The 56,192-nt window shown below is 71.2% G+C and carries 50 protein-coding genes and 2 pseudogenes (2 of these 52 only partly in view); 29 read left to right on the forward strand and 23 right to left on the reverse strand.

The features are described 5' to 3' along the window. The 4 genes in view from ctaD to CSC64_RS01195 are tightly spaced (at most 58 nt apart) and all read left to right on the forward strand, a layout consistent with a single transcriptional unit that may run on beyond the window. A protein-coding gene (gene ctaD / locus CSC64_RS01185; RefSeq protein WP_162433503.1) for a cytochrome c oxidase subunit I crosses the window boundary here: on the forward strand, positions 1-180 show its 3' end. Its footprint begins 1,434 nt before the window's first position; only the last 180 of its 1,614 coding nucleotides appear in the window; its start codon lies off the left edge, out of view; its stop codon occupies positions 178-180. A 58-nt stretch (positions 181-238) separates the two neighbouring features. Continuing rightward, positions 239-370 (forward strand): hypothetical protein, encoded by a 132-nt coding sequence (locus CSC64_RS14000; protein WP_274381606.1) that lies wholly within the window; start codon positions 239-241, stop codon positions 368-370. Further along, the gene (locus tag CSC64_RS01190; protein ID WP_162433504.1) at positions 367-969 is read left to right on the forward strand and encodes a cytochrome c oxidase assembly protein; all 603 of its coding nucleotides are present in this window, start codon (positions 367-369) and stop codon (positions 967-969) included. Before CSC64_RS14000 ends, CSC64_RS01190 begins: the two co-directional genes overlap by 4 nt. 20 nt (positions 970-989) lie before the next feature. Beyond that, positions 990-1,859 (forward strand): cytochrome c oxidase subunit 3, encoded by an 870-nt coding sequence (locus CSC64_RS01195; protein WP_162433505.1) that lies wholly within the window; start codon positions 990-992, stop codon positions 1,857-1,859. An 85-nt stretch (positions 1,860-1,944) separates the two neighbouring features. Here the strand turns inward: CSC64_RS01195 and CSC64_RS01200 are convergent, their stop codons facing one another. Beyond that, positions 1,945-2,163 carry a twin transmembrane helix small protein gene (locus tag CSC64_RS01200; RefSeq protein WP_162433506.1) on the reverse strand — a complete coding sequence of 73 codons (219 nt, stop codon included), beginning with the start codon at positions 2,161-2,163 and terminating at the stop codon, positions 1,945-1,947. 66 nt (positions 2,164-2,229) lie between these two features. On the opposite strand from CSC64_RS01200, the gene CSC64_RS01205 reads away from it, so the two are divergent. From CSC64_RS01205 to cyoE, 4 genes are all read left to right on the forward strand, one after another. Beyond that, complete coding sequence (locus CSC64_RS01205) at positions 2,230-2,964, forward strand: SURF1 family protein (protein ID WP_425501642.1); 735 nt, start codon at positions 2,230-2,232, stop codon at positions 2,962-2,964. Positions 2,965-3,025: 61 nt separating this feature from the next. Continuing rightward, on the forward strand, positions 3,026-3,598 hold the full coding sequence (locus CSC64_RS01210; protein ID WP_162433508.1) for a hypothetical protein: 573 nt from the start codon (positions 3,026-3,028) through the stop codon (positions 3,596-3,598). A gap of 13 nt (positions 3,599-3,611) precedes the next feature. Further along, the gene (locus CSC64_RS01215; RefSeq protein WP_162433509.1) at positions 3,612-4,799 is read left to right on the forward strand and encodes a COX15/CtaA family protein; all 1,188 of its coding nucleotides are present in this window, start codon (positions 3,612-3,614) and stop codon (positions 4,797-4,799) included. Between the two features lie 5 nt (positions 4,800-4,804). Then, positions 4,805-5,698, forward strand: coding sequence for a heme o synthase (gene cyoE / locus CSC64_RS01220; RefSeq protein ID WP_425501643.1), 894 nt, complete (start codon positions 4,805-4,807; stop codon positions 5,696-5,698). 260 nt (positions 5,699-5,958) lie between these two features. On the opposite strand, the gene CSC64_RS01225 is transcribed toward cyoE, so the two are convergent. The 5 genes from CSC64_RS01225 to rpsU all read right to left on the reverse strand — a co-directional run bounded on the left by CSC64_RS01225 (position 5,959) and on the right by rpsU (position 10,120). Then, positions 5,959-6,693: a TerC family protein gene (locus CSC64_RS01225; RefSeq protein ID WP_162433511.1), complete on the reverse strand. Its 735-nt coding sequence runs from the start codon at positions 6,691-6,693 to the stop codon at positions 5,959-5,961. Between the two features lie 334 nt (positions 6,694-7,027). Further along, on the reverse strand, positions 7,028-8,749 hold the full coding sequence (dnaG, locus tag CSC64_RS01230; protein WP_162433512.1) for a DNA primase: 1,722 nt from the start codon (positions 8,747-8,749) through the stop codon (positions 7,028-7,030). Positions 8,750-8,803: 54 nt separating this feature from the next. Beyond that, positions 8,804-9,301 (reverse strand): GNAT family N-acetyltransferase, encoded by a 498-nt coding sequence (locus CSC64_RS01235; RefSeq protein ID WP_238389702.1) that lies wholly within the window; start codon positions 9,299-9,301, stop codon positions 8,804-8,806. Positions 9,302-9,322: 21 nt separating this feature from the next. Then, positions 9,323-9,769 (reverse strand): GatB/YqeY domain-containing protein, encoded by a 447-nt coding sequence (locus CSC64_RS01240; protein ID WP_162433513.1) that lies wholly within the window; start codon positions 9,767-9,769, stop codon positions 9,323-9,325. Positions 9,770-9,904: 135 nt separating this feature from the next. Then, a complete protein-coding gene (gene rpsU, locus CSC64_RS01245; RefSeq protein ID WP_024869901.1) occupies positions 9,905-10,120 on the reverse strand; it encodes a 30S ribosomal protein S21 in 216 nt (71 codons plus the stop codon). Positions 10,121-10,256: 136 nt separating this feature from the next. Here rpsU and tsaD point away from each other — a divergent pair, with 136 nt between their 5' ends. The 5 genes and pseudogenes from tsaD to folK all read left to right on the forward strand — a co-directional run bounded on the left by tsaD (position 10,257) and on the right by folK (position 13,825). Next, on the forward strand, positions 10,257-11,285 hold the full coding sequence (gene tsaD / locus CSC64_RS01250) for a tRNA (adenosine(37)-N6)-threonylcarbamoyltransferase complex transferase subunit TsaD (protein WP_162433514.1): 1,029 nt from the start codon (positions 10,257-10,259) through the stop codon (positions 11,283-11,285). An 89-nt stretch (positions 11,286-11,374) separates the two neighbouring features. Next, positions 11,375-11,740, forward strand: coding sequence for a dihydroneopterin aldolase (gene folB / locus CSC64_RS01255; protein WP_162433515.1), 366 nt, complete (start codon positions 11,375-11,377; stop codon positions 11,738-11,740). A gap of 4 nt (positions 11,741-11,744) precedes the next feature. Further along, the gene (locus CSC64_RS01260; RefSeq protein ID WP_162433516.1) at positions 11,745-13,046 is read left to right on the forward strand and encodes a mechanosensitive ion channel family protein; all 1,302 of its coding nucleotides are present in this window, start codon (positions 11,745-11,747) and stop codon (positions 13,044-13,046) included. A 112-nt stretch (positions 13,047-13,158) separates the two neighbouring features. Continuing rightward, positions 13,159-13,278 (forward strand): annotated as a pseudogene (locus tag CSC64_RS01265) (20S proteasome subunit A/B); the annotation flags it as partial. Positions 13,279-13,312: 34 nt separating this feature from the next. Next, positions 13,313-13,825, forward strand: coding sequence for a 2-amino-4-hydroxy-6-hydroxymethyldihydropteridine diphosphokinase (folK, locus tag CSC64_RS01270; RefSeq protein WP_162433517.1), 513 nt, complete (start codon positions 13,313-13,315; stop codon positions 13,823-13,825). 148 nt (positions 13,826-13,973) lie between these two features. On the opposite strand, the gene CSC64_RS01275 is transcribed toward folK, so the two are convergent. Continuing rightward, positions 13,974-14,735 carry a pteridine reductase gene (locus tag CSC64_RS01275; protein ID WP_162433518.1) on the reverse strand — a complete coding sequence of 254 codons (762 nt, stop codon included), beginning with the start codon at positions 14,733-14,735 and terminating at the stop codon, positions 13,974-13,976. A gap of 50 nt (positions 14,736-14,785) precedes the next feature. On the opposite strand from CSC64_RS01275, the gene CSC64_RS01280 reads away from it, so the two are divergent. Beyond that, entirely contained in the window at positions 14,786-15,976 is a 1,191-nt protein-coding gene (locus CSC64_RS01280; RefSeq protein WP_162433519.1) for a class I SAM-dependent methyltransferase, read from the forward strand. Next, positions 15,973-16,371, forward strand: coding sequence for a VanZ family protein (locus CSC64_RS01285; protein WP_162433520.1), 399 nt, complete (start codon positions 15,973-15,975; stop codon positions 16,369-16,371). Before CSC64_RS01280 ends, CSC64_RS01285 begins: the two co-directional genes overlap by 4 nt. Before the next feature lie 199 nt (positions 16,372-16,570). Here CSC64_RS01285 and CSC64_RS01290 read toward each other — a convergent pair whose 3' ends face one another. From CSC64_RS01290 to CSC64_RS01300, 3 genes are all read right to left on the reverse strand, one after another. Next, positions 16,571-18,934, reverse strand: a complete 2,364-nt coding sequence (locus CSC64_RS01290) for a family 20 glycosylhydrolase (RefSeq protein ID WP_162433521.1) — start codon at positions 18,932-18,934, stop codon at positions 16,571-16,573. A gap of 102 nt (positions 18,935-19,036) precedes the next feature. Continuing rightward, entirely contained in the window at positions 19,037-21,796 is a 2,760-nt protein-coding gene (locus CSC64_RS01295) for a TonB-dependent receptor (RefSeq protein WP_162433522.1), read from the reverse strand. A 126-nt stretch (positions 21,797-21,922) separates the two neighbouring features. Then, a complete protein-coding gene (locus CSC64_RS01300; RefSeq protein WP_162433523.1) occupies positions 21,923-22,948 on the reverse strand; it encodes a glucokinase in 1,026 nt (341 codons plus the stop codon). A gap of 397 nt (positions 22,949-23,345) precedes the next feature. On the opposite strand from CSC64_RS01300, the gene CSC64_RS01305 reads away from it, so the two are divergent. From CSC64_RS01305 to CSC64_RS01325, 5 genes are read left to right on the forward strand one after another with little or no spacing between them, the layout of a single operon-like run. Continuing rightward, positions 23,346-24,635 carry a sugar MFS transporter gene (locus tag CSC64_RS01305; RefSeq protein ID WP_162433524.1) on the forward strand — a complete coding sequence of 430 codons (1,290 nt, stop codon included), beginning with the start codon at positions 23,346-23,348 and terminating at the stop codon, positions 24,633-24,635. Positions 24,636-24,677: 42 nt separating this feature from the next. Continuing rightward, on the forward strand, positions 24,678-25,742 hold the full coding sequence (locus CSC64_RS01310; RefSeq protein WP_162433525.1) for a LacI family DNA-binding transcriptional regulator: 1,065 nt from the start codon (positions 24,678-24,680) through the stop codon (positions 25,740-25,742). A 2-nt stretch (positions 25,743-25,744) separates the two neighbouring features. Then, positions 25,745-26,800, forward strand: a complete 1,056-nt coding sequence (locus CSC64_RS01315; protein WP_162433526.1) for an SIS domain-containing protein — start codon at positions 25,745-25,747, stop codon at positions 26,798-26,800. After that, complete coding sequence (gene nagA, locus CSC64_RS01320; RefSeq protein WP_162433527.1) at positions 26,800-27,954, forward strand: N-acetylglucosamine-6-phosphate deacetylase; 1,155 nt, start codon at positions 26,800-26,802, stop codon at positions 27,952-27,954. Before CSC64_RS01315 ends, nagA begins: the two co-directional genes overlap by 1 nt. Before the next feature lie 22 nt (positions 27,955-27,976). Further along, positions 27,977-29,062, forward strand: a complete 1,086-nt coding sequence (locus CSC64_RS01325; protein ID WP_162433528.1) for an acyltransferase family protein — start codon at positions 27,977-27,979, stop codon at positions 29,060-29,062. A 16-nt stretch (positions 29,063-29,078) separates the two neighbouring features. Here CSC64_RS01325 and CSC64_RS01330 read toward each other — a convergent pair whose 3' ends face one another. Together CSC64_RS01330 and CSC64_RS01335 are read right to left on the reverse strand one after the other, a co-directional pair. Beyond that, on the reverse strand, positions 29,079-30,329 hold the full coding sequence (locus CSC64_RS01330) for a multifunctional CCA addition/repair protein (RefSeq protein ID WP_162433529.1): 1,251 nt from the start codon (positions 30,327-30,329) through the stop codon (positions 29,079-29,081). Positions 30,330-30,424: 95 nt separating this feature from the next. Further along, a pseudogene (locus CSC64_RS01335) lies at positions 30,425-32,394 on the reverse strand (transglycosylase SLT domain-containing protein). Between the two features lie 116 nt (positions 32,395-32,510). Here CSC64_RS01335 and CSC64_RS01340 point away from each other — a divergent pair. After that, complete coding sequence (locus CSC64_RS01340) at positions 32,511-33,314, forward strand: sulfite exporter TauE/SafE family protein (RefSeq protein WP_238389703.1); 804 nt, start codon at positions 32,511-32,513, stop codon at positions 33,312-33,314. A gap of 19 nt (positions 33,315-33,333) precedes the next feature. Here the strand turns inward: CSC64_RS01340 and CSC64_RS14050 are convergent, their stop codons facing one another. The 9 genes from CSC64_RS14050 to CSC64_RS01385 form a co-directional block, all read right to left on the reverse strand. Continuing rightward, positions 33,334-34,158, reverse strand: coding sequence for a DUF4124 domain-containing protein (locus CSC64_RS14050; protein WP_162433530.1), 825 nt, complete (start codon positions 34,156-34,158; stop codon positions 33,334-33,336). Positions 34,159-34,160: 2 nt separating this feature from the next. Further along, positions 34,161-34,937, reverse strand: a complete 777-nt coding sequence (locus CSC64_RS01350; protein ID WP_238389704.1) for a DUF4124 domain-containing protein — start codon at positions 34,935-34,937, stop codon at positions 34,161-34,163. 50 nt (positions 34,938-34,987) lie between these two features. Further along, positions 34,988-35,551, reverse strand: coding sequence for an L-threonylcarbamoyladenylate synthase type 1 TsaC (tsaC, locus tag CSC64_RS01355; RefSeq protein ID WP_162433531.1), 564 nt, complete (start codon positions 35,549-35,551; stop codon positions 34,988-34,990). Positions 35,552-35,612: 61 nt separating this feature from the next. Then, entirely contained in the window at positions 35,613-38,108 is a 2,496-nt protein-coding gene (locus CSC64_RS01360) for a DNA topoisomerase I (RefSeq protein WP_162433532.1), read from the reverse strand. Positions 38,109-38,319: 211 nt separating this feature from the next. Then, on the reverse strand, positions 38,320-39,210 hold the full coding sequence (locus CSC64_RS01365; protein WP_162433533.1) for an RDD family protein: 891 nt from the start codon (positions 39,208-39,210) through the stop codon (positions 38,320-38,322). A 41-nt stretch (positions 39,211-39,251) separates the two neighbouring features. Continuing rightward, positions 39,252-39,932, reverse strand: a complete 681-nt coding sequence (locus tag CSC64_RS01370; protein WP_162433534.1) for a pilin — start codon at positions 39,930-39,932, stop codon at positions 39,252-39,254. A 113-nt stretch (positions 39,933-40,045) separates the two neighbouring features. Beyond that, entirely contained in the window at positions 40,046-40,519 is a 474-nt protein-coding gene (locus CSC64_RS01375; RefSeq protein WP_162433535.1) for a DUF494 family protein, read from the reverse strand. A gap of 77 nt (positions 40,520-40,596) precedes the next feature. Then, positions 40,597-41,754, reverse strand: coding sequence for a DNA-processing protein DprA (dprA, locus tag CSC64_RS01380; RefSeq protein WP_162433536.1), 1,158 nt, complete (start codon positions 41,752-41,754; stop codon positions 40,597-40,599). 92 nt (positions 41,755-41,846) lie between these two features. After that, positions 41,847-42,974, reverse strand: a complete 1,128-nt coding sequence (locus CSC64_RS01385; protein ID WP_162433537.1) for a LysM peptidoglycan-binding domain-containing protein — start codon at positions 42,972-42,974, stop codon at positions 41,847-41,849. Between the two features lie 134 nt (positions 42,975-43,108). Here CSC64_RS01385 and def point away from each other — a divergent pair, with 134 nt between their 5' ends. The 5 genes from def (at position 43,109) to CSC64_RS01410 (ending at position 49,271) form a co-directional block, all read left to right on the forward strand. After that, complete coding sequence (gene def / locus CSC64_RS01390) at positions 43,109-43,621, forward strand: peptide deformylase (protein ID WP_162433538.1); 513 nt, start codon at positions 43,109-43,111, stop codon at positions 43,619-43,621. A gap of 187 nt (positions 43,622-43,808) precedes the next feature. Next, entirely contained in the window at positions 43,809-44,732 is a 924-nt protein-coding gene (fmt, locus tag CSC64_RS01395; RefSeq protein ID WP_162433539.1) for a methionyl-tRNA formyltransferase, read from the forward strand. Positions 44,733-44,906: 174 nt separating this feature from the next. Then, on the forward strand, positions 44,907-46,193 hold the full coding sequence (gene rsmB, locus CSC64_RS01400; RefSeq protein ID WP_238389705.1) for a 16S rRNA (cytosine(967)-C(5))-methyltransferase RsmB: 1,287 nt from the start codon (positions 44,907-44,909) through the stop codon (positions 46,191-46,193). A gap of 22 nt (positions 46,194-46,215) precedes the next feature. Then, the gene (locus CSC64_RS01405; RefSeq protein ID WP_162433541.1) at positions 46,216-47,937 is read left to right on the forward strand and encodes an ArnT family glycosyltransferase; all 1,722 of its coding nucleotides are present in this window, start codon (positions 46,216-46,218) and stop codon (positions 47,935-47,937) included. A 71-nt stretch (positions 47,938-48,008) separates the two neighbouring features. Next, positions 48,009-49,271, forward strand: coding sequence for an O-antigen ligase family protein (locus tag CSC64_RS01410; protein WP_238389706.1), 1,263 nt, complete (start codon positions 48,009-48,011; stop codon positions 49,269-49,271). 281 nt (positions 49,272-49,552) lie between these two features. Here CSC64_RS01410 and CSC64_RS01415 read toward each other — a convergent pair whose 3' ends face one another. Both CSC64_RS01415 and CSC64_RS01420 read right to left on the reverse strand, forming a co-directional pair. Further along, the gene (locus CSC64_RS01415) at positions 49,553-51,214 is read right to left on the reverse strand and encodes an MFS transporter (RefSeq protein WP_162433542.1); all 1,662 of its coding nucleotides are present in this window, start codon (positions 51,212-51,214) and stop codon (positions 49,553-49,555) included. Between the two features lie 14 nt (positions 51,215-51,228). Next, entirely contained in the window at positions 51,229-52,623 is a 1,395-nt protein-coding gene (locus tag CSC64_RS01420; protein ID WP_162433543.1) for a DcaP family trimeric outer membrane transporter, read from the reverse strand. Positions 52,624-52,939: 316 nt separating this feature from the next. Between CSC64_RS01420 and acs the strand changes: the two genes are divergently transcribed. The 3 genes from acs to mdoH all read left to right on the forward strand — a co-directional run. Then, entirely contained in the window at positions 52,940-54,883 is a 1,944-nt protein-coding gene (acs, locus tag CSC64_RS01425; protein ID WP_162433544.1) for an acetate--CoA ligase, read from the forward strand. Positions 54,884-54,891: 8 nt separating this feature from the next. After that, on the forward strand, positions 54,892-55,557 hold the full coding sequence (locus CSC64_RS01430; RefSeq protein WP_162433545.1) for a response regulator transcription factor: 666 nt from the start codon (positions 54,892-54,894) through the stop codon (positions 55,555-55,557). 253 nt (positions 55,558-55,810) lie between these two features. Next, positions 55,811-56,192 carry the start of a glucans biosynthesis glucosyltransferase MdoH gene (mdoH, locus tag CSC64_RS01435; protein WP_162433546.1) on the forward strand. Its footprint extends 1,535 nt past the window's final position, so 382 of the gene's 1,917 nt are visible here — the first part of the coding sequence; its start codon is at positions 55,811-55,813; its stop codon lies off the right edge, out of view.

The raw sequence follows: 56,192 nt of genomic DNA on the forward strand, positions 1-56,192 counted from the left end.
TTCATGATGGCCGCGATCCTGCTGCGCTCGCTGCGGACCGGCGAGAAGGCCGAGGCGCGCGCCTGGGAGTCGGCGCGCGGCCTGGAATGGACGGTGCCGTCGCCGGCGCCGCATCACACCTTCGCCATGCCGCCGGTGCTGAAGCCGGGCGACCTGGCGCACGATGACGTCAGTCATTGATGCGAGTCCCTCGCAAGAGCCCGCACATCCATGTGCGGGGATTCAACAGGAAAGCAGCTTGAACGCACCTCTCGACAACCAGGACACCGCGAAGCGCCGCAAGGGCGTGGTGCGCACGGCCTGGATCGTGGGCGCGGTCGCGCTGGCGATCTACGTGGGCTTCATCCTCTCGGGGGTGCTGAACGCATGAGCGAGGCACGGGCCCCGGCGAAGCGTGGCGCGGGCTGGCTGAAGCTGGTCGGCGTGGCGCTGGTCGCGTTCGCGTTCACCTTCTCGCTGGTGCCGCTGTACCGGATCGCCTGCGAGAAGGTGTTCGGCATCCGCCTGGAGGGCGGTACCGGGCAGGCGCGCGCGGGTACGGTCGCCGCGGCCGGCGAGGCGCGCAAGTCGCGCACCGTCACCGTGCAGTTCGACGGCGGGGTGAACTCGAAGCTGCCCTGGGCCTTCGAGCCGGAACAGCTGACCATGCAGGTGGTGCCCGGCGAGCTCAACGAGGCGATGTACTTCGCCCGCAACGACGGCGATCGCGCCATCGTCGGCAGCGCCACGCCCTCGGTGGCGCCGGCGCGGGCCTCGCGCTACTTCACCAAGACCGAATGCTTCTGCTTCACCGCGCAGACCCTGCAGCCGGGCGAGAAGCGCGACATGCCGGGGCGCTTCATCGTCGACGCCGACCTGCCGGACGACGTGAAGACCATCACCCTGTCCTACACTTTCTTCAAGAACGAGGACCTGACCGCGCGGCTTGGCGCGGCGCAGGCCTCCAACGCGCCGCTTTCGGCGCCCTGACGAGCACGGAACCACACGCCATGGCCCAACCGAATCCGGACCAATACTTCGTACCGACGCACAGCAAGGCACCGATCATGGCCTCGGTGGCGCTGTTCACGCTGATGATCGGCGTGGCCAGCTGGCTCAACGGCGCCGGCTGGGGCAAGTGGGTGTTCTTCACCGGCATCGCGGCGATGGTCGCGGTGCTGTTCTACTGGTTCAGCGAAGTGGTGCGCGAGTCGCTGGCCGGGCACTACAACCGCCAGGTCGACGTCTCGTTCCGGATGGGGATGATCTGGTTCATCTTCTCCGAGGTGATGTTCTTCGCCGCGTTCTTCGGCGCGCTGTTCTACGCCCGCCAGTTCGCGCTGCCGTGGCTGGGCGGCGTGGGCGACGGGGTGATGACCAACACCCTGCTGTGGGACGGCTACACGGCCGCCTGGCCGACCGCCGGCCCGGGCCAGGTGGGCGGGCAGTTCCAGACCATCCCGGCCTGGGGCCTGCCGCTGGTCAACACCCTGATCCTGCTGACCTCCGGCGTGACCCTGACCATCGCCCACCACGCGCTCAAGGCCGGCAGGCGCGGCCAGGTGCTGCTGTGGCTGGGGATCACCGTGCTGCTGGGCCTGACCTTCCTGTTCTTCCAGGCCGAGGAATACATCCACGCCTACCGCGAGCTGAACCTGACCCTGGGGTCGGGCATCTACGGCTCGACCTTCTTCATGCTCACCGGCTTCCATGGCGCGCACGTGCTGCTGGGCACGATCATGCTGGCGGTGATGTGGTTCCGCACGCTCAGCGGACACTTCACCCCGGACAGCCACTTCGGCTTCGAGGCCGCGGCGTGGTACTGGCACTTCGTCGACGTGGTGTGGCTGGCGCTGTTCCTGTTCGTCTACGTGCTGTAACCGGCGCCGGGAGCGCGCACGCCGACAGGGACGCCTCCGGGCGTCCCTGTCGTTTCCGGGGTCCGGTGGCGCCGGCGCGGCCGGCTCAGCGGCCGACGCCGTGCGGCTGGATCACCCCGCTCCAGATGCCGAGGATGACCAGCAGGATCAGCGCCACCGACAGGCCGATGCGGCGGGTGAGCGCGTTGACCGTGCGCTTGCTCTGGCCGCGGTCGACCAGCAGGTAGTACAGGGCCGAGCCGAGGTTCCAGAGGATGACCAGCAGGAACGCCACCACGATCAGGGTCTTGAGCGAATCGTTCACGGCGGCGGCCTCGGTGCGGCGGAAGATGCGGTGCGCGGAATTATGGCAGGCCACGGAGATGGCGTCGTGAGCGGCACCGCGGGGCGGCGCCTGCCGCTGTGGGCCGGCTGGCTGCTGGCGCTGGCGGTGGCCGCGGCGTGGGCATCGCTGGGGGCCTGGCAGCTGCAGCGCATGCACGCCAAGCAGGCCCAGCTCGATGCCGCGGCGCAGGTGCTGGACGAACGCGCGGCGCGGCCGCTGGCGCTGGCCGCCGATCCGGCGCGCGCGCGCGGCTACGACTGGGCCGGCGGCGGCGGCCGCTTCGCGCCGCTGCCGGCGGTGCTGCTGGACAACCAGAACCGCGACGGCCGCCCCGGCGTGCGCGCCTACCGGGTGTTCCTGCCCGCGGACGCGGCTGCCGCGCCGCTGCTGGTGGAGCTGGGCTGGCTGCCGCTGCCGGGCGACCGCCGCCTGCCGGCCGTGGAGCTGCCCGCGGTGGATCAGGTCTCCGGGCTGCTGCTGCCGCCGCCTTCCGCCGGCCTGGCCGCGCCGGTGGTCGCCACCCAGGCCGACGGCACGCTGCTGGTGGTGGCGCTGGATCCGGCCACCGTCGCCGGCGCGTTGTCCCTGCCGGCGTTGGCACCGCGCGTGCTGCGCCTGGACCCCGCGCTGCCGCTGGGTTACGCGCGCGACCTGGAGCTGCTGCCGAACACGCTGCCGCCGGAGCGCCACCTGGGCTATGCGGTGCAGTGGTTCGCGCTGGCGCTGGCGGTGCTGGCCATCGCCGCGCTGCTGCCCCTGCGCGGCCGCCGCCGCCGCTGAGCCTCGGGGAAAAGTGCCCGCCGCGCCCGTGCGGCGCGCCAGCCATGCGAAAATCGCCGCTATGACCGAAATCGCACCCGACGCCGCCCGCACTCGCCGCGGGCGATTGATGCTGATCGCCCTGTTCGTCCTGTTCTTCGGTTCCGCTTTTGGCGCCGCTGTGCTGCGCCTGAGCGGCTGGATGCCGGCCGGGCTGAAGAACCATGGCGAACTGCTGCAGCCGCCGACCGACCTGCGCCAGGCGCAGCCGTTCCTCGCCGACGGACGCGCCTACGAATGGAACCCGGCCGAGCGCACCTGGCGCATCGTGGTCGCGCCGCCGCGGCCGTGCGCGGCCGAGTGCACGCAGTTGCTGGCGGAACTGGACAAGGTCTGGCGGCTGTTCGGCCACAATGCCGACCAGGTCGAGATCCTGTGGCTGGGCCCGCTGCCGGCCGGCGCACCGGCGCAGTCCGGAGTGCGCGAACTGCGCGACGACCCCGCGCTGCGCACGATGCTGCCGCGCAGCGAAGATCCCGCCGGCATCCCGCTGTTTGTGATCGACCCCAACGGCTTCGTGGTCCTGCGCTACCCGCCGCATGCCGATCCGTCGGGCCTGCGCACCGACGTGGCCCGGCTGCTGAAACTGAAGTGAGGACGCCGCGCCGATGAACGCCACCGCCCGGCCCGTGCTGGCCCGCCATTTCCACCGCCTCGCTTGGCTGGCGGTGCTGCTGACCGCCTGCGTGGTGGTGTTCGGTGCGTTCGTGCGCCTGTCCGATGCCGGCCTGAGCTGTCCCGACTGGCCGACCTGCTACGGCCGTGCGACCTGGCCGTCGGCGCCGCAGGACGCCGCGGCGCACGTGGCCAGCGAAATCCGCCAGTTCGACACGACCAAGGCCTGGCGCGAGCAGGTGCACCGCCACCTGGCGGCCACGCTGGGCGTGCTGGTGCTGGTGCTGGCGCTGATGGCCGCGCGCCGGCGGCGGTACGGCAGCGCGCAGATCGTGGGCGCTTCGCTGCTGGTGGCCGGTGCGATCCCGGCCTACATGCAGGGACACATCGGCCTGGCCTTCGCCCTGGCCGGCGCCGGCGAGGCGATCCTGCTGCTGGCCGCGCTGCGCTGGTCGAACATCGACCTGGCGCGGGCGGCGGTGCTGACCCTGGCGGTGATCGTGTTCCAGGCACTGCTGGGCAAGTGGACGGTGACGTTGCTGCTGAAGCCGATCATCGTCATGGGCCACCTGCTCGGCGGTCTGCTCACCTTCTCGCTGCTGCTGTGGATGGCCTGGCGCGCGACCGGCCTGCCGATCCAGCTGGGCGACGCGCCGCTGCACCGGCGCTGGCTGATCGCCGGGCTGGTGCTGCTCGGTGTGCAGATCGCGCTGGGCGGCTGGACCAGCGCCAACTACGCGGCGCTGGCCTGCGGTGGCGGCGGCTGGACCACCGCGCAGCACCATTACCTGGATTTCCCGAAGTGCGTCGGCCAGTGGTGGCCGCCGGCCGATTTCCGCGAAGGCTTCGTGCTCTGGCGCGGCATCGGCGTGGACTACGAAGGCGGGGTGCTCGACGGCGCTTCGCGGATCGCGATCCAGATGGCGCACCGGATCATGGCGCTGGTGGTGGTGGCCTACCTGCTGGCGATGGTGGTGCGCATGTTCCGGATCCCGGGCATGCGGGGCTGGGGCGTGCTGCTGGCGCTGGGCGTGCTGGCGCAGGCCACGCTGGGCGTGCTCAACGTCAAGCTGGCGCTGCCGCTGCCGGTGGCGGTGCTGCACAACGCCGGCGCGGTGCTGCTGCTGTTCGTGCTGGTGACGCTGCTGGCGCGGCTGAAGAGGCCCGGGTTGCTGGAATGAGCGGCATGGCCACCCTCCCTGCCTGGCGCCAGTACCTGGAGCTGACCAAGCCGCGCGTGGTCGCGCTGCTGGTGTTCACCGCGCTGGTGGGCATGTTCCTGGCGGTGCCGGGCTTGCCGCCGCTGCAGGAAAGCGTGTTCGGCCTGCTCGGGATCTGGCTGGCGGCATCGTCGGCGGCTGCGATCAACCACCTGATCGACCAGCGCATCGACAAGGTCATGGTCCGCACCGCGCACCGGCCGCTGGCCACCGGCGCGCTGCGCCCGGTGCAGGTGCTGGCGTTCGCGCTGGTGCTGGGCGTGGCGTCGATGCTGGTGCTGGTGCTGCTGGTGAACACGGTCACCGCGGTGCTGACCTTCGCTTCGCTGATCGGCTACGCGGTGGTCTACACCGGCTGGCTCAAGCGCGCCACGCCGCAGAACATCGTGATCGGCGGCATCGCCGGCGCGGCGCCGCCGCTGCTGGGCTGGGCCGCGGTCACCAACATGGACGGGGCGTGGGACTGGCAGTACGCGCTGCTGCTGGTACTGATCATCTTCGTGTGGACGCCGCCGCATTTCTGGGCGCTGGCGATCTTCCGGCGGGAGGACTATGCGCGGGCGTTGATCCCGATGCTGCCGGTGACCCACGGGGTGACCTACACGCGCTGGCAGATCCTGTTCTACACGGTGCTGTTGTTGCAGGTGAGCATCCTGCCGGTGGTGTTCGGGATGAGCGGGTTCTTCTACCTGGGCGGGGCTCTGGTGCTGGGCAGTGTGTTCCTGTGGTACGCGTGGAGGCTGCTGGATCCGCCGGACGAGTTCTTCGCGATGCGGGTGTTCAATTACTCGATCGTGTACCTGATGGCGTTGTTCGCGTTCCTGCTGGTGGATCACTGGTTGCCGCTGGTGCTTTCCTGAGCAACGGATAAGGCAAGGGCAAGGCAAGGCGCTCGCTTCGGAGGGAGTCCGCCGTCACAGGGGGATATGGCCCACCCTTCGGTACGACGTCCTGTCTTTACTCAGGGCCGTGGCACATCCATGTGCCACTTGGTCCATATCCCCCTGCGACGACGGCCTTCGGGAGCTTTGGGGTTTGTGCCTTCGGTTGGTCAATGAACCGCGCCCCGCTTTAAGAGCGTCGGCACGGAGCGGTGCTCGACCGCTCCGTGCCAACCAGGTCAGCCGGCGGGTTTTCTGGCGGCTTTCAGTTCGCGCCTGCGGATCCACAGGTTGATCATTTCGACGAAGACCGAGAAGGCCATCGCGGCGTAGATGTAGCCCTTGGAGATGTGCTGGCCGAAGCCGTCGGCGATCAGGACCAGGCCGATCATCAGCAGGAAGCTCAGCGCCAGCACCTTCACCGTCGGGTGCTCTTCGACGAAGCGGCCGATCGGGCCGGCGAAGGCGAGCATGAAGGCGATCGAGACCAGGATGGCGGTGACCATCACCCAGCGTTCGTCGACCATGCCGACGGCGGTGATGATCGAGTCGAGCGAGAACACGATGTCCAGGACCATGATCTGGGCGATCACGCCGGCGAAGGAGGTGGCCGCGCGCTTGAGGCTGGGTTCGCCGCCGGCGCCCTCGATCTTCTGGTGGATCTCGTGGGTGGCCTTGGCGATCAGGAACAGGCCGCCGCCGATCAGGATCAGGTCGCGCCAGGAGAACGCGCGGCCGAACAGTTCGAACAGCGGGTAGGTCAGGCGGGTGATCCAGACGATGGCGAACAGCAGGGCCAGGCGGGTGACCGCGGCGCCGAGGATGCCGAGGCGGCGGGCACGGTCGCGCTGTTCGGGCGGCAGGCGTCCGGCCAGGATGGTGATGAAGATGATGTTGTCGATGCCCAGCACCAGTTCCAGTGCGGTCAGCGTGGCCAGGGCCATCAGGATTTCGACGGTGAACAGGGATTCCATGGAGGTCTCGTCGGGGAGGCGGCGCGACGATGCTGCCCGCGGGCGGGTTCAGGCGGAGTCGAGGCGCGGGGGGTGTGGATGAGGGGGACCACGGCGCGAGCACGTCGTGGGGACGCACCTTCGCCGCGGGGCGGCGAAGGTCTTGTCCACGGGCCGCCGCGCGATGCGACGGGGTCCGCTGCTGTACCGGGGCGCAAGGCCCGTCATGACGGCGACAGCATGGAGGACTACTCCCCTTCGGCGGGAATCCTAGCACGGGCGCACCCGGCTCCACGCGGAGCGGGGCTTGCCCCGATGCTTTTGATCACGGGGAAGCGGCGGGTCGAGCCCCGTTCTACCCGCGGCCGGCCAGGGCCTGCAGCAGCATCCGCAGTTCGTACTTGTCGGTTTCGTCCAGGCCTTGCGCGCGCTGTTTCTGCTGCAGTTCGTCGATGCGCTGCTGCAGGGTCTGCCGTTCAAGTTGCGTGGCGGCGTCCTGCAGCTCGTGCGCCCAGCTCGCGTCCTCGCCCGGAAGTACCTGCGTGGCGAGCTTGTGCAGCGCGTCGGCCTGTTCGTGCTCGGCGAAGTGCTCGAGCAATGCGCCGGTGCTGATCTCCGGGCGCTGGTTCACCACTTCGAGGATCTGCAGCAGCAGTGCCACGCCGGGCTGGCGCAAATCGGCGAAGCGATACGGCTGTTCCAGTTGCAGGCCCAGTGCCGGCTGTTGCAGCAACAGCGCGATCGCGCTGCGCACCAGGCTGCGCTTCTGCGCGGTGGCCGTGCCGCGCGACGGCGGGCGTGGCGGCTCGGCGGCGGCACGCGCGGTGTCCACGCCGGTCTGCCGCTGCAGTTCCTGGCGCATCAGGTCGGCGAAGGCGCCGTCGGGCAGCTGCGCCAGCAGCGGACGCGCGCGTTCAGCCAGCCGGGCGCGGCCGTCGAGCGTGCCGCGGTTGGTGTCGCGGCCGATCTCGTCGAAGAAGAATTGCGACAGCGGCGTGGCCTGGGCCAGGCGTGCGTCGAAACCGGCCGCGCCTTCCTTGCGCACGATCGTGTCCGGGTCCTCGCCCTCGGGCAGGAACAGGAAGAAGGCCTGGCGGCCGTCCTTCATCCGCGGCAGCACCGACTCGACCGCGCGCCAGCCGGCGCGGCGGCCGGCGGCATCGCCGTCGAAGCAGAAGTACACGTCCGGCGCGTTGCGGAACAGCAGTTCGGCGTGGTCGGCGGTGGTGGCGGTGCCCAGCGTGGCCACTGCCTGGGTGACGCCGTGCTGGAACAGCGCGACCACGTCCATGTAGCCCTCGACCACGATCAGCCGTTCCAGCTTCTGGTTGGCCTGGCGCGCCTGCCACAGGCCGTACAGTTCGCGGCCCTTGTGGAACAGCGCGGTCTCGGGCGAGTTGAGGTACTTGGGGCTCGCATCCTTGTCGAGCACGCGGCCGCCGAAGGCGATCACCCGCCCGCGCCGGTCGTGGATCGGGAACATCACCCGGTCGCGGAACTTGTCGTAGACATGGCCGCGTTCGTTCTTGGAGAGCATGCCCGTGCGCTCGAGCAGCTTGAGCCGGCGTTCGTCGCTGCCCAGCGCGTCCTTGAGCGTGGAATAGCCGTCGGCGGCGTAGCCGATGCCGAAGCGCTCGCGGTTCTCCGCATCGACGCCGCGACCGTCGAGGTAGTCGCGCGCGCGCGGACTGTCCGCGAGCTGGCGCTGGAACAGTTTCGCCGCTGCGTCCAGCGCGGCGTACTGGTCGCGCAGGTCGCTGTCCTGGTTGTTCTGGCGGGTTTCCCTGGGCACCTCGATGCCGGCGCGGCGGGCCAGTTCCTCGACCGCATCGAGGAATTCGAGGCGGTCGTAGTTCATCAGGAAGCTGATCGCGGTGCCGTGCGCGCCGCAGCCGAAGCAGTGGTAGAACTGCTTGGTCGGGGAGACATAGAACGAGGGCGTGCGCTCGTCGTGGAACGGACACGGCGCGCTGTACTCGCGGCCCTTGCGCTTGAGCGGCACGCGCGAGCCGACGATCTCGACGATGTCGGAGCGCGCGAGCAGGTCGTCGATGAACGCGTCGGAAAGCCGGGCCATCGCAATAGGATGCCATGGGGCGCCGCGGGCGGCCCCACCGCCCGCGGCCGTCGCTCAGTCCCCGCTCGCGGCCAGCGCGTGCAGGGCTTCGCCGCTGACCCGCTGCACGGTCCATCCGTCCATCGGCTTCGCGCCGAGGCTGCGGTAGAAGTCGATCGCCGGCGTGTTCCAGTCCAGCACCGACCATTCGAAGCGGCCGTAGCCGCGTTCCAGCGCCAGCCGTGCCAGGTGGACCATCAGCCTCTTGCCGGCGCCGCGGCCGCGGAAGGCAGGGCGCACGAACAGGTCTTCCAGGTACAGGCCGGGCTTGCCGAGGAAGGTCGAGAACGAGACGAAGAACAGGGCGAAGCCGGCCGGCGTGCCATCGCATTCGGCGATGACCACTTCGGCGGCCGGGCGCGGTCCGAACAGCGCGGCGTGCATGTCGTCGGCCGTGGCCACGGCCTCGTGCGGCAGGCGCTCGTAGTCGGCCAGTTCGGCGACCAGCGCCAGGACCAGCGGGATGTCGTCCGGCGTGGCCGCGCGCAGCCGGATGCCGGGCGGGGTGGGCACCGGTGTGTCCACGGGCGTGCCTCAGCCTGCCAGGCGCTTCTTCACCAGCGCCGAGACCTGGCCCATGTCTGCCTGGCCGGCCAGCTGCGGCTTGAGCACGCCCATCAGCTTGCCCATGTCGGCCGCGCCACTGGCGTCGGTCTGGGCGATGGCGGCGTCGATCGCGGCCAGGATCGCCGCCTCGTCCAGCTTCGCCGGCAGGTAGCGCTCGATCACCACGATCTCGGCGCGCTCGATCGCGGCCAGGTCCTCGCGGCCGGCGCCTTCGTACTGGGTCACCGAGTCCTTGCGCTGCTTGACCATCCGGTCGAGCACGGCCAGCACGGCTGCATCGTCCAGCTCGATCCGCTCGTCCACTTCCTTCTGCTTGATCGCGGCGTTGATCAGCCGGATCACGCCCAGGCCGTGCTTGTCGCCGCCCTTCATGGCGGCCTTCATGTCGTCGGTCAGTCGCTGCTTCAGGCTCATGGGGAGCATCCTGTGGTCGGTTCGGTCGGGGATCGGCGGAAACACAAAAAGCCGGTCACGCATGGGCGTGCCGGCTTTTCGGTTGCCTCGTCGGCGGGACGGCCCCTGCGGGCGTCCCGGCCACAAACGCCTGCCTCAGTAGAGGCGCTGGCGCTTGGTGACGTCGCGCGACATCCGGCGCATCTGGCGCTTCACCGCCGCGGCGGCCTTGCGCTTGCGCTCCTGGGTCGGCTTTTCGTAGAACTCGCGCTTGCGGGTTTCGGCCAGGACGCCGGCCTTCTCGCAGGTGCGCTTGAAACGGCGCAGCGCGAACTCGAAGGGCTCGTTCTCGCGGACTTTGACGCTGGGCATGGAATCTCCGGGGCACAAATAACCGGGCCGGGCCCGGTGAGCCGCGTATGATAGCGGGGTCCCCGGGGCAGGTGCAAGCCGGAAAACCCCCGGCAATCCCCTCCCGCCCCGAATCCCGCCGGTCCCCCTCCTGAACATGCGCGTCCTCGGCATCGAAACCTCCTGCGACGAGACCGGCGTGGCCGTCTACGACACGGCCCTGGGCGGGGCCGAAGGCCTGCGCGCCCACGCGGTGTACAGCCAGATCGCCCTCCATGCCGAGTACGGCGGGGTGGTGCCGGAGCTGGCCAGCCGCGACCACGTGCGCAAGCTGCTGCCGCTGGTCCGCCAGACCCTGGCCGAGGCCGGGCTGGCCACGACCGACCTGGACGGGGTGGCCTATACCGCCGGCCCCGGCCTGGTCGGGGCGCTGCTGGTGGGGGCCGGGACCGCCCGCGCACTGGCCTGGGCGCTGGACGTGCCGGCCGTGGGCGTCCACCACATGGAGGGCCACCTGCTGGCCCCGCTGATGGAGGACGATCCACCGGAACCGCCGTTCGTGGCCCTGCTGGTCTCCGGCGGCCACACCCAGCTGGTGGCGGTGGACGCGATCGGCAGCTACCGGCTGCTGGGCGAGACTCTGGACGACGCCGCCGGCGAGGCCTTCGACAAGACCGCCAAGCTGATGGGCCTGCCGTACCCGGGTGGCCCGCAGCTGGCCGCGCTGGCCGAACAGGGCACTCCGGGCGCGTACCGCTTCGCCCGGCCGATGACCGACCGACCGGGGCTGGATTTCAGCTTCAGCGGGCTGAAGACCCAGGTGCTGCTGGCCTGGCAGCAGTCCGACCAGCTGCCGCAGACCCGCGCCGACATCGCCCGCGGTTTCGAGGACGCGGTGGTCGACACGCTGGCGATCAAGTGCCAGCGCGCGCTGGACGCGGCCGGGTGCGACACACTGGTCGTGGCCGGCGGCGTCGGCGCCAACAAGCGCCTGCGTGCCAGGCTGCAGGCGATGTGCGCGCAGCGCGGCGGCCGGGCCTGCTTCCCGCGCCCGTCGCTGTGCACCGACAACGGCGCGATGATCGCCTTCGCCGGTGCGTTGCGGCTGCAGGCAGGCCAGCACGACGACGCGCAGGTGAAGGTGACCCCGCGCTGGGACATGGCGGCGCTGCCGGCGCTGGACTGACACGCGCGCATCCGCGCACACCGCGCATGTTCCGCCGGCGGCGTGCGACGCCGCGTTACCATGCACGCATGCATTGCGGACACGACGTCATGGACAAGGTATTCATCGAAGGCTTGGAGATCGACGCCCTCATCGGCATCTACGACTGGGAGCGGCGGATCCGCCAGACCTTGCGCTTCGACCTGGAAATGGGTTTCGACAACCGCGTGCCCGCGGCCAGCGACGACATCGCCGATACCCTCGACTACAAGGCGGTGAGCAAGCGCCTGATCGAATTCGTCGGCCAATCCGAGTTCGGCCTGGTCGAGACCCTGGCCGAACGTTGCGCGGCGATCGTGCTGGAGGAGTTCGGCGTGCGCTGGCTGCGGCTGAAGCTGGGCAAGCCCGGAGCAGTGCGCGGTGCGCGCGCGGTGGGCGTGGTGATCGAGCGGTCCGCGGCCGCGGCGGGAGGCTGAGCGGATGCTGGGCATCGACCGCGTCGAGGAAGGCGCGATGCGCTGGCTGGAGCAGCTGAGGGCGTCGCTCGAACCGTATCCCTGGGCCTACACCCTGCTGGTGCTGTCGGCCCTGCTGCTGCTGGCGGCGCTGGCCAACTTCGCCACCCGCAGGATCCTGTTGCGCGGCCTGCGCCGCATGCTCGGGCTGCTGGCCCGGCACGAGGGCCGCGAGGAGCCGTACCGGCTGAAGGTGGTGCCGCGCCTGGCCAACGTGGTGCCGGCGCTGGTGATCGCCGCCGGCATCGACTGGGTCCCGGGCATGCCGGAACCGGTGATCACCTTCGTCCACGGCGCCTGCAAGGCCTGGATCGTGCTGACCGTGGCGATGGCGCTGGCGCACGTGCTGGACGCGCTCAACAGCGTCTACGAGCGCCGCCACGACGCGCGCGACAAGCCGATCAAGGGCTACCTGCAGGTGGCCAAGATCGCCATCTTCGTGCTCGCCGGCCTGTCGATCGTGGCGACCCTGGCGGGAGTGAGGGTGCTGCACCTGGTCACCGGCCTGGGCGCGGCCACCGCGGTGCTGATGCTGGTGTTCCAGGACACCATCCTCTCGTTCGTGGCCAGCGTGCAGATCAGCAGCGACGGCCGCGTGCGCGTCGGCGACTGGATCGAGATGCCCAGCGAGAACGCCGACGGCGACGTGGTCGACATCGCCCTGCACACGGTCACCGTGCAGAACTGGGACAAGACGGTCACCACCATCCCGACCAAGAAGCTGATCAGCGAATCGTTCCGGAACTGGCGCGGCATGCACGAATCCGGCGGGCGGCGGATCAAGCGCGCGCTGTACCTGGACCAGTCCAGCGTGCGTTTCCTCGACGCCGGCGAGCGCGCCGCGCTCAAGCGCTTCGTCCTGCTGCGCGAATACCTGGAGGCCAAGGAGCAGGAGCTGGACGAATGGAATGCCGGGCTGGGTGCCGACGGCGCGCTGCCGGTCAATGCGCGGCGGGTCACCAACCTGGGCACGCTGCGCGCCTACATTGAGCGTTACCTGCGCCACCATCCCGGCATCCACCAGGGCATGAGCCTGATGGTGCGGCACCTGCAGCCGGCGGCCAACGGCCTGCCGCTGGAGATCTACTGCTTCAGCAACGACACCCGCTGGGCGGTGTACGAAGGCATCCAGGCGGACATCTTCGACCACCTGCTGGCGATCCTGCCCGAGTTCGGCCTGCGCGTGTTCCAGGAGCCGGCCGGCGCCGATTTCCGCGCGCTGCTGGCCGCCGGGGCGCCACCGGCGGCGGAGCCGCCGGCCGGCTGAGGCCTTGCCACGGCGCTGCCGTTCACGCGCCGCGCATGCCCATGGCGGAGACGGAACCATGGGCATGTGCGGCCGCGTGTAGAATCCGCCGCACTGCAACGGCGTACCCGCCATGACCTCTTGCGTCGGCATCGAAGTGGACGAAGCCCTGGTCCTGGCCGCGGATACGCGCACCAGCGCCCCGCGCGACGACGTGCGCGTGCGCCGCAAGCTGCACGTACTTGCGTATCCCGCCGATCCGTCGGCGCGGCGATAGCGTGGCATCCATGGACGACACGGGGGATGCGGCGGCGCGGCCGGTGGTGGTGCTGCTCAGCCTGGGCAGCAACATCGAGCCGGAGCGGTACCTGCGCGCGGCGCTGGACGAACTGCGGGCGCGCTTCGGCGAGGTGGCAGTGTCGCCGGCCTATCGCACCGCGGCGGTGGGTTTCGATGGCGCGCCCTTCGTCAACAACGCCGCCGCCATCCGCACCACGCTGCCGCTGGAGGGGCTGGAGGCCTGGCTGCACGCGCTGGAGGACCGCCACGGTCGTGACCGCAGCGGACCGCGGCTGTCGGACCGGACCCTGGACGTGGACGTGGTGTTCTACGGCGACCACGTCCTGCGCGAGGGCGAGCGCGTGCGCATCCCGCGTCCCGAGCTGAAGCACGCCTTCGTGCTCAAGCCGCTGGCCGACATTGCGCCGGACTTCGTCGATCCGCTGGACGGTCGCGCCCTGGGCGAACGCTGGCGCGCGCACCCGCAGTACGCCGACTCCTTCGAAGTGGTTCTGTTGTAGGAGCCCACTTCAGGGGGCGACCCGAGGCGGCTGGAACGCAGCCGCGTTCAACGGCAACCGCTCCGGAGGACTGCGCGTTGAGCGCAGCGCCTTCCGGCGGCATCGGGTCGCCCCCTGAAGTGGGCTCCTACAGGGAGCGAGGCGCGGGTCAGCGCGTGCGGCCGCCGTCGACGTGCAGGACCTGGCCGGTGACGTAGCCGGCGTCGGCCGACAGCAGCCACTGCACCGCCGCGGCGATGTCCTCCGGCGTGCCGGTGCGGCCCAGCGCGGTGGCGTCAAGGATCGCCTGTTGCGTGTCCCCGGATGGATTCTGTTCGGGCCACAGGATCGCGCCGGGCGCCACTGCATTCACCCGCACCCGCGGCGCCAGTTCCAGCGCCAGTGCGCGCGTCAGCGAGACCAGCGCGGCCTTGGTTGCCGAGTAGGGTGCGTGGTCCGCCAGCGGGCGCCCGGCGTAGACGTCGGCCAGGTTGACGATTGCGCCGCCGGTGGCGCGCAGGTGGGGTGCGGCGGCCTGGGCGAGGAAGAACGGCGCGCGCGCATTGGTCGCGAACAACTCGTCCCACTGCTGCGGCGTGACGGTGCCCAGCGGCGTGGGATGGAAGTTGGAGGCATTGTTCACCAGCGCATCGAGCCGGCCGAAGCGGCCGACCGTGGCGGCGACCAGTTCCGGCAGCCGGTCGAATTCGCGCAGGTCGGCCCGCAGCACCTGCACGCTGCCGGGCCGGGCCTGTTCGAGTTCGGCGGCCAAGTCCGCCATGTCCGTGGCCGAGTGCAGGTGGTGCAGCGCCAGGTCATGGCCGCTGGCATGCAGGCGGCGCGCGATCGCCGCGCCGATGCGGCGCGCGGCGCCGGTGACCAGGGCGACCGGGCGCGGGGTGGAGCGGGCGGGCGGGCGGTCCGGGGTCATGCGCGATCTCGCTCGGCTATGCTGGCCATTCTCCCCGCAGCAACACGCCAATGCACGCCCACGCGGAACTGCCCACGCCCGGCCCCGACGCCCTCGCGCACAGCGCCACGCTGGACGCGCACATCCATGCGGTGATCGCCGCGGCCGGCGGCACCATCCCGTTCTCGCGCTTCATGGAGCTGTGCCTGTACGCGCCGGGCCTGGGCTATTACAGCGCCGGCAGCGCCAAGTTCGGCGGCGCAGGCGATTTCACCACCGCGCCGGAAACCGGACGCCTGTTCGCGGCCACCGTGGCCGGCGTGCTGGCCGAGGCGCTGCGCCAGCTTGGGCCGCAGGCGCGCGTGCTCGAGGTCGGCGGCGGCAGCGGCGCCTTCGCCGAAGTGGCGCTGAAGCGGCTGCTGCAGCTGGACGCGCTGCCCGACCGCTACGCGATCCTGGAGCCGAGCGCGGACCTGCGCGAGCGCCAGCGCGAGCACCTGGGGCGCACGCTCACCCCGCCGGTGTTCGAGCTGGTCGAATGGCTGGACCGGCCGTTCGAGGACGACTGGGACGGCGTGCTGTTCGCCAACGAAGTGGTCGACGCGTTGCCGACGCCACGCTTCGCGATCCGCGGCGGCCAGGTGTTCGAGGAGCACGTGGCGCTGGACGGAAACAGCGGTTTCATCCGCGTCGACCGGCCGGCCGACGCGCTGCTGGCCGCGGCGGTGCGCCATGTCGAGCATTACCTGGGCACGCCGTTCGCCGACCACTACCGCTCCGAACTGCTGCCGCAGCTGCCGTACTGGTTGCAGGCGGTGGCTGGCGGGCTGCGCTCGGGCGCGATGCTGCTGGTCGACTACGGCTATCCGCGCCGCGAGTACTACCTGCCCCAGCGCAGCGACGGCACCCTGCGCGCGTTCTACCGCCAGCACATGCACGAGGACGTGCTGCGCTGGCCCGGACTGCAGGACATCACCGCGTCGGTGGATTTCACCGCGTTGGCCGAGGCGGGTACCGGCGCCGGTTTCGACCTGGCCGGCTACTGCAGCCAGGCCAGCTTCCTGCTCGGCAACGGCATCGACCGCCTGCTGGCCGAGGCCGAAGCGCGCACCGACGAGGCCGGCGTGCTGCGCCTGCGCCAGGAGCTCAAGCGCCTGACCCTGCCCGGGGAGATGGGCGAACGCTTCCAGGCCATGGCGTTCGCCCGCGACATCGACCTGGGCGCCGCGTTCCTGCTGGGCGACCTGGGCTGGCGCCTGTGAGTGCCGTCGCGCACACCGGCGCGCTCAAGCCGCTGCGCAAGCCCTGGCTGTGGGCCGGATTGTGGTGGCTGGCGGTGGCGCTGGTGGTGGTGCTCAGCCTGGTGCCGCCGCCGCCGATGGAACTGCCGCGGCACGGCGACAAGGTCGAGCACCTGCTCGCCTACGCTTTGCTCGCCGCGGCGGCGGTGCAGGTGTGGCGCCCGGGACGCCCGCTGCTGCTGGCAGGGTTGGGCCTGGTGTTGATGGGCGTGCTGCTCGAATTCGCGCAGGGCGCGCTGACCGCGACCCGCCAGGCCGATCCGGCCGATGCGCTGGCCAACACCTTGGGCGTGCTGCTCGGCCTGCTGACCGTACTCACCCCCTGGCGCGACCTGCTGCCACGCCGCCCCTTGTAGGAGCCCACTTCAGGGGGCGACCCGACGCCGCCCGGCGCAGCGGTGTTCGACGCGGCAGCTCCGGAGAAGCCGCGTTGAACACGGCGCCTCCAGCGTGGACCGGGTCGCCCCCTGAAGTGGGCTCCTACAAGGGGCGGGGGAAGACAAAGGCGCGGACGCCGGGCTGGAGGGGTGTTCCCCGGCGTCCGCGAAACCGCAATCAGCGCAGCTGCAGCGTGGCCCGGTCCAGCACCCACATCGCCGGGCGGGTGTCGCCGGTGAAGCGCAGGCACAGGTCGCGCCGGCCCGACACGTCTTCCGGCAGGTCCGCGACCAGTTCGACGAAGCCATCGTTGTCCGGCGCCGCCGGCAACGGCACGCTGGCGATGCGTTCGCCGCCGCAGCCGTCGGCATGGATGTCCAGTTCGCCGTGCGCCGAGCGCGCCGGTTCGAAGCGGCGCGCCGGTTCGTCGTGGGCGAGCTGGAAGTAGTACGGGATCCTGCCCGCGCGCACCTTCAGCGAGGCCACGCCGTCGAGGTCGGCGCCGTTCCATTGCCAGCAGGGATAGAAGATCGTGGTGTTGAAGATCGCGCGTTCGCCGTCGGCCGGGCCGTCGTCCTCCAGCCGCAGCAGCAGGCGGCCGGCGTCCGGGCAGGTATCCAGTTGCTCGTCGCTGCGGCTGAGCAGCGAAGCGGCGTCGTACGCGTAGCTGCGCGGCGCGGCCAGCGCCTTGCCGCCGGCGTAGGCGGCGGCCTGCACCCACGCCGGCAGGGCGAGTTCCAGCGGTGCTTCGTACAGCGTCGAGGCCGCGGTCGGCGCGCTGCCGTCGGTGGTGTAGCGCACCTCGTAGCCCAGCGGGTTGGCCAGCGTCACCGTCGCCGTGCCGGCCTTGCGGTTCTCCGCGGCCACCGCGTCGACCTGGAACGGGGTCTGCGCATGGGCGATGCCGAAGCGGCGGTAACGCGCCAGCTGCGCCGGCAGGCGTTCGAGGAAGCCGGCGGAGTCCTTGCGCTCCTTCGGCGTCCAGCCGGGCTCGGCGACCGCGGCCAGGCGCGGGAACACGTTGTGCTGCAACCGTTCGAAGGTGCGGGTGTGTTCGGTCCACATGTTGGCCTGCAGGCCGAGGATGTGGTGCTGCCTGTCGGCTTCCAGTTCCGCTGGCACCGGCTCGAATGCATACACCTGCTGCATCGGGATCGAAGCCGGGCGGCCCGGGGGTTCTTCGGGCGAAAGCGTCTGCAGGTAGTCCAGGTACAGGTCCGACGAGGGCGTCATCACCACGTCGTGGCCGGCGCGCGCGGCCGCCAGGCCGCCGTCGGTGCCGCGCCACGACATCACGGTGGCCTCGGCCGGCAGCGGCCCCTCGAGGATCTCGTCCCAGCCGACCAGGCGCTTGCCGTGCGCGGCCAGGTGCTTCTCCAGGCGCGCGACGATGTGGCTCTGCATCTCCATCTCGGTCTTCGCGCCGACCTCGCGCATGCGTGCCTGCACCCGCGGCGAGGCTTCCCACTGGTCCTTGACCGCCTCGTCGCCGCCGATGTGGAAATAGGTGCCGGGGAACAGCGGGACCAGTTCGTCGATCACGTCCTCGAGGAACGCGATCGTGCTTTCCTCGGTGTTGAACAGGTTGGGGAACACGCCCCACTCGCTGGACGGCAGCAGCGGGCGATCGGTCGTGCCCAGTTCCGGGTACGCGGCGATCGCGGCGGTGGCGTGGCCGGGCTGGTTCAGTTCCGGGACCACGGTGATGTGCCGCGCCACCGCATAGGCGACGATCTCGCGGACCTGGTCCTGGGTGTAGAAGCCGCAGTACTGGCGCGGCTTTCCGCTGGTCGGATCCACGCCGGCATCGCCCGAAGGAATGCGGCAGCCGCCGACTCCGGTGAGTTTCGGATAGCGCTTGATCTCCACCCGCCAGCCCTGGTCGTCGGTCAGGTGCCAGTGCAGGGTGTTGAGCTTGTGCAGGGCCATCGCATCGATGACCTGCTTGACCTCGTCCACGCTCCAGAAGTGGCGCGCAGGATCCATCATGAAGCCGCGCCACGGGAAGCGCGGCGCGTCCTCGATGCGCACTGCCGGCAGGGTGATCGCACCGCTGTCGTCGGCGGTCGCCAGCTGCAGCAGGGTCATGGCGCCGTAGAACAGGCCGGCGGCGTCGCCGGCGCTGACCCTGGCGCCTTCGGGCGTGACTTCGAGCAGGTACGACTCGGCACCGGCGGAGGCACGCGCCGGGTCGATCGCGAAGCGGATCGCGCCGTCCGCGTCGTCAGCGGCCGCTGACAGCGCCGGCGCGATGCCGAAGCCCTTGCCGAGCAGCGCGGCGAACTGTGCGGCCACCGTGCGTGCCGCTTCGTCTTCGGCCAGCAGTGGCGTAGTCGCGGTGAGCGCGAGCTGGCCGTTGCGCGGCTCGATGCTCGCCGGCAGGGGCAGCAGCGAAGGCGCGCGATGGGCCTGGTCCGGCGCTGCCGCGGTCGCGGCGGGAGCGGACGCTGCGCCGCGTTCGCCGGAACAGCCGGCCAGCGCGGCGGCCAGGACGGCCACGCACAGCAGTCGCGCGGAAACCGGGAAACGTGTCTGGTTCATGGAGACTCCGGAAATGCGGTAGCAGGGGCCTGAAACACGGCGGGCCCGGATCGCTCCAGGCCCGCCGGCGGGAATCCATTCCTGGCGTATGACGCGCTGCGGTCAGAACCGGAAGCGGAAGTTCATGTAGTACTGGCGTCCGTTCTCGTAGATCGAACGGGGCTGGTCGCGGTTGAGCGCGTAGTACTTCAGCTTCGGCTGGTTGAGGTTGAGGCCGTCCAGGGTGATCGACATCCAGTCGTTGACCTTGAAGCCCAGCGAGGCGTTCAGCACGTCGGTGTCGTCCTGGTAGAACGCGGTGGCGCGATCGAGGCCGCTGTAGAACGAGGAGCGGAACGTGTAGTTGATGCGGGCGTTGAAGCGCTCGTTCTCGAAGTAGCCGCCGATGTTGTAGGTGTTCTTTGAGGTGCCGACCAGGTCGCCGCCGTCGTCGTCCTCGGCGTCGGCGAAGGTGTAGTTGGCGTTGATGCCGAAGTACTCGCCGATCGGCTGCTCGTACGCCAGCTCCACGCCCTTGACCTTGCCGTTGGTGTTGACCGGAACGGTGAGCACGTAGTCGGCCATGTAGCCCTGCGGCGTGGTCGTGCTGTAGGTCATGAACTGGCGGGTCTCGTGGCCGTAGGCGACGTAGTTGTCCAGGTCCATGTAGAACAGGCTGGCGGCCAGCAGTGCGCGCGGGGCGAAGTACCACTCCAGCGAGGTGTCGAAGTTGGTGGAGATGATCGGTTCCAGGTCCGGGTTGCCGCCGGAACCGGAGCCGACGCCGCCATCGGTGGCCGGCGGGCTGAGCGAGATCGCACCGGCCAGGGCCGAATAGTCGGGCCTGGTCATGGTGCGCGAGGCGGCCACGCGGAACACCACGTCGTCGTTGACGTCGTACTTCAGGTTGGCGCTGGGCAGCAGGTCGTTGTAGGTGTGGTTGGTGACGACCGGCAGGTAGGGACCGAAGTCCGAACCGGTGATGGCGTCGGGACTGCCGGTACCGGACACGTTGTTGCGTACGCTCAGGTCGGTGCGCACGAAGCGCAGGCCGGCATTGGCGTTCCAGCGGTCGCCGGTGAAATTGAGCTGCGCGTAGGCGGCGCTGTTCTTCTCCTCCAGGCCGTACAGGCCGGCCCAGTCGGTGCGGGTGGCCGGGTCGCGGGTGGCGTAGAGCGCGTTGTACTCGGCCAGCTGCTCGGGGGTGAAGTACCAGATGTCGCGCGGGAAGCTGCCGCCCAGACCGCTGCCGAAGTCGCCCGGGTAGTTCTGGTAGTCGGTCGGCAGGGTGGTCAGGTCGTACGGCGAAGAGGCGCCGGGGGTGGCGCACGGCGGCCAGTAGGCCCAGGCGAACGGCGACCAGGTGCCGTCCGGATTGCGGCAGCCGGGGCCCTGCGCGGTCGCGGAGTTCGACTCGCGGCTGTGCTTGGCGTAGCGGGCGCCGAACTGCAGCGAGGAGACCACGCCGGAGTCGAAGAAGTACTCGCCGTCGATCTGGCCCCAGTCCTCCTTGTCCTCGACCTTCACGTCCTGGTAGCCGAAGATCCAGCCGAAATCCATCTCCGACAGGACCGGCGACGACGAGGTGCCGCCCAGGTGCCAGTCGGCTGCGCCGACGCCGTTGAGCTGCCAGCCGCCGCCCTGGCCGATGCCGGTCACCGCTTCATACACGTCCTGGGTCGGCGTGCGGCCGGTGCCGCGCGACGAACCCACCTGGCCCTTGAAGGTCAGGCTTTCGCTGGCGTTCCAGTCGGCGTCGAAGGTGACGTAGTTCGAATCGGCGCTGGAATCCGGGCGCGAGATCATGTCGTAGATGCCGTAGAACGTCCCCGGCACCGGCGTGAAGTCGGCCTTGACCAGGGTGTTGTTGCGCACCACGTAACCCGCATCCGGCGCCTGGCCATTGCCCTGGGCGAGGAACCGGGTCACCCACAGCATGTAGTTGCGGTTGTAGTTCTCTGCGTCCTGGTCGGAACTGAAGGCATTCAGCGACAGGGTCAGGTCATCGGTTGGCTTGGCCTGGATCTCGATCAGGCCACCGGTGCGCTTGCGCGTCTGCTCGAAGTAGGCCGAGCCGATCAGGGTCGGATACCACACGCCGGCCAGGTCCGGGTTGCTGGTCGCCACCGCGCTGCCCGCAGCGATCTGCTCGTAGCCCAGCAGTTCCTGGCCGTCGCGGCGCAGGCTGCGTTCCTCGGAGAAGGCCTGCACCAGGATGCCGAAGGTGTTGGCGTCGTTCTTCCAGTTGAGCAGGCCGCTGAACTGCGGCTCGGTGGTGCCCGGCAGGTCCGAATGCACCGCGCCGATGGACACTTCGCCGGTCAGGTTCTTCTCGAAGTCCAGCGGGTGCCGGGTGAGGATGTCCACCGAGCCGGCGACGCCGCCCTCGACCAGGCTGGCCTGCGAGGTCTTGTGCACCACGATCTGGTTGACCAGCTGCGAGGGCAGCAGGGTGTAGCTGACGCTGCGGCCGACGGTGCCGGTCTGGTTGAGCACGAACCAGTCGCCGGAGGCGATGTTGTGGCCGTTGAACAGGGTCTGGGTGAGGCTGGGGTTGGTGCCGCGCATGGACACGCGGTCGTTCTCGTCGAAGCCGCCCTCGTTGGCGCCGGCCGAACTGACGGTCACGCCGGGCACGCGCTGCAGCGAGTCGGCGATGTTCTTGTCGGGCATCTTGCCGATGTCCTCGGCGGTGACCACGTCGACATGGCTCTTCGCGTCGCGCTTGACGTCAAGCGACTTCTCCACGCTGCCGCGGATGCCGGTCACCTGCACGGTGTCCAGGTCGGTGGCGGTCTGCGCGGCCTCCTGCGCATGCACCTGCACGGCGAAGCCGAGGCAGGTCACGATCGCGGCGGACAGAACTGACTTGCGGTGGTTCATGATGTCTCTCCCATCATCGTTTTTGGTTGCCGCCGGAAGTCCCCCCCCCGGCGATGACTGCTGCATGTGGCACGGCGCCGAATCCTCCGTACGCACCACTCCTGGCCCTTCCTGGCGTCGTGCCGCTCACTCCTCCGAAGATTTCCGCGAACCCAGGAACCAGCTGGCGGCACCGATCACGCCCAGCTGCCCGTGTTCGACCAGTCGCACCGACACCCGCTCCAGCGCCTCGCGCATCGGCCCCTTGTTGAGGAAGCGGGCGACGAAATCGCTGTGGACGAGGAACTCGCGGATGTGCGGCAGGATCCCGCCGGCCAGGTAGACGCCCTGCACGCCGTACAGCAGGGCCATGTCGCCGACCGTGCTGCCGAGCAGGCCGCAGAACACCTCCAGGCTCTCGCGTGCCAGCGGGTCGTTGCCGCCCAGCGCGGCGGCGGTGACTTCGCCCGGCTTCGCGTGCGCGGGCGTGGCGCCGCGCAATGCGCACAGGGCGCGGTAGAGGTTCATCAGCCCCGGGCCGGACAGCGCGTGCTCCACCGGCACGTGCGTGCGCTGGCCGAGCATCTGCCGCAGCAGCGCCATCTCCAGTTCGGTGCCCACCGCCAGCGCGGCCTGCCCGGCTTCGGTGGCGAGCACCACCGGGCCGCTCGCGGTCGGGATCCACACCGCCGCGCCCAGGCCGGTGCCCGGGCCGAGCACCAGGACCGGGCCGGGGCCGATCTGCGCGGGGCCGGCCAGCTGCAGCACCTCGCTGGCGCCCAGGTGGGCGACCGCGTGGGCGACCGCTTCGAAATCGTTGACCAGATGCACCGTGTCCAGGCCGAGGCTGGCGCGGATCGCGGCCGGCGCCAGGCGCCAGGGCAGGTTGGCGGTGATCACGGTGCCGTCGGCCAGCGGGTAACCGGCGCTGGCGATCACCGCCACGCGCACCGGCGCTGCGCCGGTGCTGCCGTCGAGGAACTCGCGCAGGATCGCGTCCAGGCCCGGGTAGTCGGCGCAGCGGAACTTGGCGTAGGCCAGGACCTGCAGCGGCGCGCCCGCTTCGGCGGCGGCCTGGACCAGGCCGACGCGGACATGGGTGCCGCCGACATCGGCCGCGATGAACGGCTGCGACAGGTGCGGTGACGACGTTGCTTGGGCGCTTGCTGGCACGTGATTCCCCGTAGCTGGCGTGCGCCGGATCCCTGGTCCGGTGGCACGGAGTGCGACGGAGTGTGGAAGTGGTCTGACAACGATGTCAACACCTCTCGGGGAAAGTTCTCCGGGCGTCGGGCGTTCGCGCCAAAAGTGCGCACTGTGCGCGGCCGACTCGCCTCATTGCCGCCACGGGTGTCGTCAAATCAAGGGGATGTAGCGTATTCATCTTTACGGGCTCGCCCGCATCCATGTTGCGTGGCAGCACGGAATGCGCCCGCGGCGGTGGCCTGCGAGGTTGACAAACGGGGGTCTCGACCCGGATAAGGGTGACAACGTTGTTCCCGCCTGGGACACGCCCGTGGCGGGCGCGAGCGGGGGCACCACCGTCAACGCCGGGGAGGCCGTCCAGACCATGTCCGCAACCACCACCGCGCCCGCGCGCACCGGCCTGGCGACCTCGATCGCGATCGTCGGCGGGCTGTTCTTCATCATCGGCTTCTTCACCTGGATCAACGGGCCGCTGATCACCTTCGTCAAGCTCGCCTTCGATGTCAGCGAGATCTCCGCGTTCCTGGTGCTGATGGTGTTCTACCTGTCGTACTTCTTCCTCGCGCTGCCGGCGTCGTGGATCCTCAAGGGCACCGGCATGAAGAAGGGCCTGGCGCTGAGCCTGGCGGTGATGGCGGTGGGCGCGATGATGTTCGGCGAGTTCGCCACCCGGCGCTGGTTCGGCGGCGCGCTGTCGGGCCTGTTCGTGATCGGCGGCGGCCTGGCGCTGCTGCAGACCGCGGTCAATCCCTACATTTCGATCCTGGGCCCGATCGAGAGCGCGGCCCAGCGCATCGCGCTGATGGGCATCTGCAACAAGATCGCCGGGATCCTCGCCCCGCTGCTGCTCGGCTCGCTGGTGCTGCACGGGATCGGCGACCTGTCCAGCCAGGTCGAGGTCGCCGACGCGGCGACCAAGGCGGCGCTGCTCGACGACTTCGCCGCCAAGATCCACGCGCCGTACCTGGTGATGGCCGGGATCCTGCTGCTGATCGCGGTGGCGGTGCTGTTCTCGCCGTTGCCGGAAATCCGCGCGTCCGAGGCCAACGCCACCCCGGCGTCCGGCGGTGCGGCCGAACGCCGCAGCGTGTTCCAGTTCCCGCACCTGTGGCTGGGCGTGCTGTGCCTGTTCGTGTACGTGGGCGTGGAAGTGATGGCCGGCGATGCGATCGGCACCTATGGCCACGCCTTCGGCCTGCCGCTGGACCAGACCAAGTTCTTCACCTCGTTCACCCTGGCGGCGATGCTGCTGGGCTACCTGGTCGGCCTGGCGCTGATCCCGAAGGTAGTCTCGCAGGAGAAGTGGCTGAGCGTTTCGGCCGTGCTGGGCGTGCTGTTCTCGGTGGCCGCGCTGCTCACCAAGGGTTACGTCTCGGTCGGCTTCGTCGCCGCGCTGGGCTTCGCCAACGCGATGATGTGGCCGGCGATCTTCCCGCTGGCGATCCGCGGCCTGGGGCGCTTCACCGAGACCGGCTCGGCGCTGCTGATCATGGGTATTGCAGGTGGTGCGATCATCCCGCAGGCGTTCGCAGTGCTGAAGCAGCACTTCGACTTCCAGTGGGTGTTCGCCGCGCTGATGGTGCCCTGCTACCTGTACATCCTGTACTACGCACGGCGCGGCCACCGCGCCGGGCTGCCCGACGGACCCCGATAGGCGATCATGGACGGCGGATCGATCCGGAAGGCGAACGAAGGCATGCGCAGGCCCACCATCAAGGACGTCGCCGAGCGGGCGAAGGTCTCGCTCAAGACCGTCTCGCGGGTGATCAACAACGAGCCGTCGGTGATGCAGGCGACGCGCTCGCGGGTACTGGCGGCCATCGCCGAGCTCGACTACGAGCCCGACGCCACCGCGCGCAACCTGCGCAGCGGCACCCCGTTCGTGATCGGCCTGGTCTACGACAACCCCAACCCGTACCACATCATCGGCGTGCAGAACGGGGTGCTGGCCGCGTGCCGCGAGACCGGCTTCGGCCTGCAGATCCAGCCCTGCGACTCGACCTCGCCGCTGCTGGCCGAGGAACTGGCCGAATTCGTGCAGCGCTCGCGCCTGGCCGGGCTGGTGCTGACCGCGCCGATGTCCGAGCGTCCCGACCTGGTCGCCGCGCTGGTCGCACGCAACATCCGCGTGGTGCGGATCATCGCCGCCACCGAGGACCCGGGCGACGGCCCCTGCGTCTACATCGACGACCGTGATGCCGCCTACGAGGTCACCGAGCACCTGATCCAGCTCGGCCACCACCGCATCGGCTTCCTCTGGGGCGGTGCGCAGCACCACTCCTCGGGCGAGCGCTACGCCGGCTACGAGGCCGCGCTGAAGGACTACGGCATCACCCTGGACAAGCACCTGGTGATCCCGGGCGACTACACCTTCGACGACGGCTTCCGCGGTGCGAGGCGGCTGCTGGCGTTGCGCGAGCCGCCCACCGCGATCTTCGGCAGCAACGACGAGATCGCCGCCGGGGTGCTGGCCGCGGCCAAGTCGGCCGGGCTCAACGTGCCCTACGACCTGTCCATCGCCGGTTTCGAGGACAGCCCGTTCTCGCGCCAGTCCTGGCCGGCGCTGACCACCGCCAAGCAGGCCACCGAGGACATCGCCCGCCACGCGGCGCGGCTGCTGATCGGCAGCCTGCGCCAGGACGCCTACGACGACCACCCGCTGGCCGTGACCAACCAGGGCTTCGTGCCGCAGCTGGTGGTGCGCGGTTCCACCGCGCCGGCGCCGCTGCGCCCGCGCCCGGCCACTCCTTCCGAAGCATGAACATGCCGCTCGCCCTGCCCGCCGACCTTCCCGCCGAGAACGCCACGCTGATGTTCCAGGAGGCCGCGCAGGCCGCCGATGTCGTCGCCGCGCAGTTCGCGCGCAACCGCGACACCCTGGCCGTGTTGGGGGCGAAGCTGCGCACTTCGCCGCCGCCGTTCGTCGCCACCTGCGCGCGCGGCAGTTCCGACCACGCCTGCACCTACGCCAAGTACCTGCTGGAGACGCAACTGGGCGTGGTCACCGCGTCGCTGTCGCCGTCGGTGGGCTCGGTGTACGCGGCGCCGCTGCGGCTGCGCGGCGCGCTGTTCATCGCCATCTCGCAGTCCGGCAAGAGTCCGGACCTGCTGCGCAATGCCGAGGCCGCGAGGGCCGCCGGTGCGCACGTGGTCGCGCTGGTCAACGCCGAGGATTCGCCGCTGGCCGCGCTGGCCGACACCGTGGTGCCGCTGTGCGCGGGCCCCGAGAGAAGCGTGGCGGCGACCAAGAGCTACCTGGCCTCGCTGGCCGCGATCGCGCAGCTGGTGGCGTACTGGAAGGACGATGCGGCGCTGCTCGCCGCACTCGATGCATTGCCGGGCGCGATGCGCGAAGCATGGTCGAAGGACTGGTCGGCGCTGGCCGATGGCCTGGTCGATGCGCGCAACCTGTTCGTGCTCGGCCGCGGCCTGGGCCTGGGCGCGGCGCAGGAGGCGGCGCTGAAGTTCAAGGAGACCTGCGGCCTGCATGCCGAGGCCTACAGCTCGGCCGAGGTGAAGCATGGGCCGATGGCGCTGGTCGGCGCCGGCTTCCCGGTGCTGGTGTTCGCGCAGCCGGACGAGACCGGTGCCGGCGCGGTGGCGGTCGCGGCGGAGTTCCGTGCGCGCGGCGCGGCGGTATGGGTGGCCTCGGCGCAGGCCGGCGATTGCCAGCTGCCGGTCGCGGCGGCGCCGCATCCGGCGCTCGCGCCGCTGCTGGAGGTGCAGAGCTTCTATCGCGCGATCAACGCGCTGGCCCTGCGCCGCGGCTACAACCCGGACCTGCCGCCGCACCTGAACAAGGTCACGGAGACGGTGTGATGGCCACGCGCGCGCTGGTCAATGCGAAGGTGCTGGTCGAAGAAGACTTCCGCGACGACCTCGCGGTGCTGCTCGACGATGCGGGTGAGATCGCCGCGCTGCTGCCGGCTACCCAGGCGCACACGCAGGCCGGCGAAGTGCACGACCTGGGCGGCGGCTGGCTGTTGCCGGGCTTCATCGATGCCCAGGTCAACGGCGGCGGCGGGGTGCTGTTCAACAACGACACCAGCGTCGCCGCGATCGCCGCGATCGGCCGCGCGCACCGCAGGTTCGGCACCACCGGTTTCCTGCCGACCCTGATCAGCGACGATGCCGGGGTGATGGCACGCGCGGTGGCCGCCACGCGCGCGGCGATCGCCGCCGGCGTGCCTGGCGTGCTCGGCGTGCACCTGGAAGGCCCGTACCTGGCGCCGGCGCGCAAGGGCACCCATGACGCGACCAGGTTCCGCGTGCCCGACGCGGCCGAAACGGCGATGGCGACCTCGCTGGACAACGGCGTCACCCTGATCACCCTGGCGCCGGAGCAGGTGCCGCTGGACACGATCCGGGCGATGGTCGCGCGCGGCGCGATAGTCGTCGCCGGGCATACCGCCGGCAGCTACGAGGAGATCCGCGCCGGCCTGGATGCCGGCCTGCGCGGCTTCACCCACCTGTTCAACGCGATGTCGCCGCTGCAGGGCCGCGAGCCCGGCGCGGTCGGCGCCGCGCTGGAGGACCGCGCCAGCTGGTGCGGGGTGATCGTTGACGGCGTGCACGTGCATCCGGCCAGCCTGCGCGTGGCCTTGGCCGCCAAGCCACGCGGCAAGCTGTTCCTGGTCACCGATGCGATGCCGATGGTCGGCGCGGAAGATCCTTCGTTCGCCTTGTACGGCGAGGTGATCACCGCCGTCGACGGCGTGGTGCGCAATGCGGCCGGAGCGTTGGCCGGCTCGGCCCTGGACATGGCCACCGCGGTGCGCAACTGCGTGGAACTGATCGGTCTGCCACTGCAAGAGGCGGCGCGGATGGCGTCGACGTATCCCGCGGAATTCCTCGGCCTGGGCGACCGCCTCGGCCGCATCGCGCCCGGCTGCCGCGCCGACCTGGTGCTGCTGGACGACGCGCTGCAGGTGCGCTCGACCTGGATCGCCGGCGCGCGCGAGGACGTGGCGTGATCCACCCGGCGATGGACGGCGAATGAGCGTGGCAGCCACGGCGAAGGCGCCGCGCTTCGCCTCGGTCGACGCACTGCGCGGGCTGACCGTGGCGGCGATGCTGCTGGTCAACAACCCCGGCGACTGGGGCCATGTCTACGCGCCGATGCTGCACGCCGAATGGCACGGCTGCACTCCCACCGACTTCATCTTCCCGTTCTTCCTGTTCATCGTCGGCGTGTCGATCGCGCTGGGCGTGGTGCCGCGGGCGGAAGCCGGCGCCGGCCGCGGCGCGCTGATGCGCGCGGTGGTGGTGCGCGCGCTGCGCATCACCGGGCTGGGCCTGCTGCTGCATGTGCTGGCGTGGTGGTGGCTGGACACCGAATACTTCCGCCCGTGGGGCGTGCTGCAGCGGATCGGTGTCTGCTTCCTGCTCGCCGGTGCGGCGGCGCTGTGGCTGAAGCCTCGCGCGCAATGGGTGCTGCTGGTTGCGTTGCTGCTGGGCTGGTGGGCGCTGCTGGCGTGGGGCGGCAGCCTGGCGCCATGGGACAACCTCGCCGCGCGCGTCGACACCGCGTTGCTGGGGCCATGGCTGTACCAGTTCGATCCGGCGACCGGCCGCGGCCAGGATCCGGAAGGCCTGGCGAGCACGCTCGGCGCGCTGGCCACCACCGTGCTGGGCCTGCGCGCCGGCGACTGGCTGCGCCATGGCCGCTTGCGCGCGCTGTGCACCGGTGGCGTGGTCGCGCTGCTGCTGGCGCTGTCGTGGGCGCCGCTGCTGCCGTGGAACAAGGCGCTGTGGACTTCGTCGTACGTGTTGTGGACCGGCGGCTGGGCAATGCTGGCGTTGGCCGCCGCGCACGTGCTGATCGACCGCCGCGGCTGGCCGGCGCTGGGTCGCAGCTTCGGCGTCAACGCGATCGCCGCGTACGCCGGCTCGGCGGTGATGGTCTACGCGTTCGCCGGCCTGGGCTGGTGGGGCGCGATCTACCAGGCCGGCTTCGCCGGATGGATGACGCCGCGGTTTGGCCCGTACCTGCCGTCGCTGGCGTTCGCGCTGGCGTTCGTCGGCTTCTGGTGGGGCGTGGTGCGCTGGATGGACCGGTGTGGCTGGCACCTGAAGATCTGACGCACGCCGGGCGGATTTACCCCGGCCCGGCCGGCCTTGCGCGCAACGTGCGTGCCGCGCCGATGGCGGCGATGCGCGCCTTGCGCAGCGCTTCGCCCACCTGCGGGCCGCTGAGGCCTTCATGTCCGGCCAGGTCGCGCGCGTTCACCGCCAGCGCGGCTGCATGCAGGCGGCGCAGTTCCGGGCCCTGCGGATAGTCGGCGTCCTCGCTGCCGAGGTGGCCTCGCTTGTCCGCTTCGCAGGCGATGGCGATCCGCGCCACGCGCTCGGGTCGGCGCAAGGCATCGCAACGTTCGAGCAGTTCGAGCACGGTGGCATCGCGCAGTTCGGCCAGACGGTGCACGTTGAGGTGCTCGCGGCAGACCGACTCGGCCAGCCTGCGGTGTTCCAGCGGCACCCTGAGCCGCTCGCACAGTGTGGCCAGCGGCTTGAGGCCGGCGTTCTCGTGACCGATGTGCCTGGGCAACAAGTGCGGTGGTGTGAGCGCCTTGCCCAGGTCGTGGGTCAGCGCGGCGAAGCCGACCAGGTCGTCGCCCGGGGCCAGTTTCGCGGCCATGTCCGACACCAGCTGCTGGTGGATGCCGGTGTCGACCTCGGGGTGGTATTCGGCGCGTTGCGGCACGCCGTACAGCGCGTCGACCTCGGGCAGGATCGCGGCCAGCGCGCCGCAGGCGTGCAGGGTGGCGAGGAAGGCCGAGGGTTGCGCCGCGGCCAGCGCCTTGCGCAGTTCCTGCCAGACGCGCTCTGGGACCAGGGTGCCGAGCTCGCCGCTGGCGGCCATGCGCCGCATCAGCAGCATCGTTTCCGGTGCCACGGTGAAGCCCAGCGGGGCGAAGCGGGCCATGAAGCGGCCGGCGCGCAACACCCGCAGCGGATCCTCGGCGAAGGCCGGGCCGACATGGCGCAGCACGCGCTGCCGCAGGTCGTCCACGCCGCCGCAGGGATCGACCAGGTCGCCATGCGCGTCGCGTGCGATCGCGTTGATGGTGAAGTCGCGGCGCTGCAGGTCGTCTTCCAGGGTCACCGACGGATCGGCGTCGACCACGAAGCCGCGATGGCCGCGGCCGCTCTTGCGTTCGGTACGCGCCAGCGCGTGCTCCTCGCCGGTGTCCGGATGCAGGAACACCGGGAAGTCGCGGCCGACCGGCTTGAAGCCGGCGTCGAGCATCTGCTGCGGCGTGGCGCCGACCACGACCCAGTCGCGGTCGCCGGGCGCCAGGCCGAGCAGTTCATCGCGGACCGCGCCGCCGACGAGGTAGGTCTCCATGTGCCGCATCGTATCGCGCGGCCGCACCGCGGGGCCCGGCGGCCGTATCGCGGATGGCAGGGCAGAGCCCCGTCTAACGGAGGCGATCGCGCCGGTCAGGGCACCGGGGTGGGGCAGGCGAAGGGCTTGCGCGCGCCTCCGGTGCGGCCGAGCAGGCGTTCGCTCACCGGCAGCGCATCGCCGTCGAGCAGCCAGTCGTAGATCGTGCTGAAGGCCAGCACCCGGGCGACGTAGTCGCGGGTTTCCTTGTAGCTGATCGTTTCGATCCACAGGTCCGGATCGTGCGCGGGGCGCTGCGACAGCCAGCGCGCGGTCGGCGTCGGGCCGGCGTTGTAGGCGGCGATGGCCTGGTAGGCGGCGCCGTACTTGTCCTCCATCTCGCGCAGGTAGGCGCTGCCCAGGGCGATGTTGGTGGAGGAGTCGTACAGGCTCTCGGCACCGGCGTACGGCAGGCCGGTGCGCTGGGCCACGCCGGCGGCGGTGCCGGGCAGCAGCTGCATCAGCCCGCGCGCGTTGGCAGGTGAGCGCGCGTTGGGATTGAACACGCTCTCGGCGCGGATCTCGGCCGCGATCCAGGCCGGATCGAGACCGTTGCGTTTCGCGGCGGCGCGGATGTCGGCGTCGTGGTGCAGCGGGAAACGCAACCGGTACAGGCGCTGCTCGTCGGGCAGCTTGCCCAGCGAGAACACTGCGCGGTCGAACCAGCCCTGCTCCTGGGCCACGGCCACCGCGGCACGCCGCCGCGGGTCGTCGAAGCGGGTCAGCGCGTCGTTCCACTCGCGCACCGCCCAGCCGGGCTGGTCGATGCGATACAGCGCCAGCGCGCGCTGCAGCGCCGGGTCGCGCGCGACCTCCTTGCGCAGCGCCGGCGGATCGCCCGGTTCCCACGGACACAGCGCGTAAGGCTGGCGCAGGCGGTCGGCGGCGAGGAAGCCGTGGAAGGTCGGCGCGGTCGCGGCGGCGCGGAACAGCGCCTGCGCCTCGCCGTCGCGGCCGGTCTTCTCCAGCATGCGGCCTTCGAACCAGCGCCAGCGCGAATCCTCGCGCTGTTTGGCCGGCATGCCGCGGATCGCCTCCAGCGCGGCCTTCCAGTCGCCGCGCGCCACCGCTTCGCGCGCACGCCACTCGTGCAGGCGCTCGTCGTAGGCCGAAGCCGGCACCGCGGCCAGCCGCTGCGCCGAGCCGGGCAGGTAGGAGGCCACCGTCCACAGCGCGACCTGGTACAGCACCTGTGCGCGCTGGGACTCGTCCATGCCGAGCAGCGGCGCAAGTTGCGCCAGCTGGCGCTCGGCCGCGTCCGGGTCGTTCTTCGCCAGCTTCGACAGCCCGGCGGCGGCGACCTGACGGCTGCGCGCATCGCGCGGCCATTGCGCGGCACGCGCGTGCGGCGCCTGGACGAAGGCGGCGTAGTCCTGGGCCAGCGCCAGCGCATCGGCCGGCAGGCCGCGCGCGGCCGCGCGCATCACGCCGGGGTCGCCTTCGGCCACGGCCAGGTCGAAGCGTTCCCAGCGCAGCGCGTCGCCGAGCCCGCCGCGTGCAGCCAGGCTGGCGAAGGTGGCGTCGCAGGCGTCGGGCATCGACTTGCCGCTGCGCCACAGCGCCTGCGCCTCGCCGTTCCAGGCGTCGGCGGCGCGGCCCAGCGCCTGCTGGGCATTGAGCCGCGCGCAGCGCAGGGCCGGATCATCGTGGGGCGCCAGTCGGCGAGGACATCGCTCCACTGTTCGCGCCGGGACAGCGACGCCAGCCACAGCGGGCGCAGCGCCGCCGCCGCGGCCTGGCCGTCGTAGCGCTGCAGGAAGGCGCGAACCTGGCTGCTGTCGGCGCTGTCCAGGTCGCGCGAAAGCCGCGCGAACTCCAGCCACGGCCAGCGCGGGTCGCCGCGCAGCGCGTCCTGGCCGGTGACCGGCTGCCCGGCCTTGGCCGCGCTGATCGCCGCGCGCATCGCCGCATCGTTGCCGGCTCCGTCCTGCGCGAATGCGACCGCGGACGCCGACGCCAGCAGCAGGCATGCCAGCGTGCGGTGCAGGAGGCAAGGGTGTGAAAGGGGGGTGGCAGGGCGCGACATGCGGCCGAATATACCCAACGCACCTGAATGGCCGTGACGGCGGCAGGATCCGCGAATACCCTGCTTCGACCCGGCCTGCCGGACCCAGGACGCCGCGCACCCATGGAGCCACCGACGTGTCACCGCTGATGTTCCTGCTGTTCCCCCTGCTCGGCGTGGTCGCCGGCATCCTCGCCGGGCTGCTCGGCGTCGGCGGTGGCCTGGTCCTGGTCGCGGCGCTGGCCTGGCTGCTGCCGCTGTCCGGCGTGCCGCAGGAAGCGGCGATGCATGCGGCGCTGGCCAGTTCGCTCGCCAGCATCGTGCTGACCGCGGCGTCCTCGGCGCGCGCGCACGCCAGCCGTGGCAGCGTGTTGTGGCCGACGGTGAAGTGGATGGTGCCGGGCCTGCTGCTCGGCGGCTGGCTGGGCAGCGGGGTGGCGGTGGCGTTGTCCGACACGGTGCTGCGCTGGGTCGTCGCCGGCTACTGCCTGCTGGCGGCGTGGCAGATCGGCTTCGGCCGCACCCGTGCGCCGGCCGATGGCAGCGGAGTGGCGCCGCCAGAAGGATGGCCGATGACGGTGGCCGGCGGTGGCATCGGCGCGCTCTCGGCCGTGGTCGGTATCGGCGGCGGCAGCATGACTGTGCCGTTGCTGGTCTGGCGCGGGGTGAGGCCGGTGCGTGCGGTCGGCACGTCCAGTGCCTGCGGCGTGGCGATCGGGTTGTCCAGCGCGCTGGGCTACGCGCTGCACGCACCCGCCGGTGCCTTGCCCGCGCACGGCATCGGTTACGTGTACCTGCCGGCGGCCATCGGCGTGGCGCTGGCCTCGGTGCTGGCCGCGCCCCGGGGCATGCGCCTCGCGCACCGGCTCAGCGGCGAGGCGCTGCGCAAGGTGTTCGCGCTGTTCCTGCTGCTGGTCGGGCTGAGCGTGCCCTGGTCGTAGAGCGGGGCTTGCCCCGCTTCTACGGGGCGCCGCAGCTTTCGCTGACGAGGGCGGCGAGACGGTCGTACTCGGTGCGCCGGCGTTCGGTGTTGTCGGGGTGGGCGAAGCGCCAGCGCGATTCGGCTTCGCGGGCGTGGCGCCGCCAGGCTTCGCAGGCGGCGCCGTCGGGCACGCGCGAACACCGGGCGCGGCCCACTTCGCAGGCGCGACCCGCACCAGTGGCCGGATTGCCGTCCAGGCCGACCGTGCGCAGCGGCAGGCAGCGCGGCGGCACCTCGGCTTCCTCGGACAGGTAGCTGTCGTTGTCGTGGGTGGTGCAGCGGAAGATCGGTGGTGGTGGCGGCCGTGCGGGGTCGGACTCGCCGGCCTCTCCGGCAGCCGCGTCCGCGCGCGGCAGGTTGGCGCTGTCCAGGATCCGCGGCTCCGGCCCGGTGCTGGTGGTGATGAAGCCGCCATCGCTGGCGTGCCGCTGCGGCGCGTGGCGGTCGACGCTGGTGCCGGGTCCGGTACTGGTGGTGACGAAGCCGCCATCGCTGGATCGCTGCACGTCCTGCACCTGGCCGGCAGGCGCGGCAGACGGGGGCGTGCCCGTCGGAGGCGGGGCGGTGAGCGCAGGCCCGGTCGCCGCGGCGCCCGCGTCTGGACTGCTGGCCACGCCGCCCATCCTGCGTTCGCTCTGGGTGCTGCCGTCGGGGCAGGGCGCGTTCTGCACGGTGAGGACGCCGGCCGCATCGGTGCAGCGGTAGATCGTCACCGCCTGCGCGCGCAGCGTTGCCGGCGTGGCTGTTCCCATGAGCAGACACAGCAGCAGGCACAGCGGCGACAGGCGCAGGCGCGGATGCACGGTCAGTAACCGGAACAGTGGTCGGTCATGTGGGTGTCGATCCGGCGCTGCTCGCGATCCAGCTCCTCGCGCTGGCTGGGCATGGCCGCGTGGTAGACGCGCAGGATCTCGTAGCGGCGGTCGGACAGGCGCGTGCAGATTTCGTCGCGGCTCAGCTCCACGCAGGGATCGCGCACCCAGGTCGTGGCCGGCAACACGGCGCCCGGCAGGGGCGGCCGCGGGCCCGGCCCGGCGATCGGTGGCCGCGGAGCAGGCCCGGTGACCGGCGGTCGCGACCCGCCCGGGCGCCCGCCGGTGATGACCGGATAGCCCAGCGTCCACACCGGCACCTGGCGCGGATTGCCCCCCGCGCTTTCGCTGGTATAGGTCGTGCCGTCCGGTGCGGTGCATTCGTACATCGGCCGCGGTGCCTGCACGGTCACGATCCGCACCTCGCGTGGTGGCGCGGCGGGTGCCGGCGCGAGCACGGGCGTGGTCGCGCGCGGCGGTGGATCCTGCGGCCGCTGCATCTGCACCGCTTCCTGGCGCTCGCCGGCCAGGCAGGGCGAATCGCGCAGTGCGACCAGCCGGCCCTGGCTGTCGCTGCAGCGGTAGACGGTGACTTCGGCAGCGCTGGCGCGGGGCGCCGCAAGCGGCAGCGCGAGGACGAGTGCTGCCAGTGCCAGCCATGCATGCAGGCGTCGCGGCTGTGGCCGCGAGCGCTTTGGCCGCGGGCCCCGCACAGGCCTGGCTGGGCCGTGCATGCGACCCGACGGACGAAGGAAGTGGGGCTCGCGCATGGCCGTCTCCATGGAGCTGCATTCCATCCTAGCGCGGCTCGCCGCGATGGTCAGGCGCGCAGGATGCTGCCGTCCAGCGCCAGCCGGATCGGGGTCGGCTGCGCCAGGCCGCCGGTTTCGCCGGCAACGAGGCCGTCGACCGCCGCGCACAGCGCCGGGTCCAGCTCGGCGCGCCGGTGCGCGGGCGGTTCGCCGCCGATGTTGGCGCTGGTGGAGACCAGCGCGCCGCCGAAGGCTTCGCACAGCGCCGAGACCACCGGATCGGCGCTGATGCGGACGGCGATGCTGTCGCGGCCGCCGGTGATCCAGCGCGGTGCATCGGCGGCGGCGGGCATCACCCAGGTATGCGGCCCGGGCCAGCTGGCCAGGACCACGGCCAGGCGTTCGGGCGGCAGTGCGGGCAGGTCGAGCCAGCGGCGCAGCGGGTCCAGGTGCGCGGCGACCAGGATCAGGCCCTTCTCCACCGGCCGGCGCTTGAGTCCGAGCAGGCGCAGCACCGAGGCCTCGTTGTCCGGATCGCAGCCCAGGCCCCACACCGCCTCGGTGGGATAGGCGAGCACGTCGCCGCGCTGCAGCAGCGCGGCGGCTTCATCGATGGCGAGGGTGCGGGCCATGGCGGGCGATGGTAGTCGCCCGTCCGCCGGTGCCGGATGAAGGACCGGGGTGATCCCGGTCTCAGAACGGCGGCGCGTCATCCGCGGCGCCGCGGGCGGACTTTTTCGCCGGAGCCTTCTTCGCCGCCTTTTTCGCCGGCGCCTTGCTGGCGGCCTTCTTCGCGGGGGCCTTCTTTGCCGTGGCCTTCCTGGCAGGTGCGGCTGCCGTGGCGGCCTTTTTCGCCGGTGCCTTCTTTGCCGCGGCCTTCTTCGCGCCGAAGCCGCGCCGCGCCGGCTTGCCGGTCTCGGCCATCAGCTGCTGCACTTCCTCCAGGCTCAGCGAGGCCGGCTCGCGGTCCTTGGGGATCTTGCCGTTGAGCTTGCCGTCGCTCAGGTACGGGCCGAAGCGGCCGTTGAGCACCTGGATGTCGCTGCCCGGGAACTCCTTGATCACCCGGTTGCGCGCAATCTCCTCCTTCTCCTCGACCAGGAACACCGCGCGCGCCAGGTCGATCTTGTACGGGTCGTCTTCCTTCTTCAGCGAGGCGTAGGTGCTGCCGCGCTTGGCGAACGGGCCGAAGCGGCCGATGCCGACGGTCACCGTCTCACCGTTGCTCTCGCCCAGCGTGCGCGGCATGTCGAACAGCTTCAGCGCCTCCTCCAGCGAGATCGAGTAGATGCTCTGGCCCGGCTGCAGCGAGGCGAACTTCGGCTTCTCCTCGTCGTCGACCGTGCCGATCTGCACCATCGGGCCGAAGCGGCCGATCCGCGCGCTGACTTCCTTGCCGCTCTTGGGGTCGGTGCCCAGCGAACGCGAGCTGCCGGCGTCGGTGCGGTCCAGCGATTCCTTCTTGTCCTCGACCAGTTCCTTGAACGGGCCCCAGAACTTCTCCATCAGCGGCACCCACTGCTCCTCGCCACGGGAGACGGCGTCGAGCTCGTCCTCCAGGTTGGCGGTGAAGTCGTAGTCCACGTAGCGGGTGAAGTGCCCGGACAGGAACTTGCTGACCGCGCGGCCGACGTCGGTGGGCTTGAACGCGCGCCCTTCCATCTCGGTGTACTTGCGGAACAGCAGGGTCTGGATGATCGAGGCGTAGGTCGAGGGTCGGCCGATGCCGTATTCCTCCAGCGCCTTCACCAAGGCCGCTTCGGTGAAGCGCGGTGGCGGCTGGGTGAAATGCTGGTCGGCGTGGATGCGGTCCAGCGGCACGCGTTCGCCGGGCTTGAGCGGCGGCAGCTTGCGGCCTTCGTCCTCGTCCTCGGCGGCCTTGCTGTCCTTGCCTTCCTCGTACACGGCGAGGAAGCCGGGGAACACCACGGTGGTGCCGCTGGCGCGGAACACGTGCTCGCCGCCGGCGGCCAGGTCGACCGAGACGGTGTTGAGCGTGGCCGGCACCATCTGACTGGCCACCGCGCGCTTCCACACCAGTTCGTACAGCCGGCGCTCGTCGTCGGTGAGGAAGCGCGCGACCTGCGCCGGCGTGCGCAGCGCCGAGGTCGGGCGCACCGCCTCGTGCGCTTCCTGCGCGTTCTTGGACTTGGTCTGGTAGAAATTCGGCTTGTCCGGCACCGAGGCGGTGCCGTAGTCGCGCGCGATCACGTCGCGGATCTCGGCCAGCGCTTCCTGCGACAGGCTCACCGAGTCGGTACGCATGTAGCTGATCAGGCCGACCGTGCCTTCCTCGCCCAGGGCCACGCCCTCGTACAGCTTCTGCGCCACCTGCATGGTCTTGCGGGTGGTGAAGCCGAGCTTGCGCGAGGCTTCCTGCTGCAGGGTGGAAGTGGTGAACGGCGGCGACGGGCGGCGCTTGCGTTCCTTGCTGGCCACGTCGGTGACGTGCAACGAACCGGCCGCGGCCTGCTGCAGGCGCAGGCGCGCGTCCTCGGCGGTCTCGCCGTCGGTGATGGTGAACTGCTCGAACTTCTTCCCGTCGAGCTTGACCAGCTTGGCGCTGAACGGCTGCGATGCGTGCGCCAGCTCCGCGCCGATGCTCCAGTACTCGCGCGCCTTGAACGCCTCGATCTCCTCCTCGCGCTCGACGATCATGCGCAACGCCGGCGACTGCACGCGCCCGGCCGACAGGCCCGGCTGCACCTTGCGCCACAGCACCGGCGAGAGGTTGAAGCCGACCAGGTAGTCGAGCGCGCGGCGCGCCTGCTGCGCGTCGACCAGGTCGCCGGCGATGCGCCGCGGCTGGGTCATCGCTTCCTTGATCGCGCGCGGCGTGATCTCGGTGAACACCACCCGGTGCAGCGGCTTGTCGCCGATCAGGTTGCGCTCGCGCAGGATCTCGGCGATGTGCCAGCTGATCGCCTCGCCTTCGCGGTCCGGGTCGGTGGCCAGCCAGATGTCGTCGGCCGACTTCGCCGCGCGGGCGATCGCGTCGACGTGTTTCTCGTTCTTCTCGATCAGGTCGTAGCGCATGGCGAAGCCGCGCTCGGGGTCGACCGCGCCTTCCTTCGGCACCAGGTCGCGGACATGCCCGTAGGAGGCCAGGACGGTGAAGTCCTTGCCGAGGTATTTGTTGATCGTCTTGGCCTTGGCGGGCGACTCGACGATGAGCAGGTGCTTGGGCATGGCGGGTGATGTTCCGGGTACGGCTGCGGTCCTTCCGGGACCGGGTGCGGGCGGTGAGCGTGGTGTGAAGAACGCGTCCGCCAGAGAAGCCGACGCCCGGGAGGGGGCCCCCGGGCGCGGTCGCTGTCCTTTTTATACGTGAATCACGCCGCGGCCGGCCGTGTCAAGCCGGGCCGCCCATGGGGCGCTTCGGGGCGTCCCCCCGGTCCGGCTACCACTTCATCGAGGCCACGGTCCCGATCGCCACCACGGCCACCAGCGCGATGCCGAGCAGCAGCAGGCCGAACAGGACCAGGACCACGATCGCCACCGTGCCCAGTTCCGGCCGCTGCCATTCCGGGTTGCCGGTGAAGGCCCACTTGTCCACCACCAGGGTGTCGCACAGCAGGTCGTGCAGGGCCTGCTTGCGTTCGGTGAAGGCGGCCATCAGCAGGCCGATGCACAGCAGCAGCGAACTGAGCAGATAGCCCCAGTAGCGGGCGAAGCCGCGCAGGAAGCTGATCGTCCCGCCGTCGGGGCGCACCACCTTGATCCCGATCGCCAGCTTGCCGGGCGTGGCCATCATGCTGGCGTTGGAGTGGAACCAGCCGAACGCCAGCGCCGAAAGCAGGTAGGTGCCGGCCATTTCCACCGGATCGAACGGCGAGTCCGGATTGCCGAACACCGCGCCGAACACCGCCGCGACGATCGCCGCCACGATGGCCACCGGGATGCCGATGGCGAAGGCGTCGATGATGCTGGCCGCCACCCGCTTCCAGAAGCCGGCCAGGACCACCGGGCCGTCCTGCACCGGCACGGCCGGCGCCGGGGCGGCGTACGCGGCGTGGGTGGCGTAGGCGGCAGGGGCGGCGGGCGGCGGCGGCACGCGCTCGTCCACGGCCGGCGGCGGCGCGACCGGAGTGCGGAAATCCAGGGTCACCCCGGCCTCGTCCAGGCCGAGTTCGCCGCGCAGCGAGCCCAGCGGCTGCCAGGCGGGCAGGCCCTCGCGCCAGACCAGGGTCGCCGCGTCGAGCTCGCCGGCGCGGTAGCGCTGGGCCAGGTGGGTGGCAGGCTGGGGGCCGATCTGGCGGCGCTGGCGGTCGGCGTAGTACCACTCGGTCATTGCGTGCATTCCTCGCGTATGGATTCCATGGGGGGCGGCGCTCAGCCGCGGCAGTCGACCGGCAGGTGGCGGTCTTCCACTTCCGAACTGCATTCCCAGCCGGAGCGGTCCGGATGGTATTCGAGCCACAGCGCCTTGCCGTCGAGCGCGGCCTTGCCGGGCGCGGCCAGGGTCGCCTCCAGCCCGCCCAGGTCGCTGTCTTCGAACTCGCCGAACTCGACCCGGGCCAGGCCGGCGCCGGCGTAGCTCTCCGGCGTGCCGAAGTCCTCGTCGTCGTTGGTCGGGCAGCGGCCGTTCACGGCGACGAATTCGGCCACCTGCACCTGCAGCGCCTTGGCCTGGACGATGGCCGAGGTGGCCTGCGCGCGCAGGGTGTAGTCGTTGTAGGCCGGCACCGCGATCGCGGCGAGGATGCCGAGCACGGCCAGCGCGAACATGCCGCCGACCACGATGAGCAGCGCGATCACCACGCCGGACATGCCCGGGCGCGGCGCGCTCGCCATCGCCACCGCGGGCGCCGCGGTGGCCGGCAGCGGCGGCGGTGCGGCCGGCAGCTCCAGTTCGGCGGCGAACGCGTGCAGCGCGCGCCAGCCCGGCTCGCCTTCGCGCCAGACCAGGGTCTGTGCGTCGATCGCGCCGGACATGGCCAGCGCGCGCAGTTGCTCTGCCCGCAGCGGGCCATGCCGCTGCCGGTCGGCAGTGGCGTAGTACCAGTCAGTCATGCGTTTTCCCCGAAGCAGGCGGCCAACTTACCCCATGCCCCTGGTGCGCGGAAGCCGGCTTGCGCCGGCTTCGCGGAATTCCGATGCGGTTTTTCCAGCGCGATGCGCCGCGTTCAATGCACCGGCTCGGGCTCCTCGCCGAACATCTGCGTTTCCATCCAGGCGTAGGCCGCTTCGGCGCCGGGCTGGTTGAACAGCACCATCAGCACCACCCACTTCAGGTCGTCCAGGTCCAGCTCGTCCTGGTCCAGGGCCATGGCGCGGTCGAGCACCAGTTCGCGCTGGCCGGGGTCGAGTACGCCCTGCTGTTCCAGGAACAGCAGGAAGCCGCGGCATTCGACGTCGAGCCGGTCCAGCTCGGCGCCGTGGTAGACCCGCACCGGGCCGTCGACCCGTGCCTGCGCGCCGGCCGGGCGCTGCTGCGCCAGCCCGTCGAGCCAGTCGAAGGCCTTGCTGATTTCGCTGGGGCTGAAGCCGGCCTCGATCAGGCCTTGTTGCAGCGGGTCGCGGTCGCGGAGGGTGTCCGCATCGTCGCCGATGTAGTGTTCGAAGAGGTAGAGCAGTACGTCCAGGATGCTTTCTTTCATTGCCCTCGGCCTGCGCCCCGTGGGGGGCGCCGTGGGGTGGGGAACCCCCTGCTTCGCGCGTGTCGCGGCCGGCGGGGTCAGGCGGCGTTGCCGCCGCCGGTGGACCGGCGTGTGTAGCGGCCATGTTCGACCGCGACCCGCCCATCCAGTTCCATGCCAAGCAGCATGGATGACACCGTGGCGGGCGTCAATCCGGTGCGTTCGACCAGCGCATCCATAGGGGTGGGGTCGTGGCCGAGGGCCGCCCACAATCTGTCGGGGTCGGCCCGGGGGGCCAGCAGGGGCAGCTGAACCCCTTCCGCAGGCGCCGGCGGGGGTCCCGCGGCGGCCTGTTCCGGCGCCAGCCAGGCCGCCAGCCGGCCGGCCAATGGCGCGATCCCGGCCAGGACCTCGTCCGGGTGTTCGACCAGCTGGGCGCCCTCGCGGATCAGCCGGTGGCAGCCCCGGGCCTGCGGGTGGTGGATCGAGCCGGGGATGGCGAAGACCTCGCGGCCGGCCTCCCCGGCCTGGCGCGCGGTGATCAGCGCACCCGAGCGCAGCGCCGCCTCAACCACCAGGGTGCCCAGGGCCAGGCCGGCGATGATCCGGTTGCGGCTGGGGAAGTGGCCCGGCCGCGCCGGGGTGCCGGGCGGATGCTCGCTGACCACCGCGCCGCGCGCGGCGATCCGCGCGCGCAGGTCGGCGTGGTGCCCGGGGAAGGCCAGGTCCGGCCCGGTGCCGAGCACGGCGACGGTGCCGCCCGGCGTTTCCAGCGCCGCTTCATGCGCGGCCGCATCGATCCCGGCGGCCATGCCGCTGGCGACCAGCAGGCCGGCGCGCCCCAGCGCCGCGGCGAACAGCCGCGCGTTGTCGCGGCCGCCGGCGCTGGCCGCACGCGAGCCGACCACGGCCACCGCCGGCCGCCACAGCAGGTCCGGGTCGCCGTCCACGAACAGGGCCAGCGGCGGCGACGGCATCTGCCGCAGCAGCGGCGGGGAGCGCGGGTCGTCGCAGCCGACCAGGTGGTGGCGCGGATGTTCCAGCCAGGCCAGCACCGCCGCGATCGCCGCCGCCGGCACTGCCGCCAACCGCACCCGCAGTTCCGGGTCGGCGCTGTCGCCGTCGCCGCGCAGCAGCGCGCGCCGTGGCGCGCTGCGGCCGCCGGCGAGCACGGCACGCAGCAGTGGCAGCGGGTCGGCGGGTTCGCGCGACTGGCGGGGATCGCCGGTGCCAGGGGGCGGGCGTTCTATGGGCATGGCCCGAGCGTGGCCCGGAAACAGCGACGGCGCCCTGGGGCGCCGTCGCTGCGTGCTGTAGGAATCGTGCTGCCGCGGATGCGGCCGCAGTCCTACTGGGCGTCCGGATGCCTCGCGCCGAAGCCGACCCGGACTGGCTTGACCCCGTCCATCACCAGCGCATAGCTGACCTTGTCGAAGGTGCGGAAGACCATGGCGTGGGCCGCGTATTCCTCCGGCAGGGCCACGGTGCTGCCGCCGCCGGTGAACTGGTCGTCCATACGCGAGGTGCGCGGGCCGTGGACCCGGTCGTTGACATGGCGGCCCGGGCGCCACAGCGAGAACACGGTGCCGTTGTCGATGCCGTCCAGGCGGCCGGCGGAGATCGCGATGACGTCGCGCGGACCGCCGGCGGTGCCGCCGACGGTGCCGACCGCCAGCACCATCGGCGCCTCGGCCGGCTGGATGGCGGGCGCGTGCGGGAAGAACTGCAGGTCGTAGGCCTGCGCTTCGACCGGGATCACGCGGTCGCCGGCACGCACTTCCTGGCCGCTGTCCTCCAGGCCCAGGGTGGCGACTTCGGCGCCGCCGGTGCCGGCGGCTCGGACGACCGTGCCGATGTTGACCTTGGCCAGTTCATAGCCGAGGACCTCGTTGCGGCTGCTCGGCGGCACGTAGTGGCTCCACAGGGAGCCGTCCAGCGGCATCGTGCTGCCATTCTGCTCGAGGTGCTGGAACGGGCGCGGCAGGGCGTAGCGCACGGTCGGGCGCAGCACCATGTAGCGCTGGCCGGCGGCGATGCCATCCAGGCCCTTCACGTAGGCGATCTGGCCGGCACTGCCGCGCAGGCGGTTGTCCTCGAAACCGACCACGTAGGGCAGGTGTTCGAAGGCGTCGACCACGCGCACGTCCTTCAGGAACGGCTCGATCTCGGACAGCGGCACGGCCCCGATCGGCGCCTCGTCGCGCGGGCCCGGCTGCACCGCCACGCGGTCCAGGTAGGCCAGGCTGAGCACGTCGCCCGGGAAGATCAGGTGCGGGTTGGCGACCTGCGGGTTGGCCTGCCAGATTTCCGGCCACAGCCAGGGCTTGCCGAGGAAGCGCCCGGCGATGTCCCAGAGGGTGTCGCCCCGGACCACGACGTAGGTTTCCGGATGGCTGCCGCGCGACTCGACGGCCGCGGCGTAGGTGGCGACGGTCAGCATCGCGACGGCGGCGACCGTACGAAGGCTTTTGAACATGTGTGCGATCCGCCTGATTCCCCGACAGGTTCGCCGACTATAGTCCAGAATTCAGGCCGTTGCGCAAGCTTCCGCGCTAGAATTGCGACAGCCAGCCGGTTTGTCGCCGGCCATCCCCCTCTGGAGCGCCTCCGATGGCCAAGCTTCCCATCCTCGAGTTCCCCGACGCGCGCCTGCGGACCCGGGCCGAGCCGGTCGACGCCGGCCGCCTGGCCAGCCCCGGGTTCCAGCAACTGGTCGACGACATGTTCGAGACCATGTATGCCGCCCCGGGCATTGGTCTTGCCGCGACCCAGGTCGACGCCCACCACCGCTTCATGGTCATCGACGTGAGCGAGGGCAAGGACCAGCCGCTGGTGTTCGTCAATCCGGACATCCGTGCCCGCGACGGCCAGCAGGTCTACCAGGAGGGTTGCCTGTCGATCCCGGGCATCTTCGCTGACGTGACCCGCGCCGACACCATCACCGTGCGTTACCTGGATCGCGACGGCCGCGAGCAGGAGCTGACCACCGACGGCCTGCTGGCGGTGTGCATCCAGCACGAGATCGACCACCTCGACGGCAAGCTGTTCATCGACTACCTGTCGCCGCTCAAGCGCGAGATGGTGCGCAAGAAGCTGGCCAAGGCGCGCAAGCACGCCGCCTGATGCCGCCGGCGTGGGTCCGCTCGGGCCGCCCGCCCGCCGTTCACCGTCGATGTCCCGTTGACGTCCCGCCGCCGTCCCGTCGCCGCCCTGGTGTCACCGCCGGCACGCAGTCCTGGCGCCGCCTCCGGGCGGCGCATTGCGATGGAGTTTCCCCGTCCCCCATGAGCCAGGTCCCGAGGCAGGTCCGATGAGGATCGTTTTCGCCGGCACGCCAGATTTCGCGGTGCCTTCGCTGCGCGCCGCGGCGCAGCGTGGCGAAGTGGTGGCCGTCTATACCCAGCCCGACCGTCCCGCCGGCCGCGGCCGCGGCCTGGCGCCGTCGCCGGTGAAGCGGGAAGCGCTCGCCCGCGACCTGCCGGTGCTGCAGCCGGAGACCCTGCGCGACCCCGCCGCGCAGGCGCAGTTGCGCGCGCTGGAACCGGACCTGCTGGTGGTGGTGGCCTACGGCCTGATCCTGCCGCGTGCGGTGCTGGCGATGCCGCGCCATGGCTGCTGGAACGTGCATGCCTCGCTGCTGCCACGCTGGCGCGGTGCCGCGCCGATACAGCGCGCGATCCAGGCTGGCGATGCGCAAACCGGCGTCTGCCTGATGCAGATGGAAGCCGGCCTCGACACCGGACCGGTGCTGCTCGAGGCGGCCGCCGCGATCGGCGCCACGGAAACCGGCGGCCAGCGCCACGACCGCCTGGCGGCCCTGGGCGCGGAAGTCCTCGCCGACGGCCTGGGCCTGCTCCGCGCCGGGCTGCTGCCGGTGGCGCAGCCGCAGCCGGCCGAGGGCGTGACCTACGCGCACAAGCTGGACAAGGCCGAAGCGCGACTGAACTGGAGCCGGCCGGCCGGCGAACTGGCGCGCACGGTGCGCGCATTCGATCCATGGCCGGTGGCCGAGGCGGTGGTCGCCGGCGAACGCCTGCGTATCCATGGCGCGGTCGCGCTGGATGTCGCGCACGAGGCCGCGCCGGGCACCTTGCTCGCCGCCGGCCGCGACGGCATCGACATCGCCTGCAGGCAGGGCGCACTGCGGCTGCGCGTGGTCCAGCGCGAAGGTGGACGCGCGATCACCGCCGCCGACTGGCTCAACGCGCGCCGCGACCTGGCGCGGGACGGCTGATCGATGTCTGCACCGCGCCCGCCTGGTGACCGTCGTCCGCGCCCGCCTGCGCGCCAGGCCGCGGATGGCTCGGGGCGCCGCGGCGATGGCGATGCCGCGCGTGGCTCTTCCGCGCCTTCCGGCCGCGGCCCGGCCCCCTCGCGGCCGCCACTGGCGCCCGGCGTGGAGACCCGCGTGCTCGCCGCGCAGGTGCTCGACGCGGTGGTCCACCGCGGCCGTTCGCTGAAGTCCGAACTGGCGCCGGTGCTGCCGCGCCTGCCCGACCCGCGCGACCGGGCCCTGCTCGAGGCGATCGTGTTCACCGCGCTGCGCGGGCGCTACCGCTACGACCCGGCGCTGCGCGGCTGGCTGCAGAAGCCGCCGGGCCCGGCCGACGGCCCGCTGCTGGCGCTGCTGCTGGCCGGCTGCGCCCAGCTCGACGCGCTGCAGCTGCCGGCGCACGCCGCACTCGATGCCACGGTCGAGGCGGCGCGCGCACTGGGCCGCCCGCACCAGGCCGGGCTGGTCAACGCGCTGCTGCGCCGCGCCCAACGCGAAGGTTCCCCCACTGCCGACCCCGCCGGCGCCTGGCCGGCGTGGCTGCGCGAACGGATCGAGGCGGCCTGGCCGGAGCACGCGGCAGCGGGGTTCGCCGGCAGCGCGCAGCCGGCGCCACTGTGGCTGCGGGTCAACCGCCGCCGCATCGACCGCGACGGATATCGTGCGCAACTGGCGCAGGCCGGCATCGAGGCCGGCACCGACCCGCGCCTGGCCGACGCGCTGCGCCTGGACTTGCCGGTGCCGGTGGCCGTGCTGCCCGGTTTCGACGAAGGCCTGGTCGCGGTCCAGGACGGTTCTGCGCAGCAGGCCGCCGACGCGCTCGGCGCCGAGCCCGGCGCGCGCGTGCTCGACGCCTGCGCCGCGCCCGGCGGCAAGGCCGCGCACCTGCTCGAACGCGACCCGGCGCTGGAACTGCTGGCGCTGGACGTGGATCCGCGCCGGGTGGCGCGGATCGAGGACAACCTGCGCCGCGCCGGCGTGTCCGGCGAGGAAGCCGGCGAACGCGTGCAGGTGCGCGTGGCCGACGCGACCCTGCCGGCGCTGTGGTGGGACGGCTTCAGCTTCGACGCGATCCTGCTCGATGCGCCGTGCTCCGCCACCGGCGTGGTCCGGCGCCAGCCCGACATCCTGCTGCACCGCCGCCCGGAAGACATCGACCAGCTGGTGCAGCTGCAGGCGCGCCTGCTCGATGCCACCTGGCCGCTGCTGCGGGCGGGCGGCAACCTGCTCTACGCGACCTGTTCGGTGTTGCCGGAAGAGAACGCGCGGCAGGTCGAAGCCTTCCTCGCGCGCACGGCCGACGCCCGCGCCGTCGCGCTGGACGCCGGCTTCGGCCATGCCGCCGGCCCGGGCCGGCAGCGCCTGCCCGGCGAGGACGGCATGGACGGGTTCTTCTACGCACTGCTCACGAAGGCGGGCTGAGCGCCGGCTATCATCGCCGCCCATGCCCCCGACGTCCGACGCGCGCAGGCGCGACACCTGGCTGTTCTGGATCACCGCCCTGCTGGTGCTCGGCGCCGGCCTGGGCCTGCGCGACCCCTGGCCGGCCGACGAGCCGCGCTTCGCCCTGGTGGCCAGGCAGATGGTGGAGAGCGGCGACTGGCTGTTCCCGCACCGCGGGATCGAGTTGTACTCGGACAAGCCGCCGATGCTGATGTGGCTGCAGGCTGCGTTCTACGCCGTCTTCGGCAACTGGCGCGTGGCCTTCCTGCTGCCTTCGCTGCTGGCCGCGCTGGGCACGCTGTGGTGCGTGCAGGACCTGGGCCGGCGGCTGTGGACGCGCAAGGTCGGCCTGTATGCGGCGTGGGCGCTGCTGTTCGCGTTCCAGTTCACCTGGCAGGCGAAGAAGGCGCAGATCGATCCGCTGGTCACCTTCTTCATCACCCTGGCCAACTACGGCCTGCTGCGCCACCTGCTGCTCGGACCGGACTGGCGCTGGTGGACGCTGGGCTGGTTCGCGGCGGGCCTGGGCACGATCACCAAGGGCGTGGGCGCGATCGCACTGCTGATGCTGTTGCCGGCGGCGGTCGCGTCGCTGCGCGGCTGGCCGCGGGTGCGCGTGCACGTGCGCGATGCGCGCTTCTGGCTGGGACCGCTGGCGTTCGTGGTGGCCGTATCGCTGTGGCTGCTGCCGATGGTGGCGGTGGCGCTGGCCACGGACCTGCCCGAATATCGCGCGTACATGGAGGACATCCTGTTCCGGCAGACCGCGAAGCGTTACTCGCAGTCCTGGGACCACCATCAGCCGCCCTGGTATTTCCTCGGGGTGATGCTCGCCATGTGGATCCCGCCAGCGCTGGCGCTGCCGTGGGCGCTGCCAGCCTGGTGGCGGCGGCTGCGGCGCCGTGACGCGCGCTACCTGCTGCCGCTGGCGTGGTGGGCGCTGGTGCTGGTGTTCTTCTCGATCCCGGACGGCAAGCGCGACGTCTACCTCATGCCGGCGCTGCCGATGATGTGCCTGGCGCTGGCGCCGCTGTTGCCGGGGCTGCTGCGCAGGCGCTGGGCGCAGGCGCTGCTGCTGGCGTCGGCCGGACTGCTGGCCTTGCTGTTCCTTGCCGGCGGCGCAGTCCTGTCCGGCGGCGACGGTGCGCTGGCCGAGCGGTTGCAGCAACAGCGCGGCCTGGACGCGGAAGGGTTGCACGCCGGGGCGTGGATGCTGCTGGCGATCGGGGCCTGGGGCGCCGGTTGCGTGCTGGCGTTCCGCCGCCGCGCCGCCGCCGCGCTGCTGGCGACCCTGGCCGGGGTCTGGGTGGCTTTCAGCGTGGTCGGCTACCCGATCCTCAACGACGCCAGTTCGGCGCGCGGAGTGATGGCCGGGGCCGGGAAGCGGATCGGCCCGGACGCGGAGCTGGGGCTGGTGGCGTGGAAGGAACAGAACCTGCTGATGGCCGACCGCGACGCGGTCGACTTCGGCTTCAAGGTGCCGTGGGACGAGCAACTGCGGCGGGGCGTGGCCTGGCAGGCGCAGGCGCCCGGGCGCTGGCTGCTGGTGCAGGAGGCGGCGCTGGAAGCTTGCCTGGACCGCGGGCGGATCGAGCTGGCCGGGATTTCCAACCGCCGCCGTTGGTGGCTGGTGCCGCCCGGGGCGGCGACCGGGCCCTGCGAGGCCAGTGCCGGCGAGCGCGCCCGCGCCGAGGCCGGGCAGGGCCACGAGGACGACGACTAGGAAGAGGCGCCGGCTCAGCGCATGTTCCGCCAGCGGGCGCGAAGATGCCACGCCCGGCCTGGAGCGCACGAATGGAAGCCCTGCGCATGGAAGACAACAAGCGGGACCTGCGCCTGCGCTGGGCCATGGCCTGCGCGGCGCTGGGCCTGTGGTGCCTGCCGGCACTGGTCCTGGCCGTGCCCAAGGGGCTGCTGCCGTTCGGACTGCTGCTGCTGGCGTCGACCCTGCTGGTGCCGCTGCGCATGTGCCGCGCCGCGCGCGACATCGGCTGGCCCCTGCTGGTGGTGGCGGCGACGGCGCTGGTGCCATTGCTGGTGGCGCTGGCCTCGGTCCGGCTGACCGGCTCGAGCGAGGGCATCGACAGCCGCGACCGCCTGCTGGCGTTGCCGTGGACGATGGCCTGGGCCTGGGCACTGGGTCCGTCGCGGGCGATGCTCTGGCGCGGAGCGCTGGCCGGGCTGCTGGCCGCGGCGGCGTTGGCGGGGGCGCAGGTCCTGGCCGGTGCCGAGCGCGCTGCCGGCTGGCTCAACGCGATCGTCTTCGCCGACGTGGTGCTGGTGTTGATGGTGCTGGTGGTGTTCTGCCGGCCGCGGCACCGCTGGCGCCTGGCCAGCCTTGGCCTGGCCCTGGGCTTCCTCGCGATCCTGCTCAGCGGTACCCGCGGCGCCTGGCCGGGGATGCTGCTGCTGTTGCTGGTGCTGGTCCTGGGCAGCGGCTGGCGCAGCAGGCGCAGCCGCGGCCTGCTGCTGGCCACGCTGGTCGCCGGCGGGGCGGTGCTACTGGCGTCGGTCCCGGCGCTGACCGAACAGGTGCGGCTGGTCGAACTGCGCCACGACATCGAGCGGATGGAAAGCGGCGACCGCAACTCTTCCGCCGGCGCGCGCCTGGAGCGTTTGCAGGTGGCGGCCGGGGCGTTCGCCGATGCCCCCTGGACCGGAGTGGGCATCGGCGAGTTCGACCTGGCGATGCAGCGCCTGCCGATCTGCAGGGGAGCAGGGGCGGCGCGGGTCGAGCGGTGCCACTTCGGCCACGCGCACAACGACCTGGCCGAATGGGCCGCGACCATGGGCGTGCCGGGCGTGCTGTCGCTGCTGCTGCTCTACGGGGTTCCGCTGTGGCTGTTCCTGCGCCTGCGGCGTGCGACCGACCAGGGCCGGCTGCGCGGCTCGGCGGCTGCGGGGGCGATGCTCGTGGCGATGTTCCTGCTGGCGGGACTGACCCAGTCGATGTTCGCGCACCAGACCACCACCAGCATCTATGCCGCGCTGGGCGGGATCCTGCTTGGCCTGGCCCTGCGCGAGGCGGGCTGGCGTGCGGGCGACTCGCGCCCTTAAGCGCGACTTTCGCGGCCGTGGCGTCGTTCGTCTGCCAATAGAAGCCATGTCGCACAAGATCGCGAAGGACGCCGTACCCCGGGTATATGGCCCAAGTGGCACATGGATGTGCCACGGCCCTTCGTAAAGACAGGATGTCGTCCCGAAGGGTGGGACATATACCCGGGGTGCGGCGGCCCCCACCGGAGCCGATGTTGCAGCTTTGGCAAAAAAAGCGCCGGTCCTCGAAAGGACCGGCGCCCGGGGGAGCCGGCGTCGCCGCCGGCGGGGGGAGGACGCGCTTACTTGGAGATGTCCACGTCCTTGGTCTCGCGCAGGAACAGGCCGCCGATCACCACGGTCATCACCGCGATCGCGATCGGGTACCACAGGCCGAAGTACATGTTGCCGGTGGCCGCGACCAGGGCGAAGGAGATGGTCGGCAGGAAGCCGCCGAACCAGCCGTTGCCGATGTGGTACGGCAGCGACATCGAGGTGTAGCGGATCCGGGTCGGGAACAGCTCCACCAGGTAGGCCGCGATCGGGCCGTAGACCATGGTCACGTAGATCACCAGCACCCACAGCAGGAACAGCGTCGCCGGGAAGTTGATGCGCGCCGGGTCGGCCTTCTCCGGGTAGCCGGCGGCGCCGAGCGTGCCCTTCAGCAGCTTGGTGAAGGCGTCGGCCCGGCTCTTGGTGTCTTCCTTGGACAGGCCCGCGCCATCGTAGGCCTCGACGTCGGTGCCGCCGATGCTGATCCTGGCCACGGAGCCGGCCGGTGCCGGCACGATCTCGTACGGGATGCCGGCCTTGGCCAGCGCCGCGGCGGCGATGTCGCACGAGTTGGTGAACACTTTCTTGCCGATCGGGTCGAACTGGAACGAGCAGGTGCCCGGGTCGGCATGCACCACCGCCGGCGAACTCGTCCGCGCTTCCTCGATCGCCGGATTGGCGAAGTGGGTCAGGCCCTTGAAGATCGGGAAGTAGGTCACCGCGGCCAGCAGGCAGCCGGCCATGATGATCTTCTTGCGGCCGATCTTGTCCGACAGCCAGCCGAACACGATGAAGAACGGCGTGCCCAGTACCAGCGCCGCGGCGATGAGCAGGTTGGCGGTGGTGCCGTCGACCTTCAGCGCCTGGGTCAGGAAGAACAGCGAGTAGAACTGGCCGCCGTACCACACCACCGCCTGGCCGGCGGTCGCGCCGAGCAGGACCAGCAGCATCAGCTTCAGGTTGCCGCCCTTCATCGAGTCGCGGAACGGCTGCTTGGAGCCCTTGCCCTCGGACTTCATCTGCTGGAACAGCGGCGACTCGCTCAGCTGCAGGCGGATCCACACCGAGATGCCCAGCAGCACGATCGAGACCAGGAACGGGATGCGCCAGCCCCAGGCCTCGAACGCCTCGGTGCCCAGGGTCAGCCGGCAGCCCAGGATCACGAGCAGCGACAGGAACAGGCCGAGCGTGGCGGTGGTCTGGATGAAGCTGGTGTACAGGCCGCGCTTGCCGTCCGGCGCATGCTCGGCCACGTAGGTGGCCGCGCCGCCGTACTCGCCGCCCAGCGCCAGGCCCTGGGCGAGCCGCAGCGCGATCAGGATGATGGGCGCTGCGATGCCGATGCTGGCGTAGGTCGGCAGGACGCCGACCAGGAAGGTCGACAGGCCCATGATCACGATCGTGACCAGGAACGTGTACTTGCGACCGATGCGGTCGCCGAGACTGCCGAAGAACGCCGCGCCGAACGGACGCACCGCGAAGCCGGCGGCGAACGCCAGCAGCGCGAAGATGAAGCCGGTGGTCTCGTTGACGCCGCTGAAGAACTGCCTGGCGATGATCGCGGCGAGCGACCCGTACAGGTAGAAGTCGTACCACTCGAAGACCGTGCCCAGGCTGGACGCGAAAATGACCTTCTTGTGGCCCCTGGAAAGCTCGCCCTGCGGCGAATGGTGGTGCGTGGTTGCGCTCATCGGGTTCCCCTTCCTCAGAAGCTGTATTTGACGGTGGTCTGGAAGCGCTTCAGGTCGCCCTCGCGGTCATCCTCGAGCGAACGCTGGCCCCAGCCGATCTCCGCACCGATGTCCAGCTTGGGCAGCGGCGAATAGATCAGGTTGGCGTGGAACGACTGCGAGCGCTCGGTCACGCCCCAGCCGACCAGTGCGGCGTCGTTGTCGAAGTGCGAGGCCGCATACATCAGGTTGCCGCGCAGGCTCCTGCTGAAGGCGTGGCGCCAGGCGACGAAGCCGCCGTAACCGGTGAGCGCATCGATGTCGCCGAACGCGCTGGTCTGGACCACGTCGCTGCCCAGGCCGAAGGCCATGTAGCGGCCGATGCCGGCACCGGCATTGGCCATGTAGCGGATGTCGTCGCTGGCGCCGAGGTTGAACTTGCCCGAGACGCTGACCGCGCCGCCGGAATCGGTGTTGTCGCCGGACTTGAACTGGCGCAGCATGCCGGCCACCGAGAAGTGGCCCCAGTCGCCCTTCATGGCGTAGCGCGCGGTCAGGTCCGGGACGTTGTTGTCGCCGGTCGTGGTGCGCGCGCCGGCGGCCGCGGCGAACGGTGCGTAGGCCTGCACCGTGGTGTTCGGGTTCTCCAGCGCGAACGACCACGGGCCGCTGGTGTAGCGGACCTGGGCCTGGCGGACGAAGGTGGTGCCATCGGTGACGCCGACGAAGTCGACCGCGTCGGGCAGGGCGGCGGTGTCCTGGAAGTTGGACCAGGTCTGGCCGGCCAGCCACTTGTTCCAGCTCACGTAGGCCTGGCGCAGGGTGACCGCGTAGGTGTTGGTGGCGATCTCGTTGCCGGCCAGCGCGTTGCTGCCGCCGCCGAAGAAGTCCATCTCCACGTAGGCCTTGAGCTTGTCGCCGCCGTCGGTGACATGGTCGGCGCCGAACCAGATGCGCGAGAACTGGGCGTGGAAGTCGGTGTACGGGTCGCCGCCGTCGGCGCCGGCGCCAGCCACCGGGATGGTGCTGGGCACGTAGAACAGGCGGCCGGAGGAGCCGTCGGCGATGCGCCCGTCGCTGGTGTCGGTGACCATCGCGTCCAGCTTGATGAAGCCGCCGACGGAGAACGTGCTGCCCGGGTTGCCCGCGGTCAGGATCGGCGTGGACTGGATCTTCGGCTTGCCGTCGGCCGGCGCGGCCGCGGTGGCGGTCTGGACCTCGGTGACCTGGGCCTGCGTCTGCGTGATCTGGGTCTGCTGGGTCTGCTGCGTGGACAGCAGCAGCTGCACCTGCCGCTCCAGCTCGGCCACGCGCTCCTCGAGCGCCTTTTCCCGCGCGGTCTGGCCGAACGCGGCCCCCGGCGCCACCAGCGCGACCAGCAACGCGGCGGCCAGCGGCCGTCGCAGCAGTCTTGATGGATGCTTGTTCATTGCCCTCTCTCCGTCCCGTTGTAAGTGTCGAGCGTGTTGCGTGCGACATGCGGCGCGCATTGCGCGAGCGGCCGGTCGTCGCAGACTGCGCATGGCCCGCGGGGGCGCCTATTCGCAATTAGTCGAACCCGGGCCGGCACGGGAGAGGGAACAGCCGTTGCAGTGCGGCCCGATCGGGCGGCGTGGGCCCGCGGCTTCGACCAAAGTCTCGGCCTGGTTGCTGCAATGCATCACGATTCATGGGTCAAACTCCACTCGTCGCAGTGGCCACTGCCGGCCGTTGCCCGATTTCAAGGTCACGTCGAGGAGGAGAACCATGTCCGACCTGTATCCCGTCAAGCCCGGGTTCGCTGCCGATGCGCGCATCGGCAAGGACGACTACCAGCGGCTTTACCGCGAGTCGGTGGAAGATCCGGAGGGTTTCTGGCGCAAGGCCGCCGACCGGCTGGACTGGTTCCGCAAGCCGACCGTGATCAAGGACGTCAGCTTCGACCTGGCCGACTTCCGCATCCGCTGGTTCGCCGACGGCGAGCTCAACGCCAGCGTCAACTGCCTGGACCGGCAGCTGGCCACTCGCGGCGACAAGACCGCGCTGCTGTTCGAGCCCGACAGCCCCGACACGCCGGCGCAGAAGGTCAGCTACCGCGAGCTGTACGAGCGCGTGTGCCGGCTCGGCAACGCGCTGCGCAACCTGGGCGTGGAGAAGGGCGACCGCGTCACCATCTACCTGCCGATGATCCCCGACGCGGTGGTGGCGATGCTGGCCTGCGCGCGCATCGGCGCGATCCACTCGGTGGTGTTCGGCGGCTTCGCCGCCAATTCGATCGCCGACCGCGTTTCCGACTGCGGCAGCAAGCTGGTGATCACCGCCGACGAGGGCCTGCGCGGCTCGAAGAAGATCCCGCTCAAGGCCAACGTCGACGCGGCGCTGAAGCTGCCCGGCACCAATACCGTGGAAACGGTGCTGGTGGTGCGCCATACCGGCGGCGCGGTCGACATGCAGGCCCCGCGCGACCGCTGGTTCCACGACGTGGTCGATGGCCAGCCGGCGCAGTGCGAGCCGGAGCGGATGAACGCCGAGGACCCGCTGTTCATCCTCTACACCTCCGGTTCCACCGGCAAGCCCAAGGGCGTGCTGCACACCACCGGCGGTTACCTGCTGTTCGCCGCGTACACCCACGAGAGCGTGTTCGACCTGCGCGAGGACGACATCTACTGGTGCACCGCCGACGTCGGCTGGGTCACCGGCCACAGCTACATCGTCTACGGGCCGCTGGCCAACGGCGCCACCTCGGTGGTGTTCGAGGGCGTGCCCAACTACCCCAGCGTGTCGCGCTTCTGGGAAGTGATCGACAAGCACCAGGTCACCGTCTTCTACACCGCACCGACCGCGATCCGCGCGCTGATGCGCGAGGGCGAGGCGCCGGTGAAGAAGACCTCGCGCAGCAGCCTGCGTCTGCTCGGCAGCGTCGGCGAGCCGATCAACCCGGAAGCCTGGCGCTGGTACTACGACACCGTCGGCGACGGCCGCTGCCCGGTGGTGGACACCTGGTGGCAGACCGAGACCGGCGGCATCCTGATCTCGCCGCTGCCCGGCGCCACCGACCTCAAGCCCGGCTCGGCCTCGCTGCCGTTCTTCGGCGTGCAGCCGGCGCTGGTCGATGCCAATGGCGAGCAGCTGGAGGGCACGGCCGAGGGCAACCTGGTCCTGCTCGATTCGTGGCCGGGGCAGATGCGCACGGTCTACGGCGACGACCAGCGCTTCATCGACACCTACTTCCGCACCTACCCGGGCACCTACTTCACCGGCGACGGCTGCCGCCGCGACGAGGACGGCTACTACTGGATCACCGGCCGGGTCGACGACGTGATCAACGTCTCCGGGCACCGCATCGGCACCGCCGAGGTGGAGAGCGCGCTGGTGTCCCACCCGAAGGTCGCCGAGGCGGCGGTGGTCGGCTTCCCGCACGACATCAAGGGCCAGGGCATCTACGCCTACGTGACCCTGAAGGCCGGCGAAGTCCAGAGCGACGAGCTGCTGAAGGAGCTGGTGGCCTGGGTGCGCAAGGAGATCGGCCCGATCGCCACGCCCGACCACCTGCAGTGGGCGCCGGGCCTGCCCAAGACCCGCTCGGGCAAGATCATGCGGCGCATCCTGCGCAAGATCGCCGAGAACGCGCCGGACCAGCTGGGCGATACTTCGACCCTGGCCGACCCGTCCGTGGTCGAGTCGCTGGTCAACGAACGCAAGGTGCGCTGAAGCCCCGCATGTCCACCATCCTCATCGCAGACGACCATCCGCTGTTCCGCGAGGCGCTGCGCGGCGCGGTGCAGCGGATCCTGCCCGACGCGAGCCTGTGCGAGGCCGACAGCGTCGACGCGCTGTACCTGCTGGTCGAGGCGCACCCGGATGCGGACCTGCTGCTGATGGACCTCAACATGCCCGGCGCGCACGGCTTCAGCGCGCTGGTGCACCTGCGCGCGCTGCACCCGCAGCTGCCGGTGGTGGTGGTGTCCGCGCGCGAGGAGCCGAGCGTGATGCGGCGCGCGCTGGACCATGGCGCGCTGGGCTTCATCCCCAAGTCGGCCGATTCGGAGACCATCGGCACCGCGGTCGGGCAGGTGCTCGACGGCGAGCGCTGGGCGCCGGCCGAGGCCGCCGCCGCGCCGGCGATGGACCGCGACGAGCACGCCGTCGCGCAGCGGCTGCGTGAGCTGACCCCACAGCAGTTCCGGGTGCTGCAGATGCTGGGCGAAGGCCGGCTCAACAAGCAGATCGCGTGGGACCTCAATGTTTCCGAGGCCACGATCAAGGCCCATGTCACCGCGGTGCTGCGCAAGCTCGGGGTCAACAACCGCACCCAGGCCGTGCTCATGGCCGGGCGCCTGGCGGTGGATCCGGACGGCGTGGTGGTACCGCCGGAAGAGGACTGAGCCACCGCGTCCCGGCGGCCCGGAACCGCTGCCGGATGCGTGTAAGCGGTTACCGGTGCCGCAACGTTACAAGCGGGCCTGAATGCCTGCGCCGGCCTCTCGCCGAACCGCCGGTGATGCGCCGCACAATGGCGCCCTGCGAGCGGTGCCGGGGCCAAGGGGGCACGACCGCCCCGCCCGGGAGAGAGCCCGTGGTTCCAGCACCTGATCGTTCCGCCGGCCATCGAAGCGTGCATCCGCGCGGGGTGCGGCCATGACCGGTGCGTCCGTGGGCGGCGTGTCCGTGGCGGCAACCGCGCCGGCCTGGCTGCCGGCCGTCGAATCGCCGCTGCCGATGCCGGGGCAGTCGCTGCGCCAGGGGCGCCTGGCGCCGCAGCGGCCGCCGACCTCGCCGCGCGGCATGGGCTGGCGCCGGTTGCTGGTGCTCGGCCCCACCGCCGTACTGACCGCCGCCGCGGCGCTGGGCATGACCCAGGTGCTGCGCGTGGGCGGGCTGAGCGTGCTCGACCTGGTGCTGCTGGTGCTGTTCGTGCTGCTGTTCGCCTGGATCGCGCTGTCGTCGGTGAGCGCGGCGGTGGGCTTCGTCGCCCTGCTCGGCGGCAGCGGCACGCGCCTGGGCATCGATCCGCGCGGCC

This window comes from Pseudoxanthomonas koreensis, from assembly GCF_010093225.1.
GTDB classification, from domain to species: domain Bacteria; phylum Pseudomonadota; class Gammaproteobacteria; order Xanthomonadales; family Xanthomonadaceae; genus Pseudoxanthomonas; species Pseudoxanthomonas koreensis.

Coding starts and splice junctions, on each gene's coding strand:
- CSC64_RS01420 (WP_162433543.1), bottom strand. CDS start 52,623: ATGAACAAGCATCCATCAAGACTGCTGCGACGGCCGCTGGCCGCCGCG.
- tsaD (WP_162433514.1), top strand. CDS start 10,257: ATGCGCGTCCTCGGCATCGAAACCTCCTGCGACGAGACCGGCGTGGCC.
- CSC64_RS01190 (WP_162433504.1), top strand. CDS start 367: ATGAGCGAGGCACGGGCCCCGGCGAAGCGTGGCGCGGGCTGGCTGAAG.
- tsaC (WP_162433531.1), bottom strand. CDS start 35,551: ATGGCCCGCACCCTCGCCATCGATGAAGCCGCCGCGCTGCTGCAGCGC.
- CSC64_RS01215 (WP_162433509.1), top strand. CDS start 3,612: ATGAACGCCACCGCCCGGCCCGTGCTGGCCCGCCATTTCCACCGCCTC.
- CSC64_RS01290 (WP_162433521.1), bottom strand. CDS start 18,934: ATGAACCAGACACGTTTCCCGGTTTCCGCGCGACTGCTGTGCGTGGCC.
- folK (WP_162433517.1), top strand. CDS start 13,313: ATGGACGACACGGGGGATGCGGCGGCGCGGCCGGTGGTGGTGCTGCTC.
- CSC64_RS01305 (WP_162433524.1), top strand. CDS start 23,346: ATGTCCGCAACCACCACCGCGCCCGCGCGCACCGGCCTGGCGACCTCG.
- fmt (WP_162433539.1), top strand. CDS start 43,809: ATGAGGATCGTTTTCGCCGGCACGCCAGATTTCGCGGTGCCTTCGCTG.
- CSC64_RS01330 (WP_162433529.1), bottom strand. CDS start 30,329: ATGGAGACCTACCTCGTCGGCGGCGCGGTCCGCGATGAACTGCTCGGC.
- CSC64_RS01415 (WP_162433542.1), bottom strand. CDS start 51,214: ATGAGCGCAACCACGCACCACCATTCGCCGCAGGGCGAGCTTTCCAGG.
- def (WP_162433538.1), top strand. CDS start 43,109: ATGGCCAAGCTTCCCATCCTCGAGTTCCCCGACGCGCGCCTGCGGACC.
- CSC64_RS01225 (WP_162433511.1), bottom strand. CDS start 6,693: ATGGAATCCCTGTTCACCGTCGAAATCCTGATGGCCCTGGCCACGCTG.
- CSC64_RS01385 (WP_162433537.1), bottom strand. CDS start 42,974: ATGTTCAAAAGCCTTCGTACGGTCGCCGCCGTCGCGATGCTGACCGTC.
- nagA (WP_162433527.1), top strand. CDS start 26,800: ATGGCCACGCGCGCGCTGGTCAATGCGAAGGTGCTGGTCGAAGAAGAC.
- CSC64_RS01295 (WP_162433522.1), bottom strand. CDS start 21,796: ATGAACCACCGCAAGTCAGTTCTGTCCGCCGCGATCGTGACCTGCCTC.
- rpsU (WP_024869901.1), bottom strand. CDS start 10,120: ATGCCCAGCGTCAAAGTCCGCGAGAACGAGCCCTTCGAGTTCGCGCTG.
- CSC64_RS01260 (WP_162433516.1), top strand. CDS start 11,745: ATGCTGGGCATCGACCGCGTCGAGGAAGGCGCGATGCGCTGGCTGGAG.
- CSC64_RS01365 (WP_162433533.1), bottom strand. CDS start 39,210: ATGACCGAGTGGTACTACGCCGACCGCCAGCGCCGCCAGATCGGCCCC.
- dprA (WP_162433536.1), bottom strand. CDS start 41,754: ATGCCCATAGAACGCCCGCCCCCTGGCACCGGCGATCCCCGCCAGTCG.
- CSC64_RS01310 (WP_162433525.1), top strand. CDS start 24,678: ATGCGCAGGCCCACCATCAAGGACGTCGCCGAGCGGGCGAAGGTCTCG.
- CSC64_RS01405 (WP_162433541.1), top strand. CDS start 46,216: ATGCCCCCGACGTCCGACGCGCGCAGGCGCGACACCTGGCTGTTCTGG.
- cyoE (WP_425501643.1), top strand. CDS start 4,805: ATGGCCACCCTCCCTGCCTGGCGCCAGTACCTGGAGCTGACCAAGCCG.
- CSC64_RS01360 (WP_162433532.1), bottom strand. CDS start 38,108: ATGCCCAAGCACCTGCTCATCGTCGAGTCGCCCGCCAAGGCCAAGACG.
- CSC64_RS01325 (WP_162433528.1), top strand. CDS start 27,977: ATGAGCGTGGCAGCCACGGCGAAGGCGCCGCGCTTCGCCTCGGTCGAC.
- CSC64_RS01430 (WP_162433545.1), top strand. CDS start 54,892: ATGTCCACCATCCTCATCGCAGACGACCATCCGCTGTTCCGCGAGGCG.
- CSC64_RS01195 (WP_162433505.1), top strand. CDS start 990: ATGGCCCAACCGAATCCGGACCAATACTTCGTACCGACGCACAGCAAG.
- CSC64_RS01410 (WP_238389706.1), top strand. CDS start 48,009: ATGGAAGCCCTGCGCATGGAAGACAACAAGCGGGACCTGCGCCTGCGC.
- dnaG (WP_162433512.1), bottom strand. CDS start 8,749: ATGGCCCGGCTTTCCGACGCGTTCATCGACGACCTGCTCGCGCGCTCC.
- CSC64_RS01210 (WP_162433508.1), top strand. CDS start 3,026: ATGACCGAAATCGCACCCGACGCCGCCCGCACTCGCCGCGGGCGATTG.
- CSC64_RS01275 (WP_162433518.1), bottom strand. CDS start 14,735: ATGACCCCGGACCGCCCGCCCGCCCGCTCCACCCCGCGCCCGGTCGCC.
- acs (WP_162433544.1), top strand. CDS start 52,940: ATGTCCGACCTGTATCCCGTCAAGCCCGGGTTCGCTGCCGATGCGCGC.
- CSC64_RS01315 (WP_162433526.1), top strand. CDS start 25,745: ATGCCGCTCGCCCTGCCCGCCGACCTTCCCGCCGAGAACGCCACGCTG.
- folB (WP_162433515.1), top strand. CDS start 11,375: ATGGACAAGGTATTCATCGAAGGCTTGGAGATCGACGCCCTCATCGGC.
- CSC64_RS01370 (WP_162433534.1), bottom strand. CDS start 39,932: ATGACTGACTGGTACTACGCCACTGCCGACCGGCAGCGGCATGGCCCG.
- CSC64_RS01350 (WP_238389704.1), bottom strand. CDS start 34,937: ATGCGCGAGCCCCACTTCCTTCGTCCGTCGGGTCGCATGCACGGCCCA.
- CSC64_RS01240 (WP_162433513.1), bottom strand. CDS start 9,769: ATGAGCCTGAAGCAGCGACTGACCGACGACATGAAGGCCGCCATGAAG.
- CSC64_RS01375 (WP_162433535.1), bottom strand. CDS start 40,519: ATGAAAGAAAGCATCCTGGACGTACTGCTCTACCTCTTCGAACACTAC.
- CSC64_RS01280 (WP_162433519.1), top strand. CDS start 14,786: ATGCACGCCCACGCGGAACTGCCCACGCCCGGCCCCGACGCCCTCGCG.